Source organism: Uliginosibacterium aquaticum (assembly GCF_012972705.2).
Taxonomy (GTDB): Bacteria; Pseudomonadota; Gammaproteobacteria; order Burkholderiales; family Rhodocyclaceae; genus Uliginosibacterium; species Uliginosibacterium aquaticum.
Genome location: NZ_JABCSC020000003.1, coordinates 111,975 through 165,233 on the forward strand (window position 1 = coordinate 111,975; position 53,259 = coordinate 165,233).

Consider the following 53,259-nt stretch of genomic DNA (forward strand, 5'->3'; position numbering starts at 1 on the left):
CCAACCTTATTGAAGATGGTGCCGGCAACCTTGCAGCCGGCCGCGCGGAACTGGCTGGCGGTCAGGTGCACTTCGGAGGCGGCCAGTACTTCATCCTGCGCCGAAGCGACCAGCACCATTTCGGCCTGCAGGCTGCGGGCGATGTCGGCATTCAGGCGGGTGGTGTAGGAGAAGCTCGGGTCGGTGTGCAGACCTTCGATCACCAGCACATCGGCATCCTGAGCGGCGCTCATGCACAGGCTCACGATGTCTTCGAGCAGCTCGTCGATCTGGCCTTCGGAGATGCGGCCGACCACCTGGGCGGTGGAGAGGGCATTCGGGCACTCGATCTTGCAGATTTCGCGAGCGAAATGCACCGAGCGTTCGTTGGCGGTGTCGTCCTGCGTGACCGGTTTGGCGAAGCCTACACGCAGGCCTTGGCGCTGCAGGGCGCGCACCACGCCGAGGGCGACGGAGGTAAGACCCACGTTCTGGCGGGTCGGAGCAAGGAAGAAGGTTTGCATTTTTTAATTTCCTGGAGGGGGAGAGCTAGGACGATATTTTGCTGCATTGCCACAAAATCACCAAAAGCGGAGCAATCTTAGAGCGAGCTTGCCCATAAGGGCGGGCAATTTGGCCAAGTTTTGATCTGGGCCAGACGCTGACCGGCTGCCAGCACATGTGGCTGCCGCAGACAAGAAAACGGCCCGTCGCATGACGGGCCGAGGGTGGGGCAGACAGGCTTATTTGGCGAGCGAGCGCAGCCAGGCGATGAGGTTGTCGATGTCGCCCTTGTCCTTGGTCTTGAGGATCTTGTGCTCTTCTTCGCTGCCATCGGCCATCTTGACCTTGGGGCCCGTGGTGAGGTGCTCGAGAATCTTGGCATCGCTCAGCTTCTTGAGCTTGGCGGAGATCGAGATCAGGGAGTCCGCCTCTTTCTTCTTGTCGATGCCGTGGCACTTGAGGCAGCCCTCTTTCTTGGCGAGGGCTTCGGCGCCTGCGGCGTCCAGCGCGCTGGCTACGGGCGAGAATGCGAGGGCGGTGAGAAGCGCGCCGGAGACTGTCAACAGTTTCATTTTCATCGTGTTACTCCTTCAGTGCTGCTGTAAGTGGCTAATGCTCATGCCAGCCGGTAATCATGGTCTTGAATGTCGAGCTGATCTTCTTGCCGAAAGTGCACAGATAGACATGCGCGATCAGGAAGGCAAGCACGATGCAGGCCGAGGCGTAGTGCAGCACCGCGACCGGCAGCAGGCCATCCAGACCGAACATTTCGCCCGGTGCGAACTGTGGAAACATGAAGATCAGGCCGCTGCCGACCAGCACGGGCATGACCAGATAGATCATGAACCAGTAGGTGATGGCCTGCAGGGTGTTGAAATTCTCTTCGCGGGTGACCGGGTAAGGCTCGGTCTCCCCCTTGAATACGCCCCACAGGTAGAAACGGGTCTGCTTGAGGCAGCGCTCGAGGATGCCTGGCGGGCGGGGCACGAACTGCCACCAGTTGCCGGTTACGGCGTTGGCGACAACGAAGAAAATGTAGAGAACGACGAGCAGCAGGCCGGCCACGTTGTGGATGCGCACGGCCAGCGAGAATTCGATCAGCGGAGCCTTGCCGCCCGCAAAGTGCAGGCTGATGCCGGTGGCGATCAGGGTCAGGATCAGCAGGGCATTGCACCAGTGCCAGATGCGCACCCAGCCCGGCAGGATGTAGATCCGACCGCCATCTTCCGGATGGCGCCGGTCAGCGTGCCGGCGTTCGCCGTGGCGATGCTCTTCAGTCATCCTTCTTCCTCCGGCGCAGGGTGTGCATCAGCACGCGCAGTGCGGCATGGACCAGCACGCCGAGCAGGGTCAGGGCCACCAGGCCGATCATCACGGAATCCAGGGCCAGATTGCGCGTGGCGCCGATGACGTAGTTCTCGCTGAGCACGACGCTGTTCATGAAGCCGAGCTTTTCCTGCTCCTGCTTGGCCAGATGGCGGTAGAGCCGCACTTTCAGGCTGGTATCCGCACTGTGGCAGCTTACGCATTTGCGCTCGGCACGATCCTTGTTGAGGATCTCGTGGGAGAGCATGTCGCCGCCGAGCGGGGTATGGCATTCCACGCAGCGCACGGCTTTCCAGTGGGTGCGCGCATTGGGCAACCAGTCGTGGATCTCGTCGATCGGCGGACGGACTTTTTTCTCCGGCGCGAAGCGGGCAAAGGTCTGATCGGAGTCGTGGCAGCCGAGGCAGATGCGGTTGTCCTGGGCGACGATCTTGCGCGCCTCGTCCTGATTCTTGGCGACCTTGATCGAGTGCAGGTCATGGCAGGTGGTGCAGCTGAACTTGTCGGCGAGGTGCTTGGCGTGGACCGACTTGTCGAACTCGGCCTGGATCTTGTCGGCTTTCTTGGCGTGGCAGTCTTGGCAGGTCGAAGTGTTGTCCGCCGCGTCTTTCTCGTGCGGGAAGTCGTCGTAGCCTTCGTTGTGGCACTTGGTGCAGGCGAATTTGCCGTGGTCGGCATCTTCGAAGGTCGGTTTGTCGACCAGCAGGCCGCGCAGCTTGGCCAGATCGAGATCGGCTTGCGGCGGGTGGGCCAGGCCTTCCTGTGAATGGCAGGCAAAGCATTGCTCGTTGGCCAGCTTGGCCTTGGCGATGGCCTCGGGTGAAGGGCCGGCGGCCAGGGCTGCAAGCGGCAACAGCAGCCCGACAAGGGCCACGCCAAGTCCTCTGATCAGGTATTTCAGTCCGGCATCGGGCATAAGTTGTTTTCGTGAGCGGCTGACTAGCGGAAAGTGTAGATGTAGTGGATGCCGATGAAAGCCGAAGTCTGCTTGTCTTTTTGCGTGATAGTTGTGCCGTCGATCAAATTTGGGCTTGTTGTACTGCAGCCGGTGCAGGTCTGGGTGCCGGAGGCGTAGGAGAAATCCGAGCCATCGGCCAGCGTCCAGCTCCAGTCATTGCTCTGCCAGCGCTCGTAGATCAGGTCGAAGCGGATGGCTGAACTCCTGTCGAGGGTATAGCGGGAGATCAGCTTGAAGCGCATGAGCTTGCTGGTGACGTCGGGCAGGGGGCCGCTGACACCGGTGGGGTAGGTCGTGCCGGTGCCGCTGAGATTCAGGGTCTGGTCGAAGCGGCTGGTGTTGTTGAACAAGTCGAAGCCGAAGCTGGTGTCAATTTTCGGCGCCAGGCGTGCGTTCAGGTTGAAGCCGAAGGAGTCGCCCCGTTCCTTGAGGTCGGTCTCGCGCACGGCGTTGGCGGCGCCGCCGCTGGCCTCGCGGAAACCGCTGGCCTTGGTGCCGGAGGCATCACGGGCGTACCAGCTGGACAGGTTCCAGTTGTCGTTGATGGCATAGCTGGCGTCCACCGCATAGACCTGGCCGCTGCCTGAGCTGGCGCCATAGAAGCGGTCGCCCTGCGGGTAGTCGTCACTGATGTGATCGACGCGGAACTGCAGGGTGAGTTGCTCCAGCGCATCCCAGTCCAGCTTGGCGCGCCACTTGTTGCGTTTGCGGTCGGAGATATGGATGGGGTTGATCTGGTTGGAATAAGGGCTTGTGCCGTCGGCGGCGCTGTAGTTCGAGCCATCACGTTCGCTGTAGAAATAGGCGAGGCTGCCAGCGATGTTTTCGCCCATGCTGCGGCGCAATTCGGTGCGGTAGGTGATCTCGTTGAGGGTCTCGCGGAAGGGCACGTATACGGTGCCTGCCACGGGGGTGGAGCGCTGTTGCCCGGAGTAGTCGACACCACCGGTGAGGCTCAGGCTCAGGGGCAGGCGGTAGTTGGCTTCGAGCTTGCCGGTGTTCTTGGTGTAGGAGTAGGGCGTGTTATAGACGCTGGCCACCCCCGTACTGCTGTTGCCGACGTAGCCTGCCAGTGGCGTTTGGTCATTGACGTCGTAGTAGCGCAGGCTGCCGGTGAGGGTGAGTTTGGAGGTCGGGCGGGAGGTCAGCCCCAGCTGCGCAAGGGTGGTGAAGACCTTGCCGTCGAGATGCGAAGGCGCGTAGGCATAGGGTGCATTGGCACTGGTGAGGTCGTAGGAGGGGATGCGTTCGTCCTGCGTAGCCTGCGAATAGGAGAGTTTGAAGGTTGCGCGCGTTGTCGGGCCGAAGCCATAGCCGCCGTTCATGAAAACCTGGTGTGCCTGGTTGCTGAGTGGCTGGGACAGGGGGGTCACCGAAGCGAAGCTGGCGCTGGTGCCGCCACTCACGCCGCTGAGCGTTTGCAGGGTCTGGGTGTTGCGATTGTCATACCAGCTGCCGGCATAGCCGCCGGAGATCTGCAGATTGCCACCGGTGTACTGGAGGATTGTGTCGAGCTGGCGGATCGTGCTGTCGATGGTTTCAGCGGAGAACTGGGGGGCGCTGCCCCAGCCGGTCATGCGGGTGCCGGTCTTGTCCTCGTTCTTGAAGTCCACCTTGAACTCCAGGCCGGGTACCAGACTCCTGAAGCCACCGAGGCGGAACAGCTCGCGTACGGTGCCCAGCTCGACTTCGCGTGACGGGCTGGCGCCGAGGGTGGTGCCCATGGTGACCCGGTTGCTGCCAATGCCCTGCAGGGGCGTGTTGATGGTGTAGGGGTTGTCGTAGGGCGTGCGGACGTATTCGAAGAAGCCGCCACCGCGGCCCTGACGGAGGTAGTCCACACGCATTTCGCGCGTATCAAGGAAGAGGTTGGTGGTGCGCAGCAGCAGCCAGTCGCCCTTTTCATCGTCACGCTGGACGAGGTTGAAATCCAGCCCGCCGTAAGCGCCCTTGTTGCGCATGCCGTCATACATGCCCTGATGGGGGCGGGCATTCGACCAGTAGCCCGCGCCTGCCGAGATCGTGCTGGCCGGCCGGGTCAGCTCGGTGTAGGCATCGCTCTCTTCGGCCGAGGCGGCTCCGCAAGTGCTGATCGCGGCAAGGAAGACTGTGCTGAGCCTGAACATCCTGGGTTGGGCTTTCATCGTTCATCCCTCCTGCTCAGCGGCGGAAGCGGCCAGCCGTGGCGTTGTTCACGGTGCTGTTGCCACCGTGGATGTTCGTGTGGCAGTTAAGGCAGCCACGTGCCACGCTGCCCATGGCGCTGGTTGATCTGGATGGTGCGGTAGGCAACCCGGCGGCCTGGCCGGGGTGACTGGTGTGAGAGTGGCAGTCCTGGCACAGGAAGGGCACGCGCTCCTTCAGCAGGCTAGCGGAGTTGGTGCCGTGCGGCTGGTGGCAGATGCCGCAATCCTCGGTGACGGGCTGGTGGTTATGCACGAAGGGCCCGCGCTTCTCCATGTGGCAGGTAAAGCAGGTGTCATTGGTGCTGCTCTTGGTCAGGAGCTTGGGATTGTCGTCGTGAACGTTGTGGCAGGAGGTGCAGCTCATCTTGCCTTCCACAATGGGGTGGTGCGAGAACTTGTTGACCTGGCTGCGTTGCTCCTTGTGGCAGCTGAAGCAGACTTCCGGCTGGGTCTGCTTGGTGAGGACCTTGTCGCGCGGGGTATGCACCTTGTGGCAGTCATTGCAGGCCACGCCACTGAGCTGGTGCTGGCTGGTCGGCCAGTTGTTGTGGTTGGCGCCGCCCTTGTGGCAGCTGAAGCACTGCTCGGAACGGCTGTGTTCGTCCGTCAGTGCGTAAGCGCCCTTCTTGAACACCACGTCCGTTGCCGCCCGCTTGCCGCCGGAGGTCGACTTCAGGTGCTGCTGGCTTTCGCCGTGGCAGGCCTGGCAGGTCGGGGTGCGCGTGTCGGCTTTCATGCCGTGCCGGGTCTGGTTGATCGACAGCACTGGCACTGCTTCGTCCTCGTCGTGGCAGCGCGTACATACAGCGTCGCTTCTGGCGGCCTGCTCGGCCGTGCGGGAGGAGAGCGCGCTGGCGCTACCCAGATCGGGCAAGACCGGTTCGGCCGCCGCCAAGTCTGCGGCGCCCACCAGGCTCGCCAGCAGTACACAGATGCCCATCAGTTTGCGCATGCTCGTCATTTGTCCGCCCCTCACCTCAACGCCGCGCAGATGTCCGTCCGGACATTCGCCTGTCACCGCTGCTGTTGTCCGCCCTGTTTTCGCGCCTCTGATGGCGGATTCGGACGGTAATAACTTGCAAGACCACGTAAGTTCTTATCAAGACACGCCCATGAACTATAGGAATGCCCTTGCCCTAAAGCAGGGAATTTTTTACAGACCCTGCAAGGCGTGTTGTTTTTTGTTAACAGCCCCCTGACGAGCTCTGTCTGCAGCCATTGCGGCCAAAGTGCTGCGGGCTTGAGGGCTGGGGCTAGAATTCGCTGCCCCGTTTGATCCGCCACAATCGCGCATGCCCCCGAATCCTCTTCCTTCCTGTCGCCTTGCCATCATTGGCGCCGGCCCTGCCGGGCTGATGGCGGCTGAGCAACTGGCCGCGGCCGGCCATGCTGTCGAGGTTTTCGATGCCATGCCCTCGGTGGGGCGCAAGTTCCTGATGGCTGGCAAGGGCGGCATGAACATCACCCACTCCGAGCCGCTGCCGGATTTCATCGCTCGCTACGGTGCGCGTGCGGACTGGCTGGCGCCGCTGCTGCAGGATTTCGGCCCGGAAGCCCTGCGGGCCTGGATTCATGGGCTCGGCGTGGACACCTTTATCGGTAGCTCCGGTCGCGTTTTCCCGACTGAAATGAAGGCCGCCCCCTTGCTGCGGGCCTGGCTGCATCGCCTGCGCGAAGCGGGTGTGGTCTTCCATGTGCGGCATCGCTGGCTGGGCTGGACCGATTCGGGCGACTTACGCTTTTCGACGCCGGAGGGCGAAGTGCGGCGGAACCCGGCCGCCACGTTGCTGGCCCTGGGAGGGGCGAGCTGGCCGCAACTGGGCTCGGACGCGGCCTGGCTGCCCTGGCTGGCCGCGCGCGGGGTGGTGATCGAGCCCCTGCAGCCGGCGAACTGCGGTTTCGATGTGGGCTGGAGCGAATACTTCCGTGCGCGTTTCGTCGGCGAGCCCCTGAAGAACGTGGTGGCGCGCTGCAGCGGGCCGGATGGCCGCCTCTGGCAGCGTGCCGGGGAGTGTCTGATCAGTGCCACGGGCATCGAGGGCGGCTTGATCTATGCGCTGTCCGCGCCGCTGCGCGAGCACTTGCGGGTGGAGGGCCGTGCTAGGCTGGCGCTGGATCTGCTGCCGGATTTCAGTGCTGAGCGGGTGGCGACCGAGGTCGCCCATCCACGCGGCGCCCGCTCGCTCTCGTCCCATTTGCAGAGCCGCCTGGGCCTCAAAGGCGTGAAGCTGGGCCTGCTCTACGAATGCCTTGGCAAGGCAGCGATGCAAGATCCCGTGCAGCTGGCAGCTGCGATCAAGGCCTTGCCGCTCGAACTGGTGGCGCCACGACCGATTGCCGAAGCCATCAGCACGGCTGGAGGCATCCGCATCGAGGAATGCGATGCGAACCTGATGCTGGCCCGGCTTCCCGGGGTGTTCGTGGCCGGCGAGATGCTCGATTGGGAAGCACCTACCGGCGGCTATCTGCTTACTGCGTGCTTTGCGACTGGCCGGACGGCCGGGCAGGGCACACTGCGTTGGCTGGCCGGGTGTTGAGCAAGCGGCCAGCGGCCGCCGCTCGAACGAGAAAAAGCCCTGCCAGTTTTCACTGACAGGGCGCAGGGTGCTACGGGAGGAACTGAAAAGCTTCTTAAGTGGGGCTCTGGCCGCGCAGCATGGCGTTGGCCTTGATGCGGTCCAGATCGGCCTGCTCGCGCCCTTCGCGCGAGCTACGCATGGCGCGATACCACTGACTCATGGCGGCGCGGGCGGCTTCCGGGCCGTTGGCCTGTTCAAGTGCATCGATCACGTCGATGGCCGTCACCCCGAGGCTCTCGCGGGCACGGCTGACCATGAAGTCCGAAGCACTTTCCCAGCCGCCGGGCAGATCCGGGTCAGCCATATTGTTGATACGTTCGGCGAGCGAGGCGGGCGGGGTCTGGCCGGCTTCCTCTATCAGGCCGCGCTGCATCAGCTCATGCAGGTCGGCGGCCACGTTGCGGTCCGGCACCATGCTGCCGAGGGTAAAGACGGTGCGCTGGCCGTCCGCCAGCAGGAGCAGGCGGCGCAAGCCGGCGGGCAGGCTGGTATCGTGATTGGCAATCAGGCGGGCCCCGAAGCTGCTTTTGCGGGGCACGAAATCGTTGGGGAAGACGCTGGACATCCGGAGCTCCTGAACAAAAATGTGTGACAAAAGTCACTTAATTGTGCGAAGCAGCAGAGCGATAGCGAATAGATAAATTCGATTTGTGCCGGCGAGCACGACGAGCGGTTTATTCCTGCCCAAAAACAAATTCAAGTGACTGATTTATAATGAAAACAGACCGAAGGGCAGGGTGTGTCGGCGGGCTTTCCGGCGCCTGCTTCGGCCTGCCCAGAGGGGTTGGCGGGCTACAATGGCTGCCTTCGTTTCACCGGTTGTTGTTCCGATGCTGTCCCACCTGAATCCTCCCCAGCGCGAAGCCGTGAAGTATCTCGACGGCCCCTGCCTCGTGCTGGCCGGGGCCGGCAGCGGCAAGACGCGCGTGATCACCCAGAAGATCGCCTACATGGTGCAGGAGTGCGGGCTGGAGGCGCGCAACATCGCCGCCATCACCTTCACCAACAAGGCCGCGCGCGAGATGCAGGAGCGCGTGAGCAAGTTGCTGGACGCCCGCTCTGCCCGCCAGCTCACGGTGTGCACCTTCCATGCGCTGGGCGTGCGCATCGTGCGGCAGGAAGCCAAACTGGTCGGGCTCAAGCCGCAGTTCTCGATTCTCGACACCTCAGACATTCACCAGATCCTCGCCGAGCTCTCCGGCAACGCCGACAAGGCCATGCTCAAAGGCATCCAGTGGGTCATCTCGGGCTGGAAGAACGCGCTGATCACGCCGGGCGAGGCCGTAAAACTGGTCAACGACGAGATGAGCCATGCCGCCGCCAAGATTTACCCGGCTTACGAGAAGACCCTGCGCGCCTATCAGGGCGTGGATTTCGACGATCTGATCGCCCTGCCGGTGCGCCTTTTCGACTCCGAGCCGGAAGCGCTGGAGCGCTGGCGCTCCAAGCTGCGCTATCTGCTGGTCGATGAGTATCAGGACACCAACAAGGCCCAGTACAAGCTCTTGCGCCAGCTCGCCGGCGAGCGCGGCGCCTTTACCGCCGTGGGCGACGACGATCAGGCCATCTACGCCTGGCGCGGCGCGGATGTGGAAAATCTGCACCTCCTGCAGCGTGATTACCCGCAGCTGCGCATCATCAAGCTGGAGCAGAACTACCGCTCATCGAACCGCATCCTGAACGCGGCCAACACCCTGATCGCCAACAACGAGAAGCTCTTCGAGAAGAAGCTGTGGAGCGAGCACGGCCTTGGCGAACCGATCCAGATCAGCATGGCGCGCGAGCCGGAACATGAAGCCGAACTGGTGGCGATGAAGCTCACCGCGCACAAGTTCGAGTTCAAGACAGCCTTCTCCGACTACGCCATCCTCTACCGCGGCAACCATCAGGCCCGCGTGATCGAGCAGAAGCTGCGCAGTCATCACATCCCTTACGTGATGTCCGGCGGGCAGAGTTTTTTTGATCGCGCCGAGATTCGCGACCTGCTCTCCTACCTGCGCCTGATGGCCAACGAGGATGACGATCTGGCCTTCATCCGCGCGATCACTACGCCGCGTCGCGGCGTGGGCGCCGCCACGCTGGAAGCGCTCGGCAGCTACGCGGCCACGCGCGGCAGCAGCCTGTTTGTTGCTTCTTTCGAAGAAGGCGTGAGCGAGCATCTGGCGGCGCGTCAGCTCGAAGGCGTGCGCAAGTTCGGCGGCTATATCAAGGAACTCGCCCACCGCGCTCACAAGGAGTCTGCCGGCGTGCTGCTCGAAGAGCTGCTGCGCACCATTGGCTATCAGGCCTGGCTGATGGAGAGTTGCGAGGTCAAGGAAGCCGAGACCAAGTGGCGCAATGTGCGGGATTTCGTCGACTGGCTCAGCCGTAAGGGCGATGAAGACCAGAAGACCCTCCACGATCTGGTCCAGACCATCGCCCTGATCAACATGCTCGACAAGGGCAATGAGGACGAGGCCGATGCCGTGCAACTCGCCACGCTCCACGCCAGCAAGGGGCTGGAGTGGCCGCATGTGTACCTGATCGGCGTGGAAGAAGGCATGTTGCCGCATCAATCGAGCATTGATGAGGACAAGATCGAGGAAGAACGTCGCCTGATGTACGTGGGCGTGACCCGCGCGCAGAGGAGTCTCACCATCACCGTGTGTGAGACGCGTCGCGTGGCCGGTGAGCGCAAGCTGGTCGACCCCTCGCGTTTCATCGACGAGATGGGCGATGGCCTCAAGCGCGCCGGCAAGGACGACGCGCCGGTCAGCAAGGAAGAGGGCAAGGCGCGCTTTGCTGGCCTGATGGCAATGCTGCAGAAGTAATTCCATTTCCAGACCTAGTGCAGCGTTTTGCTCTTCTTGCGACATAAAAATGCGTATTTCTCGCCGATATTTCGTTGAAAATCCGCGCAATAGCTCGCTATTGCTGTGGTTTTCGCCTCGTTTCGACGAGAAATCCATCGTTTTTATAAGTCGCAATCTACGCGAAACACTGCACTAGCCTGTCTTTGTCGACTGGCTTGCCGCACTCCAGCACTGATCTGCGCCTCGTCTTCGCGGCATCCTTGGCCTGAAAATGGAGTCAGTGCCACATTTCCTGACCCTTCCTTGACCCTTCCTTGACCTTTCCTTACCCGCGGTTAGCAGCACTTAACCCAGGCTGCGGGAATAATGAGCCTACTTTCCTCCGTCATGCGCCGGCCGTCCGCCGGCTGCCCGCCTCATCGTGAAAAACCTTCCCTCAAGCTGGTTCCGCCTGCGCAACGTCGTGCTGGTGCTTGTCGCCCTGCTGCTGCTTGGCGGGCTTGCCGCTTACTTCCTGGCGCCGCCGCCGCGCCCGTCCTACCTCACCGCGCCGGTTGCCAAGGCTGATCTGGAAGACGCCGTGCTGGCCACCGGTACCGTGCAGGCCTACAAGCAGGTCAACGTGGGCGCCCAGGTCTCTGGGCAGATCAAGCGTCTGGCCGTGAAGTTGGGCGACAAGGTGGCGGCCGGGGATCTGATCGCCGAGATCGACTCGCTGACCCAGCAGAACACCCTGCGTAACGCCGAGGCCGCGCTGCAGAACACCCAGGCCCAGCTGGCCGCCAAGCAGGCCACCCTGAAGCAGGCAGAGTTCGCCTTTCAGCGCGCCGACCAGCTCCTGAAGCAGGATGCCGGCTCACGCGAGAGCTTCGAGGCGAGTGAGGCCACCCTGAACGCCACCCGCGCCGAGATCCGCGCGCTCGAAGCCCAGATCGCCCAGGGCAGGATCAGCGTCGACACTGCCCGCCTGAACCTCGGCTACACCCGCATCGTGGCGCCGATGGCCGGTACCGTGGTGGCCCTGATCAACCAGGAAGGGCAGACGGTGAACGCCAACCAGAGCACGCCGACCATCATCAAGCTGGCGCGCATGGATACCGTGACGATCAAGGCCCAGATCTCGGAGGCTGACGTGACCCGCGTGAAGCCAGGCCAGAAGGTGTATTTCACGATTCTCGGCGAGCCGAGGAAGCGTTACAGCAGCACCCTGCGCGCGCTCGAGCCGGCGCCCGATTCGATCAGCACCGACTCGACCACCAGCAGCACGACCAGCACTACCTCCACCAGCACCGCGATCTACTACAACGGCCTGCTCGACGTGCCCAACCCCGACGACAAGCTGCGCATCTCGATGACCACTCAGGTTCGCGTGCTGCTTGAAGAAGCCAAAGATGCCCTCAGCATTCCCGCTGTGGCGCTCGGCGAGCGCGGCAAGGACGGCCTCTACGGCGTGCGGGTGCTGGGCGAGCGGGGCATGCCGGAAATGCGCCAGGTGAAGATCGGCATCAACAACAAGACCAATGCCCAGGTGCTCGCAGGCCTGAGCGAGGGTGAGCAGGTGATTCTGGGCGAGGCCACCGCAGATACGCCGACCTCTACCACGCGCCGCCGCATGGGCCCGCCGCCAATGTAAGGGAACGCCGGAAATGGTTCTGGTGGCCTCGTCGCGCCTGGCCAGAACCGCTTCGTATCACTTCGCCCCACTTTGCAGCGCTTCCTGGATACGCAGGCCATCAGCATGAACACCCCTCTTCTCGAACTGCAGGATCTCTGCCGCGATTACCCCGCTGGCGAAGGCAAGCTGCGCGTGCTCGACCAGGTCAATCTCGCCATCCATGCCGGCGAGATGGTGGCCATCGTCGGTGCCTCCGGCTCTGGCAAGTCGACCCTGATGAACATTCTCGGCTGCCTCGATCGGCCCACTGAGGGCAGCTATCGTGTGGCCGGCCGCGCCACCGGCAGCCTCGCGCCGGACGAGTTGGCGCAGCTGCGCCGCGAACACTTCGGTTTCATCTTTCAGCGCTATCACCTGCTGGCTGATCTGGATGCTCAGGGCAACGTCGAGATCCCGGCGATCTACGCTGGCCGCGCGCGGCGCGAGCGCCACCAGCGCGCCCGCCAGATCCTTGAGCGTCTGGGGCTCGCCGATCGTCTCCACCACCGCCCCGGCCAGCTCTCCGGCGGCCAGCAGCAGCGTGTGTCGATCGCGCGGGCGCTGGTCAACGGCGGTCAGGTGATCCTCGCCGACGAGCCGACCGGTGCACTCGATACGCATAGCGGCCAGGAAGTCATGGCGGTGCTCAAGGAGCTGCACGCCGAAGGCCACACGATCATCATCGTGACCCACGACATGCAGGTGGCGAGCCATGCCCAGCGCATCATCGAGATCAGTGACGGACGTATCACGGCCGACCGCAGCAGCGCGCCAGCCGTAGCGGCCCGTCCTGCGCCGCCGCCGGTGCCTCCCGTCGCACGCCCGTGGCTGGCGCTGCGTGACCGCCTCGGCGAGGCCTTCCGGATGGCGCTGGTGGCGATGGCGGCGCACCGCATGCGCACCTTCCTGACCATGCTCGGCATCATCATCGGTATCGCCTCGGTGGTGTCGGTGGTGGCACTGGGGCAGGGTACTCGGGCCAGTGTGTTGAAGGACATCGCGGCGATGGGCACCAACACCATCGACGTCTATCCCGGCGCTGGCTTTGGTGACATGCGCTCGGGTGCAGTGCGCACCCTCGTTTCGGCCGATGCCGAAGCGCTGGCCGAGCAGGCTTATGTGGACAGCGTCACGCCCAGCGTATCCGGCTCCAAGACCCTGCGCTTCGGCAACATCTCCGCCAGCGGCAACGTCAATGGCGTGGGTGCCCAGTATTTCCGCGTGCGCGGCCTCGAGTTTGCCGAGGGGCGGGCCTTCGACAAGCAGAGCGAGGAGGAACTGGCGCAGGACGTGGTCATCGACGAAAACACCCGCAAGGCCCTCTTCGGCAATCAGCGCCGGGTCGTTGGCGAGGTGATCCTGCTCGGTGCCTTGCCGGCGCGGGTGGTGGGCGTCACCAAGAAGAAGGAAAGCGGCTTCGGTAACAACGACAGCCTCAACGTGTGGGTGCCCTACACCACCGCCCAGGCTCGCATCCTCGGCCAGTACTACCTGAAGAGCATCACCGTGCGGATGAATGACGGGATCTCCACCGCCGCCGCCGAGCAGGGCATCAACAAGCTCATGCTGCTGCGCCATGGCCGCGAGGATTTCTATCTCTTCAACTCCGACAGCGTGCGCCAGACCATCGAGAAAACCACCGCCACCATGACCCTGCTGATCTCGGCGATTGCCGTGATCTCGCTGGTGGTAGGCGGCATTGGGGTGATGAACATCATGCTCGTGTCGGTCACCGAGCGTACCCGTGAGATCGGGGTGCGCATGGCGGTTGGCGCGCGTCAGGGCGACATCATGCAGCAGTTCCTGATCGAGGCTGTGCTGGTGTGCCTCGCCGGCGGCGTGCTCGGCGTGCTGCTGGCGCGCCTTGTCGGCGTGCTGGTCAGCCAGTTCGCGCCGGATTTCCAGATGCTCTACTCCACTGCCGCCATCATCGCCGCCTTCGGCTGCTCCACCCTGATCGGCCTGATCTTCGGCTTCATGCCGGCACGCAATGCCGCCCGTCTCGACCCGGTCGATGCGCTGGCGCGGGAATGAACATGAACTTCAAGCGTACCTCCCTCTCCGCCCTGATCGCCCTGAGCCTGCTCAGCGGCTGCGCCAGCCTCACCCGCACGGACTACCAGACGCCTGCCGCTGAGGTACCGGCGCAGTGGCAGCATGCCGGCGCAGCCGCGCCGCAAGCCGAGCCGGCCCGCTGGTGGCTGGCCTTCGGTGATACCCGCCTGAATGCTCTGATCGAGGAGGCGCTGGCGCGCAATCCCGATCTCGCCGCTGCCGCCATCAAGCTCAAGCGTGCCCGCCTGCAGGCCGGCCTCAGTGCGGATGCGCTGAACCCGGTGCTTTCCGCGAGTGCCAGCGATACGCGCGGCCAGCAGCTGCGTTACGGGCAGGAATCCACCCGCAGTGCCACCGGCCGCCTTGCATTGAGCTGGGAGGCTGATCTGTGGGGCAAGCTCGCACATGCCCGCGATGCCGCAGACTGGGAAGCGCTGGCTACCGCACAGGATCGCGAGGCGACCGCGCTGTCCCTCACCGGCAGCGTTGCCAGCCTGTACTGGAAGCTGGCTTGGCTGAACCAGCGCATCGATCTGTCCAGGCAGAACATCAGCCATGTCGAAACCACCCTCGCCCTGGCCCTGCGCAAGTTTGAGGCCGGCTCGGTGTCGAAGCTCGATGTGCTGCAGGCCGAGCAGGATCTGGCCAGCCTGCGCGCCAGCCATACCCAGCTGCTGCAGCAACGCGAGGAGAGTCGCAGCGCCTTCGCTTTGCTCTTCGATGGCGTCAGCAAGGATTTCGCCGAGCCGGCGCATCTGCCTGAAGCGGCTTTGCCGGCGGTGGATGCCGGCCTGCCGGCGAGCCTGCTGGCCCGGCGCCCGGATCTTGCCGCGGCCGAGCTGCGCCTGCGCAGCACGCTGGCCACGGCTGACGCCACTCGCGCCAGCTACTACCCCGGCCTGAGCCTCACCGGCTCGCTCGGCACCAGCAGCACCAGCCTGCTGCAGCTGCTGAACAATCCGATTGCGGGTGTGATGGCCGAACTGAGCCTGCCCTTCCTGCAATATCAGGAAATGAAGCTCAAGAACGGGGTGGCGCGGGCGGATTACGAGCTGGCCGCGCTGCAGTTCCGCCAGAGTCTGTATGCCGCGCTGGGCGAGGTGGATACCGCCCTGTCGGCGCGCAGCCAGTACCGGGCCCAGGGCGAACATCTGGAGCGCTCGCTGCGCGCAGCCGAAGCCGCCGAGAAAATCAACGAGCTGCGCTACCGTAGCGGGGCCATCCCGCTGCAGACCTGGCTCGATTCACAGCAGACACGCCGCAGCGCCGAGGCGGCGCTGGCCGACAATCGTTACAACCAGTTCGCCGCGCACGCCAGCCTGAGCCTCGCGTTGGGCGGCAACGCGGGCCTGTAGGGCCGGCTTCAGCCGGCTGGGCCCGAGCAGCGCAAGAGGACTGCGGCTGAAGCCGCACCTACGAGCAAGCATAGGTAAGGGTACGCAGCCCCCGGATTCCGGCCAGCTGCCTGTATCCGGGCTACATGCAAAAGTCAGCCCTCAGGAGAGCCCGGTCATCGGTTCGTCGCGCTCCCAGTCCGGGTCGGCCTTGGCGCGCAACTTACGCTTGCGCCGGCCGAGCAGGCTCATCAGCACGCTGACTAGCGGCACGGGCTGGAAGGCAGAAAAAGGTGTTTTCGGGCGGCGGGCGCGGAGGGAGGGCATGATCGTCATCTCTGGCTGGGGCAGGCTCGGTACGGCCCGCTGTTTCCAGCTTGGTTGAGCAATCAGGGCACAGCCAATAGCGCTTTTGAATCGCGGCAGAAAATTGCTTTCTGCCTCTGCCAAAGTCAGCCGGAGCGCGGCTTTCCAAACCGCCCGGCCGTTCGGGCAGGGTGTGGCCGGTTTCAGACTCCGGTGCGCTCACCCCAGATGATGCGGTGCATCTGCAGCTGCATGCGCACCGCCAGGCGATCGCGCAGGATCCAGGCGGCCAGGTCCTGCGGGTCCAGCTTGCCCTGCACTGGCGACAGCAGCACCGTGCAGCGCGAGGTGAGATTGTGCTCGGCCAGCACCGCGCGGGTCCACTGATAGTCGGCCTCATCCGCGACCACGACCTTGATCTCGTCCTGTGCCGTGATGTGGGCGAGATTGCTCCACAGGTTCTTGTCCACTTCGCCGGAGCCGGGCGCCTTCAGATCCATGATCTTGGAGACGCGCGCATCGACTTCGCTTACATCCAGCGCGCCACTGGTCTCCAGCGACACCGAGTAGCCGGCGTCGCACAGCGCGGTGAGCAGTGTGAGGCAGGGCTTCTGCGCCAGCGGCTCGCCGCCGGTGACGCAGACATGGCGCGCACCATAGCCGGCAACTTCCGCGAGGATGTCTTCCAGCTCGCGCATCTTGCCGCCAGTGAAGGCGTATTCGGTATCACACCACACGCAGCGCAGCGGGCAGCCGGTGAGGCGCACGAACACCGTTGGCAGGCCGACACGGGTGGATTCGCCCTGTAGCGAGTGGAAAATCTCGCTGATGCGCAGGCGGGGTGCTGCTGCAGCCATGCTTACTTCTTTTTCAGGCGTTGCTTGGCGGTCTTGGCCGCTTCGCTGTTGGGATAAGCCGCGACGAGCTTTTCGAGCGTGGCACGCGAAGTCTTGGCGGCGCCGGCCTGCTCTTCGGCATTGGCCTGGCCCAGCATGGCATCCGGGGCCAGAGTGTCTTCCGGCCAGATGCTCACGAGCTTGGCGTAATACTCCTTGGCGCCTTCGAAATCGCGGGCCTGCAGCAGCGCTGCACCGGCCCAGAAATGGGCTCCGGGCTGGAAGCTGCTCTTGGGCCAGCTCTTGATGAACTGTTTGAAGGCAAAGATGGCGTCAACATGCTTGTTACTACGCAGCAGGTTGATGGCCGCTTCGTAATCGCGGGCCTCCTGGCCCTGATCGGCCGGCTTGGCTTCGGTGTTGGAGCTTGCCGTCTGATTGGTGGCCGTTGCCGCAGCGCTGCCTGATTGCCCTTCGAACTTGCGCAGGCGGGCGTCGAGGTCGACGTAGAAGTCCTTCTGGCGTTTCTGGGCCTGCTCGTTTTCATTGCTGAGCAGCTCCAGCTGGCCGCGCAGCTGAGCGACTTCCTGACGCATGCGCTCGAGCTGGCCGTTGAGTTCAACCTGGGCACGCGAGGTGGTGTCAGCGGAGGTTTCCACTTTCAGCAGGCGGTTGTCGAGATCCTGCTTGATCTGCTCGATGCGCCGCCGCGCTTCTTCATCGTCGAACAGGCCGGCATGGGCCGGCAGGGCGCTGGCAAGCAGCAGACACAGGGACAATTCACGCAGTTTCACGGCACTTCTCCGCAGATGAGGAAAGCGGGCCGCACAGGGCCCGCTTCTTGTTACAGCAACAACAGACGCAGCTTACTTGGCGCCGTAGACCAGATCGGCGCGGCGGTTTTCAGCCCAGGAGGCTTCGTCGTGGCCAGTGGCCTTGGGCTTTTCTTCGCCCAGCGACACGGCTTCCACGGCATCAGCCTTCACGCCCAGCAGCTTCAGGTTGCTGGCCACAGCTTCAGCACGCTTCTGGCCCAGAGCCAGGTTGTACTCGCGCGAGCCACGTTCGTCGGCGTTGCCCTGGATCAGCACCTTGGCGGCCGGGTTGGCCTTCAGGTACTTGGAGTGGGCTTCGATGATGGTCACGTAGTCGAGCGAGATGTCGTACTTGTCGTATTCGAAGTAGATCGAACGCTTCTGCAGCAGGGGGATCTTGTCCAGTGCGCCGGCTTCCTTGAACGGATCGATGTTGGCCTTCGGCACTTCCTTGGTCTGGAGGTCAGACTTCGGTGCGGACTGAGCGGCGCTGCGATCTTCAACCGGAGCGGTCGGAGTGCTGGAGCAGGCGGCCAGCAGGGCGGCCAGGGTAGCGGTAATGATGAGTGACTTCTTCATGCGTTTCTCCTTGATCAAAAGGGGGTGTTGTTGTGGATGAGACAAACCAGCTTACTTCTCGAACGGACCCCAGGCCGGCTCGCGCACATCGCCAGCCCGGTTGTTGAGCCGGTAGCGGGTACGTCCGTCAATCGAGGTGACAGCCAGCACGCCACGCCCACCCACTTCCGTGGCATAGAGCAGAGTGCGGCCATCCGGGGCGAAACTCGGCGATTCGTCGCGCTGTGAATCGGTGAGGGCTTGTACTTGCTGGGTGGCCAGATCCTGCATGGTCACCTGAAAGCGGCCTTCGTTGCGCGATACATACACCAGGGTCTTGCCGTCCGGCGAAATCCGTGGGCTCACATTGTACGCCCCGTTGAAGCTCATGCGCTGCACGCCACTGCCATCAGCATTCACACGATAGATTTGCGGGCTGCCGCCACGATCCGAGGTGAAGTAGATCTGGTTGCCATCCGGCGACCAGTTGGCCTCGGTATCGATGCCGCTGGAGCTCATCAGGCGGCGCAGGCCGCTGCCATCGGCATTCAGGATGTAGATCTGGGACTGGCCGTCCTTGGTCAGGGTCAGGGCCAGGCGGCGACCATCCGGCGACCAGGCCGGAGCCGAGTTCGAACCGCGGTAGTTTGCGATCACCTTCACGGCGCCGGTTTCCAGGGTCAGCACCTTGACGATGGGCTTGCGCGAATGGAAATCAACGAAGGCCAGCTGGCGGCCGTCCGGCGACCACACCGGAGACATGATCGGCTCCTGCAGGGTGACCGGGCGGTGCTGGTTCTCGCCATCGAAATCGGCGATCACGAGGTCGTAGGTCTGACCGCGCTTCTCGACGTAGGCAATGCGGGTTGAGAAAATGCCGGGCTGGCCGATCAGCTTTTCATACACCTTGTTGGCGATGTGGTGGCCCAGCGGACGTGCCTGATTCGGATTGACGGATACTTTGAGCGCAAATAATTCGGTGTTGCGCGGCGCATCGAAGAGCGAGAAACGCACATCCACCAACCCACCTGCGCCAGGGCTCATGCTACCGACCAGTACGGCGTCGGCCCCACGCCCACGCCAGCCCGGCAGATCCGGGCGCAGACCTTCAGCGGTGGCGCCGGTGTCGATCATGCGAAACAGGCCGGAGAGCTCCAGATCCTTGCGTACGATGGCTGTTACGCCGCCGCCCTGCATCAGGCCTTCGCCTGCGAAGCTGGAGACGGCCACCGGGATGCGGTCAGCGCCAGCGCCGTAGATTTCGACGTTCAGCTGGGCGCTCGCCAGCGGGCTCAGCAGCAGGCCGGCGAGGGCGCTGCCCAGAACGATCAGTGTGCGGATCAGTTTCATCTTGGTCAGTTTTCCTTGCTTCATTGCGTATCCCGCGTGGGATAGAAGGTGAATACGATTTCGCGCTGGAAGGCTTCGTTCTTTTCCGGCCGGGGCAGCGGCGAGGATTTCAGGATCGCCCGTCGCACAGCTTCTTCCAGATTGGCGTTGCCGCTGCTGTTGGAGACCAGTTGCGGCTCGCCGAGGATTTCGCCGGAAGGCAGGAGCTGGATGCGGAAGACCAGCTTGGGGTCTCCCGTGAGGCTCGGCGGGCGGATGAAGTTGGACTTTACTTTCTGACTGATGCGCGCCCCCCAGTCGGCCGAGATACGGCCCAGCGAGGCCGTTGTCGCTTCGGCATTGAGCATCTTGTCGAGCCGGTCAGAGTCCTGAGCCTTCTGGCTCTTGGCGGCCTGGATCTTCTCCAGTTCGCGATCCATCAGGCTTTTCTGCGGTGGTGGTTTGGGCGCGTCCGGCTTCTTCTCCGGAAGCGGCTTCACCTCCGGTTTTTTTTCCGGCTTGGGTGGCTCGGGCTTGGGCTCTTCCTTCTTGACCGGCGGTTTCTTGTCCGGCTCCTTGAGCGCGATATCCGGCTTGGCGACGGGCTTTGGGGGCGGCTCGGGCGGCTTGATCTCGACTGGCTTGGGCGGCTGGGGCCTGACTACTTCCGGCTCCGGTTGCACAACCGGCGGCGCGGCGCGTACCAGCTCCACACTGACCGGCTCCGGCGGGCGGCGCTGCCACTGCACGCCCCAGAAGAGCGCAGCGACCAGCAGCGCGTGCATCGTCACGCTGAAAGCGGCTGAGCTCCACTTGCCGGGTTGCTGAGGGGGGCGCTGGAGAGAGTGTTCCACTGTCCGAAAGGCTTCCGTGCTCACTTGCCGGCCGGCTGCACAAGCAAGCCGACCTTATTGATGTTGTTGCGCTGGAGCAGGTCCATGAGCTTCATCACGGCCTCGTAGCGCACACTCTTGTCTGCGGCGATCACCACGGCGCGGTCCGGGTTCGTTTCCTGGATGGTGCGCAGTTTTTCCAGCAGTTCATCCTCTGAAACGGACGAGAAGCGCGATTGGGTCTCCTTGTCCTCGAAATCGATCTTGTCCATGCCCTTTACGGTGAGCGTGACCGGATCGGTCTTGACCTGGCTGGTCTTGGCCACACTGGGCAGATCGACCGTGCCGGTAGGCAACATCGGGGCGGTGACCATGAAAATCACCAGCAGCACCAGCATCACGTCGATATACGGCACGACGTTGATCTGGTTCATCAGGCGGCGTTGGCGCATGGCTTATCTCAACTGGCGCTGCAGAATGTTGGAGAACTCTTCGATGAAGCTCTCGAAGCGGATCGACAGGCGATCCACGTCATGAATGTAGCGGTTGTAGGCCACTACGGCCGGAATGGCGGCGAACAGGCCGATGGCGGTCGCCACCAGGGCTTCGGCGATGCCCGGAGCAACCTGGGCAAGGGTGGCGGAAGCCACATTGCCGAGGCCACGGAAGGAATTCATGATCCCCCACACAGTGCCGAACAGACCCACATAGGGACTCACCGAACCAACCGAGGCCAGGAAGGCGAGATGCGCTTCGAGATCGTCGATCTCGCGCTGGTAGGTGGCCCGCATGGCGCGGCGCGCGCCATTGATGATATCGGCCGGTTCCAGGCCCTTCTGACCATGCAGCTTGGAAAACTCGCGGAAGCCAGCCTCGAAGATGCGCCCTAGCGAACCCGCGGTTTCGCGGTTCTGCGAAACCTGACGATGCAGCTGGACGAGATCGGAACCGCTCCAGAACTGCTGCTCGAAATCACTGGTGGCATTGCGCCCGGCGCTGATCGCGAGTCCCTTGCGGAAGATCCAGTACCAGGACATGAAGGACACGCCGGCCAGCATGGCCATGACGCATTTGACGACCAGGCTGGCCTGGACGATCAGACTGAGAATGGACATATCTCCGGTATGGATCATGCTTCGCTTTCGAAGAGGGTTCGCAGGAAATCAGGGATGCGGGTGGCGCGCCAGCGCTCGACATCGAGACAGGCAATGGTCACATGGGCCTTGAACAGGCAGGTGTCACCGCGCAGGACGTGTTGTTCGAACTTCAGGGAAGCGGCACCGATGTCGTAGATCGTGGACATGACCTGCAATTCGTCGTCGAGTTCCGCACTGCGCAAATAATCTGCTTCCACGCGCCGGACCACGAAGACGATGCCCAGCTCGCTGCGCAGGCTGTGCTGGTTGATGCCCAGTGCGCGCAGGCACTCGGTGCGAGCACGCTCGCAGAAGCGTAGGTAGTTTGCGTAGTAGACAACGCCGCCAGCGTCAGTATCTTCATAGTATACGCGGACAGGCCAGACGGACTGGCGGGGGCTGCTGGTATTGTGAATCGGAGCCATCCTGCTATTGTACCGCCCCGGACCGCCGGGCCGGGACGGGCGGATCGCCCAAAACCGGCCGCCGGGCTGTGAAATGCCACGCCAGTCCGGCACAATGCCGGATTAAATTTGCAGTCGTATAACTGATGGAGGAGTTTTTCCATGGCTCTGACCGAAGCAGCACTGCTGAAAATGCCCGAGTCGGATTACATGAGCGCGGCGCAGCTGGGATTCTTCCGCGAGCGCCTGATCGCCATGCGCGACGAGTTGCAGCAGAAGGTCGACGAAACCGTTGAACACATGCGCGAGCAGGAAACCGTTGCCGATCCCGCAGACCGCGCTACGGTGGAAGAAGAACACGCGCTCGAGTTGCGTACCCGCGATCGCGAACGCAAACTGCTCAAGAAGATTGAGCAGGCGTTGGCACGGATTGCCGACGAGTCTTATGGCTATTGTGAAGAGACGGGAGAACCGATTGGCTTGGCGCGCTTGCTGGCACGGCCGACGGCTACTCTCTCGGTAGAAGCGCAGGCGCGTCGCGAACGCCTGCAGAAGATGTACGCAGACTGAGCGCTGCGTGCAGCGGCCACCCTCACGGGAACGGCCGCTGTTGCGTTTTTGCGTGCAGCCTAGCCTGATGAAGGTGTTTCGCTGTGGCAGACTCCGTCTGCCGGCTGCACCGGGTGCAAGACAAGATGGTGTTGACCTCTCTTTTCGGCAAGAAGCCCTCCGGCGGTGGCAAGTCCGCGGATGACTCGCGGCCCGGCAAATCTGACCGGGGCGATGTCACGACCTCGCTCGAATTCACCCATGTTGGTGATATCGGACGCTCGCTTGCGGCCGCAGCCGGCAAGATCCAGGTACTGGAAGTTTCGGTCGAGGATGTTGCAGCGATCGAGGAAGCGGCAGTCCTGTATGCCAATGCCAATGATTCCGGTGCCAAGGAGGTGCTGGAAGAGGCCCTGGATAGCGCCAGCAAGAGCTCTGATCGTCTCTGGCGGATGCTCTTCGATCTCTACCGCCTGATGGGCGATCGCCCGTCCTTTGAGGCACGCGGCGTCGTGTTCGCTGAGTTGTTCGAAAAATCTCCGCCGATCTGGGACGAGGCCACGCCCGTAGCCGTTGCTCCGGCCGCGCCCAAGGATGCGGCGCCGGCGGTGAATCTTTCCGGCAATCTTTCTGGCAATGCCCGTCCGCAGTTCGAGCAACTTGTGCGGATCGGCGCCAAAATGGGCAAGCTGCGCATCGACCTGTCACGTTTGCGCGGTGTCGACGAAGCCGGCGCGACGCTGCTCAGCGACACGCTGGACGCGTTGCGGCGGGCGAAGGTCAAGGTTGCACTGCTTGGCGCACGCCAGGCCTTCAGCTTGCTGGAGCCGCAACTCAAGGTGGGTGAGCCGCAGGGCCGGGTGTTCTGGCTGTGCGCGCTGGCCATGCTGCAACAGTTGGGCGAGCAGGCTCCCTTTGAAGATATGGCCGTGAATTTCGCCGTTACCTTCGAGGAATCGCCCCCTTCCTGGGATCCGCCCGAGATCCTGCAGCCCAGCCCCACGGACACCGGTGGCATCACGCCCAAGGCTGAAGAAGGCCCGGTGCTGAAGGATGGCTTCGTGATGGACGGTGTGGTGGCCGGTGGCCAGCCCGAGGTGTTGCGCAAGCTTGCGGTATACGGCTCTGAACGCAATGCCATCGAGATTGATGCGAGCAAGCTCAAGCGTCTCGAGTTCGTCAGTGCCGGTGCGCTGTTCAATCAGCTCGCCACTTTCCAGACCCAGGGCAAGCTCAATGTGATCCATCATCCCAACGAGATGGTGGCGGCTTTGATGCGGGTGATGGGCATCGATCAGGTTGCCCAGATCGAACACAAAAAATTCTAGAGCCACGCATCAGGCTACTGCGCGGACCGATCTCCGGCCTCCGGTGCTCAACGTACTCCCGTACGTTTCCGCTCCTCGGCCAGACCTCGACCCGCTCGCTACGCCTGCTGCATGACTCAGCCACCTGTCGGCTGAGTTCGGGCGCAGAATGTGGCGGTCTCTTCTCCCTTCTCCGTCATGATCGAGCGCATCGTCGCCATCCTCTTCCCGGTCTTCGTGATCCCGGCCATCGGCTATCTGGTGGCGCGGCAGCGCAAGCCGGATATGGCGCAGACCAACCGCCTGATCGCCGATGTGTTTGTGCCGGCGCTGGTGTTTGGTGCCCTGGCAGATCGCAGCTTCCATATTGCCGAGTTTCGCTGGCTGGCGCTGGCGATGCTGCTGGTGACCATTGCTTGCGGCGCCCTGGGCTTCGCACTGGCGCGCGGGATGGGCGTGAGCCATCGGGTGCTGGTGCCGCCGATGATGTTCTCGAACTCGGTGAATCTCGGCGTGCCGGTGGCGGTGCTGGCTTTCGGTGACCAGGCCTTGCAGCCGGCCATCGTGCTGTTCCTGATTTCCAGCCTGCTGCATTACTCCTACGGCCTGTGGCTGCTGGATCACCAGGCACGTATTTCGCAGATGTGGCGGGTGCCGTCGCTGCTGGCGATGATCGCCGGGCTGGTGGTGTCACTGGCGGGCATTCAGGTGTGGCAGCCGGCGGTGGTGGCGCTGCGCATGCTGGGCGATATCTGCATCCCGTTGATGCTGTTCTCGCTGGGCGTGCGCATGACCGACATTTCCTTCAAGGACTGGAGCGTCGGTGCGATTTCCGGGCTGCTGCGGCCGGCGGCAGGAATGCTCTTTTCCTGGGGTGTCGCGGATCTGCTGGGTCTGCAGGGCTTCGAGAAAGGCCTGCTGGTGATCTACGGCGCCCTGCCGCCGGCGGTCATGAATTACATCTTCGCCGAGCGCTATGACGCCGAGCCGGACCGGGTGGCGTCCATCGTTCTGTTGGGCAATCTGCTGAGCATTGCGGTACTGCCGGTGGCGCTGTATTTCGCTTTGCGCTAGACCGGCTGCTGCAATGTGACTGCGGCGCTTCGAGTGCAGCCCGCAGGTCGAGTGGTGTTCGTAGGAGCGGCCTCTGGCCGCTCCTACGAAAATCTTCAGCTGCGCCAGCGGTCCAGCGAACGCCGGTCGCGCTTGGTCGGGCGGCCGTGGATTTCGAGCGAGGGTTCGACGCGCAGATGGCGCGCCTCCGCGACCTTCTGCCGCGCGGCTTCACTGGCTTCAGTTTCGCGATAGAGCTTGCGTGCCTCGGGAGCCGGGCCACGCTTTTCGGAGAGACCTTCGACGATCAGCTCCCAGTGCATGTCGCCGATCGTGACTTCGATGCGGTCGCCAAGCTTCACGTCCTTGGCCGGCTTCACGCGCATCCCGTTCACTTGCACCTTGCCGCCATCGACGGCGTCGGTCGCCAACGAGCGGGTCTTGAAGAAGCGCGCAGCCCATAGCCACTTGTCGACCCGGACTGCCGAAAGCTCAGCCATGCTTCACTCGATCCAGAAGAAGGGATTGAAGGCCACTTCCCACAGGTGGCCGTCGGGGTCAGTGAAGTAGCCGGAGTGACCACCCCAGAACACGTCCTGCGCGGGCTTCACGATGCGTCCGCCGGCCGCTTCGGCTTCATTCAGCACCTGAGCGACGGCTTCTTTCGTGCGCACGTTGTGGGCCAGGGTGATGCCGCGAAAACCGCTGCCGGTTGCGTCGCAGCCCACATCTTCGGCCAGCGCCTCGCGGGCATAGAGCGAGAGCCACATTCCATGCAGCTGAAAGAAGGCAACGCTGTCCTGACTCTCGGGGCGCAGCGGGAAGCCCAGCGCCAGATAGAAGGCACGGGCACGGGCGAGATCATTTACGCCCAGGGTGACGAGCGAGAGGCGCGCCTCCATTACACGTCGTAATCCGGGATGACGGATGTTTCATCTGCCGCCGCTTCTTTCCATTCCTGCATGTGCGGGTGGGCCAGCATGGTTTGCAGATAATCCTGCGCTGCGCCGTGGAGGCGTACGTCATAGCTGTCGAAGCGGAAGCACACTGGAGCGAACATCATGTCAGCGATCGAATAACTGCCGAACAGGAAGCGGCCGTGGCTGCCATGCTGGGCGCGGCTCTCGTTCCAGATCTGTTCGATGCGGCGGATGTCGGCGGCGAGCTCAGGACTATGGCTGGCGAGTGGTGCTGCGCGCCTGAGGTTCATCGGCATCTGGTTGCGCAGGGCCTGGAAGCCGCTGTGCATTTCGGCAGATACCGAGCGGGCAATAGCGCGCGCAGCGCCATCCAGCGGCCACAGCGGCGGGCTTTCTTCGGCCAGATACTCGGCAATTGCCAGCGAGTCCCAGACGGCAATGCCGCTGTCGATCAGGCAGGGGACCTTGCCTGACGGGCTCCAGCGCAGGATCTGGCTGTGCGTGTCGGGCTGGCGCAGCAGAATGCAGATTTCCTCGAAGGTGTGGCCGCTGGCCTTGAGCATCAGCCAGGCGCGTAGTGACCAGGAGGAGTAAGTCTTGTTGGCAATGATCAGTTTCATGGCATGACTTTCATGTGATCCATGATTATGGCATGCCCGAAGGGGCAGGTTTCAAGTGCCGTCGGATGTTCCCGGTTCCTCGTGGCTCAAGGCTCATCGCTCGACAGCGCCAGTTCTGGGCCACCAGAGGCCGGGACGCGCCCGAGACGGCTGCTCAGCGAAGCTGGCCGGCGCTCCAGCAAGGTGGCATAGAGCTCGGCGTTGGTCATCACCTTCTTCACGTAATCGCGGGTTTCGGTGAAGGGAATGGTTTCGGCATAGACCGCGCCTTCGAGCGGCCGCGTATCGCGCCACTTGCGGGCACGGCCGGGGCCGGCGTTGTAGGCCGCCGAAGCCAGCACCGGGTGATTGCTGAGCGAATCAAGCACATGGCGTAGATAGGCGCTGCCGAGCTTCACATTGGTGTCGATGCGGGTCAGCCAGCCCGGTTCGTAGTCTTTCCAGCCCTGCTTGCCGGCGATCCACTTACCGGTGGCAGGCATCACCTGCATCAGGCCCTGGGCGCCGACCCCGGAGCGGGCAACCGGCTGGAAGCGGCTTTCCTGTCGCACCAGACCGAACACCCAGGCTAGATCCAGCTGCTGCGTCTGCGCTTCACGCGAGAAAACGTCGTAGTAGGGGGCGAGATAGCGCAGCCCGAAATCGTGTTCATTGCGGGTGCGCTCGGCGGTATTGATGGCGCGGTCATACAGGCCGAGGCGGCGGGCATGCTCGGCGGCGGCAAGCAGGTAACGGTCGTCCGCACCGCGGATGCCCCAGTTCCATTCGCGCATGCCTTCGGTGCGCATTTCGAGTCGGTAAAGCGCTTCGGCGCGGCGGAAGTCGCCGCTCTGCTGGACGCGGCCGAGCTCCTGGGTCGTGATCGGTGCGCTGGCGCTGGGCCATTGGTAACTGCGGCCAAGGGCTTCGGTGGACAGGATGCCGTAGAAGCTGGCGCTGTCGGCGTTGCGCAGGAAGTATTGCTGGGCCTCTTGCGGCCTATTCTGGGCCTGTAGGGCGCGGCCATACCAGTAGCTCCAGTCGGCCGCATCGCGTTGCTCGCCCGGCATGGCTTCGATGGCCTGACGTACGCCGGCCCAGTTGCCGCTGCGCAGATTGGCACGCACGCGCCAGGCGCGTTGCTCCGGCACCATGCTGGTGGCCTGGGCCTGTGTGAACCAGGCACTGGCCTCGGGCAGGTGGCTCTGGGCGGCCAGCCAGGCAAGCTGGCCCCAGGCATAGGCGCGTTCTTCGTCGCGGAAGCCCTTGTCAGCCAGGTCCTGCCAGATCGACGCTGCCTCGCGCACATTGCTGCGGGCCTGGCGCGCGATGGCGGCTAGAACCATTTCGCGACCGGCGCGGCCTTGCGGATTGCGTGCAGCGGGTGAGGCCAGGAAGCGGGCCGGGCTGTCGAGGGCCAGAGTGAGGCTGCTGCCGGCTGGTTGCTGGCTTTCCGGCAGGAGGTTGAGGACATTCCGGGCAGCAGGGAAACGCTTGCCTTCAACCAGGCGGCGGAAGCGTTGCCACACCTCCTCGTTGCCCAGGCGACCCAGCAGCACGAGTTCCTGCAGGGGCTGAATGCAGCTGTCTGGTACATCCAACAGGCTCAGCCATTGGGCTTCAAGGGCGGCCCGCGCCGCGTCGGCGGCTGGCCCGCCGGACTGGATCGCGTAGCATTGCGCGCCCTGATCGGGCTGCATCAGCAGGCCGTACTCGGCATCCATCTCGCTCCAGCGCTTTTCGAAGCCGAGGCGGCGCACCCATTCATTGCGCAGCTTTTCGGCCAGCCAGCTGCCGCTGTTGCTGCGCAGGAAGGCGCTGACGGCGCCTGCTGGCACCGCTTCGGTGAGGCGGGCAATCCGGTTGCTGAGCAGCCAGTACTGCACATAGGGCTCCAGCGTGTGGCTGGATGGCTGGTCAGCGAGCTTGCTGAGGGCTGCGGCATCACCCCGTGTGGCGGCATCCCGTGCGGCCAGGATGCGTGCGTCGCCCGTTTCGGCCGAAGAGGCTCCACTCAAGCCGCTCAATACCAGCCAGGCCACGCACAATCTGTACTTCATCACGTAACATCCCCTGCAGCCGGATCGCATGCTGCGACCCTCAACCAACTTAGAAAGCCGCATGTTACGTGAGTTCCGCCGCCCTTGACCGCCGCGCCCTGCGCGAAGCCCTGATAGCCGAACGCGAAACGCAAGCGCCGATGTTGCGCCTGCAGCTGACCCACGCCTTGCTCCCGCCATTAGGGGACTTGCTGGATCGCCTTGAGCCGAGCGTGCTGGGTTTCTGCTGGCCTTATCGTGGCGAGCCCGATTTGCGTGAATTCCTCAGCCTGTGGCGCGCCCAGGGGCGTGGTCGTGAGTTGGCCCTGCCGGTGGTGCATGAGCAGGCGGCGAGTATGGCCTTCCATGCCTGGCGCCCCGGCGTGCCAATGGCGCCAGACCGCTTCGGCATTCCCGCCCCGCAAGGCACGGTCATCCTGCATCCGGATGTGCTGATCGTGCCAGTAAATGGCTTCGATGCACGCGGCTACCGCATTGGTTACGGCGGCGGTTTCTTCGACCGCACCCTCGCCGCGCTGCAGCCGAAGCCGGTCACTGTTGGCGTGGGTTTTGAAATCGCCCGCCTTGAAGACGTGCAGCCGGAGCCGCACGACGTGCCGTTGGACTGGATCCTGACCGAGGATGGAATCGTGGTGAGCCCGCAATGAATATCGAGCAAACTTCTTACGACGTCTTCGGCGGCGAACCGGTGATCCGCCGTTTGGTGGATCGTTTCTACGATCTGATGGACGCTTTGCCCGAGGCTTACGTGATCCGCAAGATCCATCAGGACGATCTCGCCAGTGCGCGCCAGAAGCTCTTCGAGTATTTCTGCGGCTGGCTCGGCGGGCCTGCGCTGTATGAGGCGAAGTATGGCCATCCGCGGATGCGCGCGCGACACATGCCTTTTGCCATCGGTGAGGCTGAGCGCGATGCCTGGCTGCTGTGCATGGCGCAGGCCTTTGATGAGGTGCTGCCGCCTGGCGAGCCGCGCGATGCGTTCTGGCAAAGGGTGGTGGGGCTGGCTGACTGGATGCGTAACCGGGAAGGCTGAATGGCTTCCTGAATGATGGACATGTGTAAACGCGGCTGGCGGCTGTGGCCTCGTGCGGGGGATAATCCCGCCCTGTTCATCGCATTTCCCCGGAAGTTAGCCCCATGTCTGCTCCCCGCGCCGTCGTCCTGCTCTCCGGCGGACTCGATTCCGCCACCTGCCTCGCCATTGCTCGTGCCGAGGGTTTCGAAACCTACGCCCTGTCGGTGGCTTATGGTCAGCGCCATGCCGCCGAGCTGGCCGCCGCCGAGCGTGTGGCCGCCGCACTGGGCGCCAAAGAACATCGTGTGGGACATGTGGATCTGGGGCAGTTCGGCGGTTCGGCCCTGACCGATGCGAGCATCGAGGTGCCGACCTCGGGCGTGGAAGCCGGCGGTATTCCGGTGACTTACGTGCCGGCGCGCAATACCGTGATGCTCTCGCTGGCCCTGGGTTGGGCCGAGGTGCTGAAGGCCAATGCGATCTTCGTGGGCGTGAATGCGGTGGATTACTCCGGTTATCCGGATTGCCGCCCCGAATTCATTGCCGCTTTCGAGAAGATGGCCAACCTGGCCACCAAGACTGGCGTCGAGGGCCTCAAGCTTTCCATCCACGCGCCGCTGATCTCGCTCTCCAAGGCCCAGATCGTGCAGCGTGGCACCGCGCTGGGCGTGGATTACGGCATGACCGTCTCCTGCTACAAAGCCGATGACGACGGCCGCGCCTGTGGCCAGTGCGACGCTTGTCGCCTGCGCCGCGCCGGCTTCGAGGCGGCCGGGCTCGTTGATCCGACGCGCTACGCCTGAGCGTTGCCCGCAAGGGGCTGAGTTTTACAGACGAGGCAGGCCTGGCGCCGGAAGCCGGGGCACAGGCGGCAGCGGCAGGCTGTTGCGGTTGCGCTCGTTGTCCTGAGAGCGCTGGCGAGTGGCTTCGTGTTCGCGCCGGAAGCGGTCGGAGTAGGGGGTGCAGTAAGGGTCGAAGCGCGGGTCACAGCAGTAGCGCCGACCGAAATCGTCCACGCAGCAGCCGAAGGCGTCGCAATGCTCCAGCGGGCGTGGCGCCTCGCGTCGTTCGCCAGGCTCGGTGGCGCAGGCAGCCAGAAGCAGGGCCAGGAGGCCTGATTGCCAGCCGTTCATGCTGCGATCTCCCCGTCCAGGTAGAACCAGCGGCCGTCTTCGCGCACAAAGCGGCTGAGCTCTTCCAGACGTTCGGCGCGCCCGCCCACGCGGCAGCGGGCGATGAAGTGCACCGTGCCGTGATCGGCATCCTGCAGCGCCGTGCTCACAATCTTCAGGCCGATCCATTTCGCCAGCGGCGGGGTGCTCAGATCCAGTTCGGCTGGCCGGCTGCCGGGATGCCAGCTCGCAATCAGATAGTCACCGAGGCCGAGCGCGAAAGCGCTGTAACGCGAGCGCATCAGCGCTTCTGGCGTAGGCGCAGCCTGCCCACCGTGATAGCGACCACAACAGTGCTCATAGCTTGCGGGCAGGCCGCAGGGGCAGGGCAGCCCGGTTTTCATTCCACAGCCTGGATGGCAGTGACGAAGTACTGGGTTTCACCGAAGCAGGTGGTCGGCACGCCGATATGCTGCTCGTAGGTCAGTGCGACGCGTTTGCCGACCAGCTTGTTGATCTGCTCGGCAACCGCATCGTCGCGTACCGAAAACTGGAAGATTTCGGCCGGCTGACCCGGCAGGTTCACCAGCGCCAGATCGCCTTCCCAGGTCTTACAGATCCAGCCCTTGCGCGAAAGCTTCTGCACATAACCGGCGCGCTCGCCATCGGAGTAGTTGTAGCTCAGGGTGGTCCAGGTATAGAGCGCCACGAGCAGGATCAGACCGCCGAGGAGGGCGGTGAGGATGGGCAGGACGGCACCGCGCGGGCGGAAGGAAGACATGAGCGAGAGTCCGGTACGTTCAAGAGAGATCGAGTTTAGCGGCTTCAGGCGGAGGCGGATATGACAGTGGCGCTCGTCGGGCTAGCCGCCTGGAAACATCAGCGCCAGGCCGACGAGCAGCACGCAAAGCAGCAGCATGAAGCCGAAGGCTGCGCCAAGATGGGTGCCGCCTGCGCGCGTGATCTCGGCATCGATCTGCTCTGGGCGCCCGCCTGCGGTCTCGATCGCGGCAATGCGGCCTTGTGCGAAGTGGCGATAGAGGGTGTTGCCATACAAGCCGAACATGACCGAAGTACCGATGTTCATGGCGTAGCTGAGGCTGTCCGGTAGTCCGATGACCAGTTCCAGCAAGGTTTCCAGGCCGATGATGGCGATGAAGATGGCGCAGTAGGCGTACATCTTGCGATAGGCCAGCCAGGACAGGCCGAGCACGAAGGCTGCCCAGTTCCAGCTGGTGGGCTGGCGCTTGAGCGCGGCGGCAGCCCATTTGTCGCGATAGAAGGGGTATTTGGCGCCTACGAAGTTGGCCAGACGCTGTTCCTGCAGATCAAGCTGTTCGGTGATGGGCACATGCAGCAATTCGGCAGTGGGCGGCTGATAGGGATTGAGCGGCTGATTCATGACGGATCCGGCAGATTGCTGAGAATCGCGGGATTATGACAGCAGTGTTGCTCGTGGCATATGCTGGTTTCAGTGCCCACCCTTGGCACAGGCGCTGAAGTGAGAGGCTTCCAGAATGGCCAGCGGCTCACTGGGGGCGTCTGGCCCTTGTTCCTGCTGCACGGCCAGATCGGCCGCATGGAGCAGATTGCGTGTGAGCACCCAGCGGTAGTGGCTGATCACTGGGTTGGCGTCGAGCAGGTAATAACCTTCGGCGCGCTGCCCGGCTGGCGCGCCGATGCTGGCCAGGCCAGGTAGCAGGCCGGCGGCGGCTGCCCATTCGCGGGCGAGGCCGACGCCGTCGTTGGCGGTGGCGGCAAGCCAGATGCGCGGATCCTGCCGATTGCTGGCGTAGATCTTGGGGCTGGGGTTGAAGGCCCATGTCTCGCTGACCAGGGTGCGCGTGTCGCGGTGCTTGGTGACGTGCACCGCCAGTGCCCCGCCGAGTGAAAAGCCACTGGCAATCACGCGCAGACCCGCGTACTCCGGGCGGCTGGCGAGGCGCTTGAAATAGGCGCGGGCCAGCGTGTACTGGCGGGTGTCAAACCCGAAATTGGTGTCCTGCCAGTCCGCGTCGTCATTCGAGCCGGCGAAGGCAATCACCAGCTCCTTGGGCTTGCCGCCCGGAGCGTCCAGCACTTCGAAGGCCGCTGCCTCGAAACCCGAGCGGTCGCGGCGTGGGCGATCGATCTCGCGCAGGCGTTCGGGCCGGCTGAAGTAATGGGCGCGGCTTTCGGCATTGTCCTGCTGCAGGGCGAGTGCCGCTGCCACGGCGTACAGATAGCCGCGCTGCGCAACCTTCAGGTGCTGATTGTCGAAAGGTTTGGCGGCCGGATCAAGAAAGCGGCCATTGCACCAGAAAAGGCTGGCGGCCGTGGCGGGCAGGCTGGTGAGGCAGAACAGTAAGGTGAGAAGGCGCAGCAGGAGCACGGCAGGCAGGCACGGGAAAAAGCGCCGTCATTATGCCGGAGGCGCCTGAGCTATGGCCCGCCTCCGGGCAGGCCGCGCCGGTATTGCACGGCTTCGGCCACGTGGGCGGCGCCGATCACTTCTGCACCGGCAAGGTCGGCAATCGATCGCGCCACGCGCAGGCTGCGGTGATAGGCGCGGGCGGAGAGGCCCAGACGCTCGATGGCCTGTCTCAACAGCGCCTTCGCCTTGTCGTCAGCCACGCAGTGGGTTTCGATCTCACCCGCCGCAAGGTGGGCGTTGGCCTTGCCCTGGCGTGCGTGCTGGCGTGCATGGGCGGCGATCACGCGGGTGCGTACGGCGCTGGTGGCTTCACCTGTGGGAGCGGTCTGCAACTCATCCGCGCTGAGGCTGCCGACCTCCATGGTCAGGTCGATCCGATCCAGCAAGGGGCCGGAGAGTTTGCCGCGATAGCGCGCAACCTGATCCGGCGTACACCGACAGGCTCGTTTGGGATGCCCCAGAAAACCACAGGGACACGGATTCATGGCCGCCACGAACTGGAAGCGGGCCGGAAATTCGGCCCGGCTGGTCGCGCGCGAGATGGTGATCTGCCCGGTTTCCAGCGGCTCGCGCAGGGCTTCGAGCACGCGCCGGTCAAACTCCGGCAATTCATCGAGGAAGAGCACGCCGTGGTGCGACAGGCTGATCTCGCCGGGCCGCGGAATCATGCCGCCGCCAACCAGTGCAGGTGCGGACGAGGAGTGATGCGGGCTGCGGAAGGGGCGGGCACGAAAACGCGCCGGATCGAAGCGCCCTTCCAGTGACTGGATGGCGGCTGATTCGAGCGCCTCGGCTTCCGACAGTGGTGGCAGGAGGCCCGGCAGGCGGCTCGCCAGCATCGATTTGCCGGTGCCGGGCGGGCCGTAGAGCAGCAGTGAATGCAGGCCACAGGCTGCGACTTCGAGCAGGCGACGCGCCTGCGCTTGACCTCTGACATCCGCCAGATCCGGGTATACCGGCTCGTTCCCGAGCACCGCACCGGAATAGGGCGTGAGTGTGGCGTGACCGTTGAAATGGGCGGCTACTTCAAGCAGGTTGCGCGCTGGCAGGATGGTGATGCCTTGCACCAGCGCTGCTTCGGCCGCGTTTTCAAGGGGCAGGATCAGCGCACGGCCTGCCTGCGCCGCACGCCAGGCCATGGCCAGGGCGCCACGCACCGGGCGCAGCTCGCCGGAGAGCGAGAGTTCGCCCGCCAGTTCGTACTGGTCGAGCGCGGCGGCCTTGATCTGGTCCGAGGCCGCCAGGATGCCGATGGCGATCGGCAGGTCGAAGCGCCCGGATTCCTTGGGCAGATCGGCCGGTGCGAGGTTGACCGTGACGCGTTTGTTGGGAAATTCGAACTGACCGGTGAGCAGGGCGGCGCGTACCCGGTCGCGCGCTTCCTTGACTTCGGTATCCGGCAGGCCGACCAGCGACACGGCTGGCAGACCACCCGCCAGATGCACCTCGACGGTGACTTCCGGCGCATCCATGCCGGCCAGAGCGCGGCTTTTGATCAGGGCAAGTGACATGCGTCCGAGTCTAAGCCGTCCGCACGGGGCAGGCCGTGGCCTGCCCATGGGTATCAGGCAGGGGACTGGCTGTCGCGCTCAGCGAGGCGCTTTTCCAGTGCCTCGATCCGGGCGCAGGCCGCCTCGAGCAGGGCTTTCTGCACTTCAAACTCTTCCCGGGTGACCAGATCGAGACGTGAAAAGCCGGCGGCCAGCATGGCCTTGGCGTTCTTTTCGAAATCCTTGGCCGGGCCGCTTTGCATCAGTTCGCTGAACTTGTTGCCCATTTCTTCGAAGATCTGCGCGGGTTTGCTGGGATCAATCATGGTTTCGTGCTCCGGAAGGGTGGGGAATCGCCGGCAGTGTAGTGCTTTTGCCTACACTGCGACACGCCGCAGAGGATGCACCAGCTTGATGCATGGCTTTGGTGCAGTCTTCTTGATGATGCTCAACAAGCGTGCGCCGGCCCTTTCGGGCAGGACCGGGATAAAGGGCAGAAACGACCATTTGGAGAGGGTTTCGATAAAGTGGCACGAAACCGGCTAAGGACTCCGCACACCAGTTTCTGGTCTCTTTCTTTCAAGGAGCGAATCACATGCGTCTGTCCATCATTGCTGCATCCCTGCTGTCGGCCTTTGCTGCTGTTCCGGCCTTTGCGGCTGACGAGCCGGCTTCGGCTCACACTTTCACCGGCAACATGACGCTGGCCTCCGAGTACATCTATCGCGGCATCGCCCAGACCAATCGCAAGCCGGCCATTCAGGGTGGTGCGGATTACAGTCACAGCAGTGGCGTGTATGCCGGTGCCTGGGCTTCAAACATCAGCTGGCTGTCGGACCTGAGCGCCACGGACGCCAAGGTCAGCTCTTCGGTTGAAGTGGACACCTATGGCGGCTTCAAGCTGCCGGTGGGCGATGTGACCCTTGATGTGGGCGTGCTGAAGTACTGGTACCCGGGCACCTACCCGGCCGGCTTCGTGAACCCGGAAACGCTGGAAGGCTATTTCGGCACCAGCTACAAGTTTGCCACTTTCAAATATTCCTACTCCTTCACCAACCTGTTCGGTGCCCAGGCCGTTCAGGAAGATGGTTCGACCAAGAAGTCCGAAGGCAGCCAGTACTTTGATCTCTCCCTGAATCCTGAACTGGGCGCCGGTTTCGTGCTGAACCTGCATGCCGGTCGTCAACTGGTCGCCAACTTCCCCGGCGCTTCCTACAACGACTACAAGGTTGGCGTGACCTATGACCTGAAGGGCTGGGCACTCGGCGCGGCTTACGTGACCACTACGGCCAAGGCCAGCTCTGGCGATTTCTACCGCAGCGCACTGAACCGTGATCTGGGCTCCGACCGTGTTGTGTTTACCGTCGGCAAGACCTTCTGATCATTCCAACCAGGGCGTGCTGCTTCGCAGTGCGCCCAACAAAGGAGCCACCCATGAAATTCGTTTCCGCCATCATCAAGCCCTTCAAGCTCGACGAAGTGCGTGAGGCGCTGTCCGCCATCGGCGTGCAGGGCATCACCGTCACCGAGGTGAAGGGTTTCGGTCGTCAGAAGGGCCACACTGAGCTGTACCGTGGCGCTGAGTACGTCGTCGACTTCCTGCCCAAGGTCAAAGTTGAAATCGCCATCGACGATGCGCTGCTCGATCAGGTGATCGAAGCCATCGAGAAGGCTGCTAACACCGGCAAGATCGGCGATGGCAAGATCTTCGTGTTCGACCTGCAGCAAGCCATCCGCATCCGCACCGGTGAAACCGGCTCGGAAGCCCTGTGATCTTTCAGGAGTAGAGACAATGAAAAAGTTTCTCGCCATTGCACTGACGGCTTTCTCCGTCATGCTTTCCGGCGCTGCGCTGGCTCAGGAAGCCGCCAGTGCCCCGGTTGCTGCTGAGGCCGTTGCGGCCCCGGCGGCTGCCACCCCGGCCGCCGCTCCGGCGGCTGAAGCCTCGGCTCCGGTAGCTGCCGCCGTGCCCGTGGCCAACAAGGGTGACAACGCCTGGCTGCTGGTTTCCGCCGCCTTCGTGATTCTGATGTCGATTCCTGGCTTGGCCCTGTTCTACGGCGGCCTCGTGCGCACCAAGAATGCACTGTCGGTGCTGATCCAGGTCTTCGTGGTGTTCGCGCTGATCACCGTGCTGTGGATCGTCTACGGTTACTCGTTGGCCTTCACTGAAGGCAATGCCTTTATCGGCAACTTCAGCAAGCTCTTCCTCGCCGGTGTGACGCCGGAGAGCGTAGCGGGCACCTTCTCGAAGGGCTCCTATGTCAGCGAACTGATCTACGTGGCCTTCCAGGGTGCCTTCGCCGCCATCACCGTGGCCCTGATCCTCGGCGCCTTTGCCGAGCGCATCAAGTTCAGCGCCGTGCTGGCCTTCTCGGTGATCTGGTTCACCTTCTCCTATCTGCCGGTCTGCCACATGGTCTGGTTCTGGGCGGGTCCCGATGCCTATACCTCGGCTGAAGCGGGTGCTGCTGCCGGTGCCACCGCAGGTTATCTGTTCCAATTGGGCGCGCTGGACTTCGCGGGCGGTACCGTGGTGCACATCAACGCCGCTGTGGCCGGCATCGTCGGCGCCTTCATGGTTGGCAAGCGTATTGGTTTCGGTCGCGAATCCATGGCTCCGCACAGCCTGACCATGACCATGATCGGCGCTTCGCTGCTGTGGGTGGGCTGGTTCGGTTTCAACGCCGGTTCCGCTCTGGAAGCTAACGGCTACGCTGGTCTGGCCTTCGTGAATACCTGGGTTGCCACCGCTGCTGCCACCATGTCCTGGCTGATCGCTGAATGGCTGATCAAGGGCAAGCCTTCCATGCTGGGTGCCGCTTCGGGTGCCGTGGCGGGTCTGGTTGCCGTGACGCCTGCTGCCGGCTTCGTCGGCGTGGGTGGCGCACTGATCATTGGTCTGGCTGCCGGTGTGATCTGCCTGTGGGGTGTGAATGGTCTGAAGCGCCTGATCGGTGCCGATGACGCACTCGACGTGTTCGGCGTGCATGGCGTGGGCGGTATCCTCGGCGCCCTGCTGACCGGCGTGTTCGCTGCACCTTCGCTGGGCGGCATGGGCATCTTCGACTACGTTGCGAACGCAGTTTCGGCTGACTACTCGATCGCTGGTCAGGTGTGGATTCAGGCCAAGGCTGTCGGCCTGACCATCATCTGGTCCGGTATCGTGGCGGTGGTGGCTTACAAGCTGGTCGATATGTTCATCGGTCTGCGTGTGCCAGAAGACGAAGAGCGCGAAGGTCTGGACGTTACCAGCCACGGCGAATCGGCTTACCACTACTGAGCATATGAAAGGAGTCCGTCGCGCGAGCGGCGGATCCAGGATCCGCGGGCAGCCTCAGGGCTGCCCGTTTTTTTTCGTCTATCGAATCAATAGTTGAGCCAGCGCTCAAGTCGGTTGCTACGAATGTCGTAAGCTATGGAACGAAAGACCCGCACTGCCGCTTGCTGCAGCGCACCCTTCCAGAAGATCAGGAATGCGCCATGACCCCGATGCTTGATTACATTCGCCAGTACGCCGATACCATTCTCGAGAAGTATCGCGACCCCTATCACGGCACGCCGCTGTTTTTCGACGGCATGAATACCTTCACCGGCGAGCCGGTGAAATGGCGCAACATGGAGGGGACCGACTGGGAACCCTCCAATATCGCCTCGCAGCAGAACCTGTTCCGCACCTTGGCGGCGCTCTCTGCGCTGACCGGTGATGCGAAATACAAGGAAGCTGCCAAGGCTGCCATCCAGTGGCACTTCGAGCATGCTGACCCGAGTGGTCTGCTGACTTGGGGCGGCCACTGTTTCCTTGATCTGAAGACCCTCGACACTGTTGGCCCGGAGGGCAAGAACAAGGTGCACGAGATCAAGCACCACTACCCCTTCTACGAACTGATGTTCGAAGTCGATCCGCAGGCTGCGGCGAAGCTCATCAAAGCCGAGTGGAACTGTCACATCGACAATTGGGAAACCCTCGAACTCACCCGCCACGGCAGCTACGGCCGTCCGCTGGTCGAAGAGGGCTTCTGGGACAAGCCGATGCACGCGGATCTCGAGATCATGCGCGAGGCCAAGGGCCTGTCTTTCGTGAATATCGGCAATGACCTGATCTACTCGGCCGGTTTGCTGGGCCAGATGGTGCCGGGCGAGGAGAAGGCGCTCGACTGGGCCGAATTCATGGCCTGGCAATATGTGCGTACACGCTATCCGGCGACCGGCCTGGGCTGCTACCAGTTCAATCGCCCGGTCAAACGCGAAGAAGCGCCGACCGACGAGAACCATCCGCAATTCACCTATTCCTTCTACGGCGATCGTGCCGAGCGCCAGTTCGGTCCGGAGTATGGCGAAGTCGCCAAGGAAGCCTGGGTGCTCTTCAAGATGGATCCGGATGCCATGAACGGACCGGAAGGCATCTACGGCGACTCGACCCTTGCCCAGCTCACCCTCGCGCGCCAGCTAGGTGCCAAGGGTGAGAAGCTCAAGCAATGGGCCGTGGACGGGCTGGAGGCCTGGCTGCACTATGCCTACGTGCCGGAAACCAACCAGATCAAGCCGATGTTTGCCGATGGCAAGGACCTTACCGGCCAGGAATTCAAGCGCCGTGGTTTCTACGGCAAGAAGGGCTGGGTCTTCGAGCGCAAGCCGATCAATACCATCGTGTTCCTCAGCACCGTGACGGCCTGGGCCATCTCCGGACGCGATTCGCTGTGGCAGCACGTGGTGGCGATGGCAAAGAATTTCGGCCTTGGCGAATGGAATGTCGCCGACCCGAAAGCGCCCAAGGGTCCGCTGGTGGCCACCAAGGCCGACGCGATCCTGCTCTTCGCGGTGCTGGAAGTTGCTCGCAGTACTGGCGCGGCGGCCTATCTGGAACTGGCCAGGAGCATCGGCGAGCGGATCATGGAAAAGCATGCCCATCGCGGCATGTTCGTGCCGAGTGAGAAGCACATCCACTGCCGCTTCGACGACACCGATGCGCTGGCCCTGCTGACCCTGATTGCTACCGAGCGCGGTTGCCCCGAAGCCGTTCCGGGCTTCCGCTCACAGGGTGGCTACATCCACGGCGATATCCAGATCGAGGATGGCAGCAAGAAGAACATCATGGACATCAAGGATATCTACCCGCTGACGGTGGCCTGAAATTCCTGAGGACAATAAAAAACCCGCTGCGGCGGGTTTTTTATTGGGTGCGATGCAGCTCGAAGTTGGAGGCTGCGCCTGCAGTTGTCAGCGGAAGACCACCGTCTTGTTGCCGTGCACCAGCACCCGGTCTTCAAGGTGGTAGCGCAGGCCGCGGGCCAGCACGGCTTTCTCGATGTCCTTGCCGTAACGCACCATGTCTTCCACCGAGTCGGAGTGGTCGACGCGGATCACGTCCTGATCGATGATCGGGCCTTGATCCAGTTCTTCGGTCACGTAGTGGCAGGTGGCGCCGATCAGCTTCACGCCGCGCGTGTAGGCTTGGTGATAAGGCTTGGCGCCGACAAAGCTGGGCAGGAAACTGTGGTGGATATTGATGATCTGGCCGGGGTAGTCGCGGCACATGTCCGGCGGGATGATCTGCATGTAGCGCGCCAGCACCATCACGTCACCGCGCACTTCCTCGAAGATGCGGCGCACTTCGGCGTAGGCGGCAGGCTTGTTGTCGGCGGTGACCGGCACATGGTGGAAGGGGATGCCGTGCCATTCGACCAGACCACGGAAGGTCTCGTGGTTTGAGATCACGCAGGGGATCTCGATATCGAGTTCCTTGCTCTGCCAGCGGCCGATCAGGTCGTACAGGCAATGCTCCTGCTTGCTGACCATCAGCACCACGCGCTTCTTCACCGTGCTGTCAGTGATCTTCCAGTCCATCTTCAGCTCTTCGGCGATCGGGCGGAAACGCTCACGGAACTCGGCCAGCATGAAGGGGATGGAGTCGGCGCGGATCTCGATGCGCAGGAAGTAGCGCTGCGTGTCGTGATCGGTGTGCATGTTGGATTCGAAGATCCAGCCACCGTGCTCGGCGAGGAAGCCGGAGACGCGGGCGACGATGCCGCTGCGGTCTGGGCAGGAGGCGGTCAGCGTGTAGAAGCGTTGGGTGTGCATGGTGTGAGGGCGCGAGGTTCAGGCTTGAACGATGGCTTTCGAATAAGTGGCGCGATCCATGTCCAGTGCTTCAGCGGTGATCTGCACCGGCTGAGCCTGGTTGTTGATCACACATGAGCACAGGGCGGCCACCAAGCCTTCGGTGATGGCCTGCTTGGTTGCGGCATCTCGTCCCGAGAGCAGATGCAGGCGGGCGTGCAGGAAGCTGCCGGGAGCGGCATCGCCAACGAGGAAATCATCAAGGCGGATGGCGCGGCTCTTGATGTGGTCCGGCACGAATTCGCCGGAGGCCAGCAGCACCGTGTTCATGCGGTGCAGGGCTTGTGCCGGCTCGAAGTCCGGCAGCAGGTTAGCGGTGTATTCAAGTACGAGATGCGGCATGGTTCAGCTATTGAACATCGGGATCAGGATGGCGGCAAGGATGCCGATCAGGGCCGGCACGATGATCAGGCCGACGCCCCAGGCGGACCAGCGTTTCTGGATCCGGTTGAAGTGCTCGAGGTCGTCCCACTCCTTGTTGCGCCAGGCCAGCTCGCGGCCCTTGATGCCCAGGTAGATGGCCACGATGAAGCCGATGTAGGGCACCAGCGCGAGCAGGCCGATCCAGGTCTTGTTGCCGATGGCCCAGATCCAGTTGAGCAGGAAGGCTCCCCAGCTCCAGCCCTTCACGCCTTCCGGAATCACGGCATCCTTGCCACCGCCGGAAGTGTTCAGGCCATCATGGATATCGCCAACGCTGGCCTTGGGGGCCTGATAAGGATTCACCGGGGTGTTCATGAACGACTCCTGTTGGTACCGATTGGAATGGGGAGGCTCAGGCCGCTTCGCCGAGGCGCGCCGCGGCCTTGTCGATCTCGGCACGCAGGGCGGTGTAATCGCGCACCACCGGGTACTGCGGGAACTCGCGCACTACGTTTTCGGGCGGGTGCATCAGGATGCCGGCGTGCGCGGCGCCGAGCATGGCGGTGTCGTTGTAGCTGTCACCGGCGGCGATCACGGTGAAGTTCAGGGCCTTGAAGGCCTCCACGGCGTGGCGCTTCTGGTCCGGCATGCGCAGGTGGTAATTCACCAGCATGCCCGCCGCATCGGCTTCGAGGCGGTGGCAGAACAGCGTCGGCTGGCCCATCTGCGCCATCAGCGGCTTGGCGAATTCGTAGAAGGTGTCGGACAGGATCACCACTTGGTAATCACGGCGCAGGCCATCGAGGAACTCGACGCAGCCCTCCATTGGGCCCATCTCGCCGATCACCTTCTGGATGTCCGGCAGGCCCAGCTTGCGCTCGCGCAGGATAGCCAGGCGGTACTGCATCAGCTTGTCGTAATCCGGCTCGTCGCGGGTGGTGCGGCGTAGCTCCGGGATGCCGGTGCGTTCGGCGAACTCGATCCAGATTTCAGGGACCAGCACGCCTTCCATGTCGAGACAAACGATCTGCACGATGAACCTTCGGAGCTAAAGTCGAAAACCCGGCATTGTACCCGTCCGGGCAAGCGGGATCATGTGTGCTGCAGCCGCACTCAACAGCCGCAGTGCGCCCAGCCCTTGAGCTCCAGGCGCTGGCGCCCGGCCCACTGCAGCACCATCAGGTTGCGGTAATCGGTGCCGGCGCAGCTCTTGGCTTTGGGCGAGCAGGCTCGCGTGACTTCGCTGGCGCTCTGGATGCTCCAGTTGCCGTAGGAGAGCTGCAGGGTCATGCGCTCGCCGGGGCGCGGCGGTTCGTGCTGGGCCGGGAAATACTTTTCGCTGAACAGGCGCAGGCTGCGCAGGCCGCCGCCTTCCTCGCGGATCAGGGCGTGCTGCTTGTCGTTCTCCCAGCTCCAGAACATCAGTGTCTCGCCCTTCTTCACGCCGAAGCTGCAGCCGCACTCCTGCGGGATATCCGTTGTCGTGAGTGGCAGCAGCTTGGGCATGGGCGGCGTTTGGGCCTGGATGCTGGCGGAAGCGAGCAGGGCGGCCAGCAGGATGGGAATACGCATGAGGAAATCCTTCCGTGAAAGACCCCGGAAATGTAGCAGTTATGCGCGCCAGCACCACCGGGTAAGATCAGGCCATGAGCCCGACACCTGACCCCCGCCCCGAACCGCCGCGTGAGCCGGATGCTTTTGCCTGCTGTGGCAATGAATGCGGCGAGGCTTGTGTGTGGACCATCTACCAGCATGCCCAGCGGCGCTATGCACTGGAGCTGGAAGCCTGGCAGTTGCGCCAGCTGGAGCAGGAAGACTAGGGTCTGTTGACATTCATCCGCCGGTCGCGCTCGTGGCGCTTTGGTCGGGGGGCAAGGCGCTGCGCCGAAGTCAGGGTGGCCCCCTGCCGAGAAGCTGCAACGCAGCTCCACGTCCAAAGCGTCCGAGCCCGGAGGGGTGAAGCGTATGGCTCGCGCTACTGCGTTGCACTCCTTGTGCGGGGGAGCCACCCCGCACTGCGTCGCGCGCCTTGTCCCGCAAGCCATACGCTTCACCGCGATCCGGCGAGTGAATGTCAACAGACCCTAGACGCGTTCCGGTTCCACTTCGAGCTTCACGCCGAAGCGGGTGTCGACTTCGCGGCGCACGGCTTCGGTGAGCTGTTCCACGTCGGCGCGCCGGGCGCCGCCCTGATTGACCATCACCAGCGCCTGTTCCGAGTACATGCCGACCGGGCCGAGCGCCTTGCCTTTCCAGCCCGCCTGCTCGATCAGCCAGCCGGCGGCAAGCTTGAAGCTGCCATCGAGCTGGCGGTAACTCGGCAGGGCCGGGAAGGTCGCCAGCAGCTTTTCATGGTGCGGAGCGCTGACCACCGGATTCTTGAAGAAGCTGCCGGCATTGCCGATGCGGGCCGGGTCCGGCAGCTTGCGCTCGCGGATCGCGATGATCGCGTCGGAGACATCCAGCGGGCTCGGATCGATGATGTGGCGTGCGGCCAGTTCCTTGCTCACGTCGAGATAACGGGTCAGCGGTGTCCACCGCTTGGGCAGGCGGAAGGTCACCGAGCAGATCGCGAAGCGGCCGGCCGCCTCCTGTTTGAACACGCTGTCGCGGTAGCCGAAATGGCAGCTGTCGAAATCGAAGCTCACGGTGCTGCCGCTTTTCAGGTCCACGGCCTCCAGCACCAGGAAGCGCTCATACATCTCCAGCCCGTAAGCGCCGATGTTCTGTACCGGTGCGGCCCCCACCGTACCAGGAATCAGGGACAGGTTCTCCAGCCCGGGCCAGCCCATTTCCAGTGTCCAGCGCACGAACGCATGCCAGTTCTCGCCGGCGCCGGCGCGCACGAAGTGGTGGTCGTCGTCGCTGCCGATCAGCTCCCGGCCAGGGATGGCCATGCGCAACACGGTGCCTTCAAACCTTTCCGGCAGCAGCATGTTGCTGCCGCCCCCCAGCACCAGCACGCGATCCCCGTTTAGTTCGCCGCTGCGGACCAGATTGGCGAGCTGGCTGGCGGACAGAATCTCGCCATAGCGGCGAGCCACGCAGGGCAGGCCGAAAGTGTTCAGCGCGTCGAGCGCAAAGTCGGGCTGGAAGGGAAAGGGCATCGGGTCAGTGGGTAGTGAAGCGGGTTTTGTTCAGCACACACGCATGTGCTGAACAAAACCCGCTTCGTCACGTGCGCGGCGCAGAGCGCGCTTCTCATCCTGGCGGCGAGCCTTGGCGGTTTTTTTGTGCGCGCCGGCACCGCGGCGTTGTGCCATGGCTGGCACGATCGGATTTCTGGGTTTGAACTGCATTTTTCTACCCCTTCTGAAGGTTTTATGGAAAAGCGCTATTGATCGGCAAGTTTTGCTATGGCTGCGTGTGCCTCCTTGAGCCCCACAGGATGAATCTCCCGGTAGCAGCGGATAGCCCATGCCGTATGCCCTGTCGCGGCAAACCTACGAACGTCATCTATTGTGGCTTGGCCCGCAGCAGGGTACAGCCCGTTTCTGCGCATCGCCGCAATTTTCAAGCGTTGATAAGCCTGCGCGAAAACAGCTACGCCCAGCAAGCCGGCAAAAATCCAGAGCAGGGTCATTGAGCGGCTGACTCGGCAGCCTTACGCTGGGCCTCGGCTTGCTGGCTGGCGGCATCGATGTCCTGCTGCACTTCCTGCATGGTCTGCTGGCCCTGCTTGATCTCCTCGGCCTTGCCCTTGCCCACGGCGGCGGCGGTGACGGCTGTCTCGGAAACGCCACAGGCGCTCAGCACCAGCAGCAGGCAGGATACACAAATCGACTTCTTCATTCTCGAGCTCCTTCGCGTCAAGCAGGATGACCGGGGGCAAGCGGACACGTATCATGCCGCCTTCCTTCAAATACCCTTGATCCCGCCATGTGGTTCCGTAACGTTCAACTCTACCGCCTGCCCGAACAGTGGGACATGACCGCTGATCGCCTCTCCGAGCAACTCGAACGCCTCACTTTCCAGCCTTGCGGCAGCCAGGATCTGTCCAGCCAGGGCTGGGCGCCGGTGATTCAGGATAGTCTGGTCCACAGCGTGGGTGGCCAGTGGCTGATCGCCCTCGGGGTGGAGCAGCGTCTGCTGCCCTCCTCGGTGATCAAGCAGGAATGCGATGATCGCGCCGAAGACATCGAAGCCCAGCAAGGCTTCAAGCCCGGCCGCAAGCAGATGAAGGAGCTCAAGGAAGCGGTCACAATGGAGCTGATGCCGCGCGCTTTCACGCGCCGCCGCAAGTCCTACGCTTGGATCGATCCGAAGAATGGCTGGCTGGCCGTCGACGCCTCCAGCCGTACCTCTGCCGAACCGCTGGTTGAAGCCCTGCACAAGGCCCTCGACGAACTGCCGCTGAAACTCCTGAACACCGAACGCAGCCCCGGCGCGGCAATGACCGACTGGCTCGCCGGCGGCGAAGCCCCGGCTGGTTTCACCATCGATCAGGATTGCGAACTGCGCGCCCTCACCGACGAAGCGAGTGCCGTGCGTTATGTGCGCCACAGCCTCGAAGGCGAGGAAATCCGCGAGCACATCGCCAGCGGCAAGCAAGTGAGCAAGCTGGCGCTGACCTTCGATGACCGCATTAGCTTCATCCTGACCGACAAGTTCGAGATCAAGCGCGTGCAGGCGCTGGATACGCTCAGCAGCAAGGAAGAGGGCGACGCCAAGAGCCGTGAGGAGCAGTTCGACGCCGACTTTGCGCTGATGAGCCTGGAGCTCGGCAAGCTCTTCCCGGCGCTTCTGGACGCGCTGGGTGGCGAAGTGAAGACGATCTGATCTTGTAGGAGCGGCTTTCGCCGCGCATGTCGTTCGCTACCCAAACCGCTCCTACTGTATTTCAATCATGAAAGCCTACCTGGCCGGCCCCGATGTGTTCCGCCCCGACGTTTTGCGTTGGGCGGAAGACGCACGTGCCCTGTGCGCGGCGCGGGGCGTTGAGGCCCTGATCCCGCTGGATGGGGATGCCACCACTCCGGCCGGCATCTACGCGCAGAACATCGCCATGATCCGCGCGGCCGACGTGGTGCTGGCCAACCTGAATGCCTTTCGTGGCGCCGAGCCGGACTCCGGCACCAGCTTTGAGGTCGGCTTTGCGCTGGCGCTAGGCAAGCCGGTGATTGGCTATGTGGACGAAGCCTGCAGCCATGCCGCGCGCGTCGCGCGTTGGCAAGGGGCTGAACTGACTCAGAACGAGGGCCACGTGCTTGATCGCGACGGCCTGAGCGTGGAGAACTTCGGCCTGCCGCTCAACCTCATGCTGGCCGTGCCGGCGAAGATTGTGGTGGGCGGGTTGGACGAAGCTCTGGCTGCGATGCCGGCCGGCCTGTAGGGCTGGCTTTAGCCGGCCAGGCCCAAGCAGTCACCGCATCTGCGGCCAAGGCCGCAGCGGCAAAATCAGCGCCCCAGAATCCGGTCAATCACCGCGTCCGTGCGTGCCGCGCTTGCACCGGTGGAGAGCGCTTCGGCGCGGCCCAGCAGACAGTCCGTCACGTTCTGGATCAGTGGCTGCTGCACATGGGCCGGATTCGGGATGGCGAAGGCCTGTTCGCCTTCGGCATTGAAGAGGCGCAGCGGGCTGTCGTCGAATGTAGCGAACACGATGCGCCCCGCATCGCCCACGATCTCGCAGCGATCGAGCCGGTCACCGGCCGCAAAACACCAACTGGCGCTGGCCGATATCCCGTTTTCGAAGCGCAGCACGGCGCTCACCGTGTCTTCCGCTGGCAGGCCGGCATGGCTGGCCGCAAAGCCGTGCACATCCGTTACCGGGCCAAACAGGTAGTCGAGAAAATCGAGCTGGTGCGAGCCCATGTCCACGAAGCGTCCGCCGCCGGAGAGGGCTGGATTTACGCGCCAGCCCGGTCCGTCCGGATCGAGGTCCTCGGCCGGGATCGGCTGATGCAGTTGCAGGTTTGCATAGCGCGGTGCGCCGATGGCACCACTGGCGAGCAAGGCCTGGATTTTCTGGAAGCGCGGCATGGCACGCCGGTAATAAGCGGAGAACAGCGGCACGCCGCGTGCAGCGAAGGCTTCCACCATCTGCAGGCTCTGGGCATGGTTCAGGCTCAGCGGTTTTTCCACATAGCAGGGCTTGCCGGCCTCGGCGCACAACAGGGCGAGCGGCAGGTGGGCGCCGGGCGGGGTGGCGACATAGACCGCATCCACCTCCGGATCGGCGATCAGAAGGGCCGCGTCGTCGTAGCTGCGCGCGATGCCGTGGCGACGCGCGTAATCGGCGGCGAGCTCGCCATTGCGGCGCATGACGGCCACCAGTTGCGAGCCCTCGGCTTTCTTGAAGCCTGGGCCGCTTTTCACTTCGGTCACTTCACCACAACCGAGAATTCCCCAGCGGATGGTTTTCACGTTCTATTCCTTATCTTTCTGTCGACAGCTTGGCCGGCGGTACGATGCCACGGGCCTGCATCAGCTCGAGCACACCAGCCGGGATCGGCCGGCAACGGCAATGCTGTGCATGGGCAAGATGCCAGGCGATGCGTTGTTCCGCCGTGGCCTGTTCCGGCATGCGGTGCGCGGCATGCCATTCGCGGTTGAGACCAGCCATCCGGCTCTCCTCAGAGGTTCAGCATCAGCTCGTGCTCGTCCGGCAGATCATTGAAACCGCGCCGTTCGTAGTGCTTGAAGATCGCGGCAACGATCTCCTCCGGGTCGTCGATGATCTGGATCAGGTCCATGTCGGCCGGGTTGATCATTTTTTCGGTCACCAGCGTATTGCGGAACCAGTCGATCAGGCCGGCCCAGAAGTCCTTGCAGACGAGGATCACCGGAATCTTGCGGCCCTTGCCGGTCTGGATCAGGGTCAGCGCTTCCATCACTTCATCCAGCGTACCGAAGCCGCCGGGCATCACCACATAGGCCTGGGCGAAGCGCACGAACATCACCTTGCGCGGGAAGAAGTGGCGGAAGGTCTGAGACACGTCCTGATACGGATTGCCGCTCTGCTCGTGAGGCAGCTGAATGTTCAGGCCTACTGAGGGGCTTTTGCCGGCAAAGGCGCCCTTGTTGGCCGCTTCCATGATGCCGGGGCCGCCGCCCGAGATCACCGAGAAGCCGGAGTCCGAGAGTCGGCGGGCGATTTTTTCGGTGAGCTCGTAATAAGGGTGATCAGGTTTGGTGCGGGCCGAGCCGAAGATCGACACGGCCGGGCGGATCGGCTTCAGGCGCTCAGTGGCCTCGACGAACTCTGACATAATCCCGAAGATCCGCCAGGCCTCGCGGGCCAGTTCGCCTTGCTCGGCAAGCGAAGGGGCGCGAAAGGGCGGTAGCTTGTGTTTGGTACTCATGGCTCATCCTGTTCTTGTCGGACTTGAGCAGACAGTCTGCGTGCAATTCGCCGTATCAGGCAAGCCGCTTGCCCGGCTTTCATTCTTTCCCAGTCCGTATTCCAGAATCCACCATGTCCAAACTCCTGCTCGTCGACGGTTCCAGCTACCTGTTCCGCGCCTTCCACGCCCTGCCCGATCTGCGCAACAAGGCCGGCGAGCCGACCGGCGCGCTGCGCGGCGTGCTCAGCATGCTGCTGCCGCTGAAAGACGCCATCGGCGCCACCCACGCAGTGTGCGTGTTCGATGCCAAGGGCAAGACCTTCCGCAACGACTGGTTCCCAGAATACAAGGCCACCCGCAAGCCCACGCCGGAAGACCTCGTGCCGCAGATCGAGCCGATCCAGCAATGCGTGCGCGCACTCGGCTGGCCGGTGATCGTCGAGCCCGGTGTCGAGGCCGACGACGTGATCGGCACGCTCACGCGCCAGGCCGTGGAGCGCGGCTTCGAGGTGATCATCTCCACCGGCGACAAGGACATGGCCCAGCTCGTGCAGCCCGGCGTGACGCTCATGAACACCATGACGAATGAATCGCTGGATTCGGCCGGCGTGCTGGAGAAATTCGGCGTGCCGCCCGAGCGCATCGTCGACTACCTCACGCTGATGGGCGACACCGTCGACAACGTGCCGGGCGTGGAGAAATGCGGCCCCAAGACTGCGGTGAAATGGCTCAGCGAATACGGCACGCTGGATAACCTCATCGCCAACGCCGACAAGGTCAAGGGCGTGGTCGGCGAGAACCTGCGCAAGGCGCTGGACTTCATCCCCATGGGCAGGAAGCTCGTCACCATCGTCACCGATGTGCCGCTTGCCGAGAAGCTGGACGAACTCACCTGGCGCGAGCCGGACAATGCCACCCTGATCGAGCACTACACGCGCTGGGAATTCCGCAGCTGGCTGCGTGCCCTCCAATCCCCCTCGCCCCTCGGGGGAGAGGGGCAAGGGGAGAGGGGGAGCGCTGCCACCCAATCCGGCGAGCAAGGCGGCCTGTTTGGCGACAGCAACGCTCCGGCGCCGCAACGCAGCTTCGCGCCCACCCGCCCGGCGGACGATGAACCGGTCAGCCGCAGCGCCGCGCACCGCGAGGCCTACGAATGCATCCTCACGCGCGAGGCGCTGGACAAGTGGCTGGCCAAGATCAACGCCGCGCCGCTCACCGCCTTCGACACCGAAACCGACAGCCTCGATGGCATGCAGGCGCATCTCGTCGGCATGAGTTTCTGCGTCACGCCGGGCGAGGCCGCCTACCTGCCGCTCACCCACCGCTACCCCGGCGCGCCGGATCAGCTGCCGCTGGTTGAAGTGCTGGCCGCGCTGAAGCCTTGGTTGGAGGACGCCAGCAAGCCCAAGCTCGGTCAGAACCTGAAATATGACATGCATGTTCTCGCCAACCACGGCATCCGCCTGCGCGGCGTGGCAGAAGACACCCTGCTCGAATCCGCTGCGTGGGAGAGCGACAAGGGCCATGACCTCGATGCCTTGGCCAAGCGCCACACCGACATGGAAACCCTCTCCTATGCCGAAGTCTGCGGCAAGGGTGCGAAAGCCATCGGCTTCGCTGACGTCGACCTCAGCCTCGCCACCGCCTACGGCGCCGAGGATGCCGATGTCACCTTGCGGGTGCACCAGAAGCTCAGCCCGCTGATCGCGGCCGAGCCGGGCCTCACCCGCGTCTACCGCGAAGTCGAGCTGCCGGTGCAGGAAGTGCTGTGGGCCATGGAGCGTGAGGGCGTGCTGATCGATGCGAAGCTGCTCGCGCAGCAAAGCGACGAGCTGGGCCGCAAGATGATGGCCATCGAAGCGCAGGCCTATGACGCCGCCGGTCAGCCCTTCAACCTCAACAGCCCCAAGCAGCTCGGCGAAATCCTCTTCGAGCGCCAGAAACTGCCGGTGAAGAAGAAGACTGCCACCGGCGCCCCGAGCACCGACGAAGAAGTACTCGCCGAGCTGGCCCTCGATTACCCGCTGCCGCGCCTGTTGCTCGAATACCGCAGCATGGCCAAGCTTAAGAACACTTACACGGATAAATTGCCGCGCATGGTTAACCCGGCCACCGGCCGGGTGCACACCAGCTTCTCGCAGACCGGCGCCATCACCGGCCGCCTCGCCTCAAGTGAGCCCAACCTGCAGAACATCCCGGTGCGCACACCCGAAGGCCGCCGCATCCGCCAGGCCTTCATCGCCCCGGCTGGCCACAGCATTGTCTCGGCCGACTACTCGCAGATCGAGCTGCGCATCATGGCCCACCTCTCGGGCGATGAACGCCTGCTCGAAGCCTTCGCGCAGGGGGAAGACGTGCACCGCGCCACCGCCGCCGAAGTATTCGGTGTGCCGAGCAGTGAAGTCACCAGCGAGCAGCGCCGTTATGCCAAAACCATCAACTTCGGCCTGATCTACGGCATGAGCGCGCATGGGCTGGCCAAGTCGCTGGAGATCGAGCGCGCCGCCGCGCAGAGCTGGATCGACCGCTACTTCGCCCGCTACCCCGGCGTGGCCCGCTACATGGAAGAGACGCGTGCGCTGGCGCGCCACCACGGCTACGTCGAAACCGTCTTCGGCCGCCGCCTGTGGCTCGCCGAAATCAAGAGCAGCAACGCCGGCCGCCGCCAGGGCGCCGAGCGCGCTGCGATCAACGCGCCGATGCAGGGCACAGCTGCCGATCTCGTGAAGCTCGCCATGCGCCGGGTGTATGACTGGCTGAATCGTGACGCCCTCAAGAGCCGCCTGCTGCTGCAGGTGCATGACGAACTGATCCTCGAAGTGCCGGAGGCCGAGCTGTCACTCGTGCGCGAGAAGCTGCCGCAACTGATGGCGGGCGTGGCGGAGTTGAAGGTGCCGTTGCTCGCGGAAGTCGGGGTCGGAAATAATTGGGATGAAGCCCACTAAGTAGGGCGGAGTGCAAACTCCGCCATTTCGATCAACACATGCGGTGGAGTTTCACTCCACCCTACGAATCGACCCCGCCGTACGTGGTACTTGATGCAGCATTCGCAGTTACCCTCGTCGTATGCGGTTCCCGGCTATTTTCAGCAAGGCATGAATCAACCTTGAAAGGAATGTGATGTCTCAATCCGTTCGCTGGATGACTTGTTTCGCAATGTCTTTGTTTGGTGCGTCAGTTGCAGCCCAATCGATTATGGATTCACCTGTCCCAATCATAGAAAAGGCTGATTTGGTGCTGGCCGAAAACATCGGCGGCGAAATCGCCTGGATTAATGATAAAAATCTCCTTGCCACCGTTTTGCTCGACGATCCAAGGTCACGTTGGTGGGTTCGTCGGGTAGTAAATGTCGATGTCCGTTCCGGGCAAGCGGTGGAATTCTTGGCGCGTGGTTTTGTTTCCTGCTCCAACCCGGTGGCTGGGCTCATCGGTATCAGCAGTGGAACGCTAGCCGCTAACTACGAGGGCGGCTCCAAAGAGCCAAGGCCTAGCCCTCATCTCTACAAGAGGAGCTTCTGGTCTTCAACGCTTGTGCCGTTGAAGGATGAAGATGAATGGAACAAGTGGCTATGCATCAAGACCAGCAAAGCCGAGTTGAACGACCCGGGGGCCGGAAATCCTCAATCCGATCATCGATATCTGCAGACGCCGGATGAGCTCCTCAGAATTACCAAGGAACTCAACGAAACGAGGAGCGACGTGGTCTATGGTTTGGTGCTCGAGCGTGGCAAAGAGAAAATCCAGCTCGCAGATCTGACACCTAGTGAGGTGGGGTGGCGCCCACAGTTCCTGCCCTTCTTGAACAAGCATTTGCTCGGGGCAGGGGAATTCATCTTTGCCGGCGACATGGTGCTTCCTGGTAATAAACGTACCCAGGAAATTCCGACCATCACCATGACCAAGGACGGCAAAATCGAGCGTGAGTACGTGAGAGACCGCCTTCTAAGCAAGGGTTTTAAGCGTGATGCGAGCGTGATTCCGTATGCCAAGGGTAATCTGGTTTTCATTCAGGACCGCCCCAGCTATGGAGGTGGTATTTACCGTGAAACAGGAGGTCTCGTTGAGCGCATCTGGTGCGTGAACAAGGGGAATGGTTTTGACAGAAAGTGCCGGCCACAAGCGATTTCCATGAGCCCCGATGGATGCTCACTCGCATTCTTCGATGAAGGCTCCGACGACCTCAAAAAAAGTGTGCCGCGAATCAGTCTGAAAATTCTGGATGTGTGTCATTAGCCGAAACATAGAACGGGTTCAGGTCTTGCTTTTTGCCTCACCTGAAGATTTGAAACCAACATTACTGGATTCAACGACAAGGAGCACCGCATGAGCAAAACCCTGCGTTTGTCCGAGAAATGGTTTCATCGCGGCCTGTGGCTGGTGGCGCTGCTGTTTGCGTGGTTTCTTGTGGGCTTAGGCAATACCATCGTGGGCGATTTGCCGCAGGTGGAGGTGCGGCGCTCGCTGGATGACTATCTGGACCCGGCGCGTGCCCCGGCGGTGAAGGAAGCGATTCTTGTCGCCGAGAAGAACGCCCGGGAGGCGCAGGACGCACTCGAACAGGCCCAGCTGCGTCAGCAGTCGGCAGAGGCCAGCAATCGCGCCGCGCGCGAGACCTTCAGCAACTGGCTGGCGACGCGCAAGGCGACCGCGCGGCCCGAGCAGGATCAGGAGCTGATTGCCCGCACCCAGCAACTGGACGACCTGCGCCAAGCCGAGCGGGATGCGCTGGCCGGGATGGAAAAGCAGCAGCAGGCGGCGCTGGATGCGCGCCAAACCAGAGAGCGCGCCCAGCGTGAACTGCAGGCCCTGCAGGACAGCGCCCGTGACGCATACTTGAGTGCGCTGCGTGCGCAGGAGTTGCGCGTCTTTGGCTACCGTTTGCTGCTGACCTTGCCCCTGCTGGCGGCGGCGGGCTGGCTGTTCGCGAAGAAGCGCAAGACGAGCTCCTGGCCCTTCGTGTGGGGCTTCATCATCTTTGCGCTGTTCGCCTTCTTCGTGGAGCTGGTGCCTTACCTGCCCAGCTACGGCGGCTATGTGCGCTACATCGTGGGCATCGTGCTCACGGTGGTGGGCGGGCGTTACGCGATTCAGGCCCTGCAGCGTTATCTGGAGCAGCAGAAGCAGGCTGAGGCGCAACCGGCACAGCAGCGCCAGCGTGAGTTGGACTACGACCTGGCGCAGACGCGCATGTCGAAAAACATCTGCCCGGGCTGCGAGCGCACGGTGAACATGAGCGACGGCAAGACCGACTTCTGCCCGCACTGTGGCCTGAGCCTGTTCGACCACTGCAGCCAGTGCAACACGCGCAAGAATGCGTTTGCGCGTTACTGCTTCTCGTGCGGCGCGTCGGCCAAGGCCGCGTCCGGTGCTGCAGCGGGTAACGAGACG

General features: G+C 63.2%; 60 protein-coding genes (2 of these 60 running past the window's edge). 22 read left to right on the forward strand and 38 right to left on the reverse strand.

Features of this window, described 5'->3' with window-relative positions; all coding sequences use genetic code 11:
• From pta to HJ583_RS11860, 6 genes are all read right to left on the reverse strand, one after another.
• Positions 1–503: the 5' end (the start) of a phosphate acetyltransferase gene (gene pta, locus HJ583_RS11835; protein WP_170022128.1), read on the reverse strand. It extends 1,549 nt beyond the left edge of the window; only the first 503 of its 2,052 coding nucleotides appear in the window; it begins with the start codon at positions 501–503; the stop codon falls past the left edge of the window.
• Positions 504–722: 219 nt separating this feature from the next.
• On the reverse strand, positions 723–1,061 hold the full coding sequence (locus HJ583_RS11840) for a c-type cytochrome (RefSeq protein WP_235943838.1): 339 nt from the start codon (positions 1,059–1,061) through the stop codon (positions 723–725).
• A 31-nt stretch (positions 1,062–1,092) separates the two neighbouring features.
• A complete protein-coding gene (locus HJ583_RS11845; RefSeq protein WP_170022129.1) occupies positions 1,093–1,764 on the reverse strand; it encodes a cytochrome b/b6 domain-containing protein in 672 nt (223 codons plus the stop codon).
• Positions 1,757–2,725, reverse strand: coding sequence for a cytochrome c3 family protein (locus HJ583_RS11850; RefSeq protein WP_170022130.1), 969 nt, complete (start codon positions 2,723–2,725; stop codon positions 1,757–1,759). Before HJ583_RS11850 ends, HJ583_RS11845 begins: the two co-directional genes overlap by 8 nt.
• A 23-nt stretch (positions 2,726–2,748) precedes the next feature.
• Positions 2,749–4,911, reverse strand: a complete 2,163-nt coding sequence (locus tag HJ583_RS11855) for an MtrB/PioB family decaheme-associated outer membrane protein (protein ID WP_170022131.1) — start codon at positions 4,909–4,911, stop codon at positions 2,749–2,751.
• Between the two features lie 16 nt (positions 4,912–4,927).
• Complete coding sequence (locus HJ583_RS11860; protein ID WP_235943839.1) at positions 4,928–5,905, reverse strand: DmsE family decaheme c-type cytochrome; 978 nt, start codon at positions 5,903–5,905, stop codon at positions 4,928–4,930.
• Between the two features lie 340 nt (positions 5,906–6,245).
• On the opposite strand from HJ583_RS11860, the gene HJ583_RS11865 reads away from it, so the two are divergent.
• Complete coding sequence (locus HJ583_RS11865) at positions 6,246–7,490, forward strand: TIGR03862 family flavoprotein (protein WP_170022132.1); 1,245 nt, start codon at positions 6,246–6,248, stop codon at positions 7,488–7,490.
• A 94-nt stretch (positions 7,491–7,584) separates the two neighbouring features.
• Here the strand turns inward: HJ583_RS11865 and HJ583_RS11870 are convergent, their stop codons facing one another.
• Positions 7,585–8,097 (reverse strand): hypothetical protein, encoded by a 513-nt coding sequence (locus HJ583_RS11870; protein WP_170022133.1) that lies wholly within the window; start codon positions 8,095–8,097, stop codon positions 7,585–7,587.
• A gap of 265 nt (positions 8,098–8,362) precedes the next feature.
• Here HJ583_RS11870 and HJ583_RS11875 point away from each other — a divergent pair, with 265 nt between their 5' ends.
• From HJ583_RS11875 to HJ583_RS11890, 4 genes are all read left to right on the forward strand, one after another.
• The gene (locus HJ583_RS11875) at positions 8,363–10,342 is read left to right on the forward strand and encodes a UvrD-helicase domain-containing protein (protein WP_170022685.1); all 1,980 of its coding nucleotides are present in this window, start codon (positions 8,363–8,365) and stop codon (positions 10,340–10,342) included.
• 403 nt (positions 10,343–10,745) lie between these two features.
• Positions 10,746–11,957 carry an efflux RND transporter periplasmic adaptor subunit gene (locus tag HJ583_RS11880; RefSeq protein ID WP_170022134.1) on the forward strand — a complete coding sequence of 404 codons (1,212 nt, stop codon included), beginning with the start codon at positions 10,746–10,748 and terminating at the stop codon, positions 11,955–11,957.
• Between the two features lie 105 nt (positions 11,958–12,062).
• Entirely contained in the window at positions 12,063–14,012 is a 1,950-nt protein-coding gene (locus HJ583_RS11885) for a MacB family efflux pump subunit (protein ID WP_170022135.1), read from the forward strand.
• Positions 14,013–14,014: 2 nt separating this feature from the next.
• Positions 14,015–15,388, forward strand: a complete 1,374-nt coding sequence (locus HJ583_RS11890; protein ID WP_170022136.1) for an efflux transporter outer membrane subunit — start codon at positions 14,015–14,017, stop codon at positions 15,386–15,388.
• A gap of 141 nt (positions 15,389–15,529) precedes the next feature.
• On the opposite strand, the gene HJ583_RS11895 is transcribed toward HJ583_RS11890, so the two are convergent.
• From HJ583_RS11895 to ybgC, 9 genes are all read right to left on the reverse strand, one after another.
• Positions 15,530–15,694 carry a hypothetical protein gene (locus HJ583_RS11895; protein ID WP_170022137.1) on the reverse strand — a complete coding sequence of 55 codons (165 nt, stop codon included), beginning with the start codon at positions 15,692–15,694 and terminating at the stop codon, positions 15,530–15,532.
• Positions 15,695–15,876: 182 nt separating this feature from the next.
• Complete coding sequence (queE, locus tag HJ583_RS11900) at positions 15,877–16,530, reverse strand: 7-carboxy-7-deazaguanine synthase QueE (protein ID WP_170022138.1); 654 nt, start codon at positions 16,528–16,530, stop codon at positions 15,877–15,879.
• 2 nt (positions 16,531–16,532) lie between these two features.
• Positions 16,533–17,303 (reverse strand): tol-pal system protein YbgF, encoded by a 771-nt coding sequence (gene ybgF / locus HJ583_RS11905; RefSeq protein ID WP_101940568.1) that lies wholly within the window; start codon positions 17,301–17,303, stop codon positions 16,533–16,535.
• A 72-nt stretch (positions 17,304–17,375) separates the two neighbouring features.
• Positions 17,376–17,903 carry a peptidoglycan-associated lipoprotein Pal gene (pal, locus tag HJ583_RS11910; RefSeq protein WP_101940569.1) on the reverse strand — a complete coding sequence of 176 codons (528 nt, stop codon included), beginning with the start codon at positions 17,901–17,903 and terminating at the stop codon, positions 17,376–17,378.
• Between the two features lie 51 nt (positions 17,904–17,954).
• Complete coding sequence (gene tolB, locus HJ583_RS11915) at positions 17,955–19,256, reverse strand: Tol-Pal system beta propeller repeat protein TolB (RefSeq protein ID WP_235943840.1); 1,302 nt, start codon at positions 19,254–19,256, stop codon at positions 17,955–17,957.
• Positions 19,253–20,065, reverse strand: a complete 813-nt coding sequence (locus tag HJ583_RS19340; RefSeq protein ID WP_328824882.1) for an energy transducer TonB — start codon at positions 20,063–20,065, stop codon at positions 19,253–19,255. The genes tolB and HJ583_RS19340 overlap by 4 nt, the downstream gene beginning before the upstream one ends.
• Before the next feature lie 20 nt (positions 20,066–20,085).
• Positions 20,086–20,496 (reverse strand): protein TolR, encoded by a 411-nt coding sequence (tolR, locus tag HJ583_RS11925; protein WP_101940571.1) that lies wholly within the window; start codon positions 20,494–20,496, stop codon positions 20,086–20,088.
• 3 nt (positions 20,497–20,499) lie between these two features.
• Positions 20,500–21,177, reverse strand: a complete 678-nt coding sequence (tolQ, locus tag HJ583_RS11930) for a protein TolQ (protein ID WP_101940572.1) — start codon at positions 21,175–21,177, stop codon at positions 20,500–20,502.
• Entirely contained in the window at positions 21,174–21,605 is a 432-nt protein-coding gene (gene ybgC / locus HJ583_RS11935; RefSeq protein WP_170022139.1) for a tol-pal system-associated acyl-CoA thioesterase, read from the reverse strand. The genes tolQ and ybgC overlap by 4 nt, the downstream gene beginning before the upstream one ends.
• Before the next feature lie 141 nt (positions 21,606–21,746).
• Here ybgC and dksA point away from each other — a divergent pair, with 141 nt between their 5' ends.
• The 3 genes from dksA (at position 21,747) to HJ583_RS11950 (ending at position 24,514) form a co-directional block, all read left to right on the forward strand.
• Positions 21,747–22,154, forward strand: coding sequence for an RNA polymerase-binding protein DksA (dksA, locus tag HJ583_RS11940; RefSeq protein WP_101940574.1), 408 nt, complete (start codon positions 21,747–21,749; stop codon positions 22,152–22,154).
• Between the two features lie 131 nt (positions 22,155–22,285).
• Positions 22,286–23,461 (forward strand): STAS domain-containing protein, encoded by a 1,176-nt coding sequence (locus HJ583_RS11945; RefSeq protein WP_170022140.1) that lies wholly within the window; start codon positions 22,286–22,288, stop codon positions 23,459–23,461.
• Between the two features lie 150 nt (positions 23,462–23,611).
• Positions 23,612–24,514 carry an AEC family transporter gene (locus HJ583_RS11950; RefSeq protein ID WP_328824883.1) on the forward strand — a complete coding sequence of 301 codons (903 nt, stop codon included), beginning with the start codon at positions 23,612–23,614 and terminating at the stop codon, positions 24,512–24,514.
• 95 nt (positions 24,515–24,609) lie between these two features.
• On the opposite strand, the gene HJ583_RS11955 is transcribed toward HJ583_RS11950, so the two are convergent.
• The 4 genes from HJ583_RS11955 to HJ583_RS11970 form a co-directional block, all read right to left on the reverse strand.
• A complete protein-coding gene (locus HJ583_RS11955; RefSeq protein ID WP_170022141.1) occupies positions 24,610–24,993 on the reverse strand; it encodes an RNA-binding S4 domain-containing protein in 384 nt (127 codons plus the stop codon).
• Between the two features lie 3 nt (positions 24,994–24,996).
• On the reverse strand, positions 24,997–25,395 hold the full coding sequence (locus HJ583_RS11960; protein WP_170022142.1) for a VOC family protein: 399 nt from the start codon (positions 25,393–25,395) through the stop codon (positions 24,997–24,999).
• Positions 25,395–26,033 (reverse strand): glutathione S-transferase family protein, encoded by a 639-nt coding sequence (locus tag HJ583_RS11965; protein ID WP_170022143.1) that lies wholly within the window; start codon positions 26,031–26,033, stop codon positions 25,395–25,397. The genes HJ583_RS11960 and HJ583_RS11965 overlap by 1 nt, the downstream gene beginning before the upstream one ends.
• A gap of 86 nt (positions 26,034–26,119) precedes the next feature.
• A complete protein-coding gene (locus tag HJ583_RS11970) occupies positions 26,120–28,072 on the reverse strand; it encodes a lytic transglycosylase domain-containing protein (RefSeq protein WP_170022144.1) in 1,953 nt (650 codons plus the stop codon).
• A gap of 68 nt (positions 28,073–28,140) precedes the next feature.
• On the opposite strand from HJ583_RS11970, the gene HJ583_RS11975 reads away from it, so the two are divergent.
• The 3 genes from HJ583_RS11975 (at position 28,141) to queC (ending at position 29,890) form a co-directional block, all read left to right on the forward strand.
• Positions 28,141–28,719, forward strand: a complete 579-nt coding sequence (locus HJ583_RS11975; protein WP_170022145.1) for a 5-formyltetrahydrofolate cyclo-ligase — start codon at positions 28,141–28,143, stop codon at positions 28,717–28,719.
• The gene (locus HJ583_RS11980; protein ID WP_170022146.1) at positions 28,716–29,105 is read left to right on the forward strand and encodes a group II truncated hemoglobin; all 390 of its coding nucleotides are present in this window, start codon (positions 28,716–28,718) and stop codon (positions 29,103–29,105) included. The genes HJ583_RS11975 and HJ583_RS11980 overlap by 4 nt, the downstream gene beginning before the upstream one ends.
• Positions 29,106–29,209: 104 nt before the next feature.
• Positions 29,210–29,890 carry a 7-cyano-7-deazaguanine synthase QueC gene (gene queC / locus HJ583_RS11985; protein WP_170022147.1) on the forward strand — a complete coding sequence of 227 codons (681 nt, stop codon included), beginning with the start codon at positions 29,210–29,212 and terminating at the stop codon, positions 29,888–29,890.
• 24 nt (positions 29,891–29,914) lie between these two features.
• On the opposite strand, the gene HJ583_RS11990 is transcribed toward queC, so the two are convergent.
• From HJ583_RS11990 to HJ583_RS12020, 7 genes are all read right to left on the reverse strand, one after another.
• Positions 29,915–30,220 (reverse strand): hypothetical protein, encoded by a 306-nt coding sequence (locus tag HJ583_RS11990; RefSeq protein ID WP_170022148.1) that lies wholly within the window; start codon positions 30,218–30,220, stop codon positions 29,915–29,917.
• Positions 30,217–30,603 (reverse strand): YchJ family protein, encoded by a 387-nt coding sequence (locus HJ583_RS11995; RefSeq protein ID WP_170022149.1) that lies wholly within the window; start codon positions 30,601–30,603, stop codon positions 30,217–30,219. Before HJ583_RS11995 ends, HJ583_RS11990 begins: the two co-directional genes overlap by 4 nt.
• Positions 30,600–30,980 (reverse strand): hypothetical protein, encoded by a 381-nt coding sequence (locus HJ583_RS12000; protein WP_170022150.1) that lies wholly within the window; start codon positions 30,978–30,980, stop codon positions 30,600–30,602. Before HJ583_RS12000 ends, HJ583_RS11995 begins: the two co-directional genes overlap by 4 nt.
• Positions 30,981–31,061: 81 nt before the next feature.
• Positions 31,062–31,601, reverse strand: coding sequence for a DUF2628 domain-containing protein (locus tag HJ583_RS12005; protein WP_170022151.1), 540 nt, complete (start codon positions 31,599–31,601; stop codon positions 31,062–31,064).
• 69 nt (positions 31,602–31,670) lie between these two features.
• Positions 31,671–32,570, reverse strand: coding sequence for a hypothetical protein (locus HJ583_RS12010; protein ID WP_170022152.1), 900 nt, complete (start codon positions 32,568–32,570; stop codon positions 31,671–31,673).
• Between the two features lie 50 nt (positions 32,571–32,620).
• On the reverse strand, positions 32,621–34,123 hold the full coding sequence (locus tag HJ583_RS12015; RefSeq protein ID WP_170022153.1) for a YifB family Mg chelatase-like AAA ATPase: 1,503 nt from the start codon (positions 34,121–34,123) through the stop codon (positions 32,621–32,623).
• 53 nt (positions 34,124–34,176) lie between these two features.
• Complete coding sequence (locus HJ583_RS12020; protein ID WP_170022154.1) at positions 34,177–34,428, reverse strand: accessory factor UbiK family protein; 252 nt, start codon at positions 34,426–34,428, stop codon at positions 34,177–34,179.
• Positions 34,429–34,697: 269 nt separating this feature from the next.
• On the opposite strand from HJ583_RS12020, the gene HJ583_RS12025 reads away from it, so the two are divergent.
• From HJ583_RS12025 to HJ583_RS12040, 4 genes are all read left to right on the forward strand, one after another.
• Positions 34,698–35,483 (forward strand): TorF family putative porin, encoded by a 786-nt coding sequence (locus HJ583_RS12025; RefSeq protein ID WP_101940598.1) that lies wholly within the window; start codon positions 34,698–34,700, stop codon positions 35,481–35,483.
• Positions 35,484–35,536: 53 nt separating this feature from the next.
• Positions 35,537–35,875 (forward strand): P-II family nitrogen regulator, encoded by a 339-nt coding sequence (gene glnK, locus HJ583_RS12030; protein ID WP_101940599.1) that lies wholly within the window; start codon positions 35,537–35,539, stop codon positions 35,873–35,875.
• Between the two features lie 19 nt (positions 35,876–35,894).
• Entirely contained in the window at positions 35,895–37,385 is a 1,491-nt protein-coding gene (amt, locus tag HJ583_RS12035) for an ammonium transporter (RefSeq protein ID WP_170022155.1), read from the forward strand.
• A 200-nt stretch (positions 37,386–37,585) separates the two neighbouring features.
• Complete coding sequence (locus tag HJ583_RS12040) at positions 37,586–39,235, forward strand: pectate lyase (RefSeq protein ID WP_170022156.1); 1,650 nt, start codon at positions 37,586–37,588, stop codon at positions 39,233–39,235.
• A gap of 87 nt (positions 39,236–39,322) precedes the next feature.
• Here HJ583_RS12040 and purU read toward each other — a convergent pair whose 3' ends face one another.
• The 5 genes from purU to HJ583_RS12065 form a co-directional block, all read right to left on the reverse strand.
• Positions 39,323–40,183: a formyltetrahydrofolate deformylase gene (gene purU / locus HJ583_RS12045; protein ID WP_170022157.1), complete on the reverse strand. Its 861-nt coding sequence runs from the start codon at positions 40,181–40,183 to the stop codon at positions 39,323–39,325.
• Positions 40,184–40,201: 18 nt separating this feature from the next.
• Complete coding sequence (locus tag HJ583_RS12050; RefSeq protein WP_170022158.1) at positions 40,202–40,564, reverse strand: 5-carboxymethyl-2-hydroxymuconate Delta-isomerase; 363 nt, start codon at positions 40,562–40,564, stop codon at positions 40,202–40,204.
• 3 nt (positions 40,565–40,567) lie between these two features.
• Complete coding sequence (locus tag HJ583_RS12055; protein ID WP_217423403.1) at positions 40,568–40,960, reverse strand: hypothetical protein; 393 nt, start codon at positions 40,958–40,960, stop codon at positions 40,568–40,570.
• Between the two features lie 37 nt (positions 40,961–40,997).
• The gene (gene thrH / locus HJ583_RS12060) at positions 40,998–41,618 is read right to left on the reverse strand and encodes a bifunctional phosphoserine phosphatase/homoserine phosphotransferase ThrH (RefSeq protein WP_170022159.1); all 621 of its coding nucleotides are present in this window, start codon (positions 41,616–41,618) and stop codon (positions 40,998–41,000) included.
• 80 nt (positions 41,619–41,698) lie between these two features.
• Positions 41,699–42,157, reverse strand: coding sequence for a hypothetical protein (locus HJ583_RS12065; protein WP_170022160.1), 459 nt, complete (start codon positions 42,155–42,157; stop codon positions 41,699–41,701).
• Positions 42,158–42,231: 74 nt separating this feature from the next.
• Here HJ583_RS12065 and HJ583_RS12070 point away from each other — a divergent pair, with 74 nt between their 5' ends.
• The gene (locus tag HJ583_RS12070; protein WP_170022161.1) at positions 42,232–42,405 is read left to right on the forward strand and encodes an oxidoreductase-like domain-containing protein; all 174 of its coding nucleotides are present in this window, start codon (positions 42,232–42,234) and stop codon (positions 42,403–42,405) included.
• Between the two features lie 264 nt (positions 42,406–42,669).
• Here HJ583_RS12070 and murB read toward each other — a convergent pair whose 3' ends face one another.
• Positions 42,670–43,692 (reverse strand): UDP-N-acetylmuramate dehydrogenase, encoded by a 1,023-nt coding sequence (gene murB / locus HJ583_RS12075; protein ID WP_170022162.1) that lies wholly within the window; start codon positions 43,690–43,692, stop codon positions 42,670–42,672.
• 45 nt (positions 43,693–43,737) lie between these two features.
• Between murB and HJ583_RS12080 the strand changes: the two genes are divergently transcribed.
• The gene (locus tag HJ583_RS12080) at positions 43,738–43,926 is read left to right on the forward strand and encodes a hypothetical protein (RefSeq protein ID WP_170022163.1); all 189 of its coding nucleotides are present in this window, start codon (positions 43,738–43,740) and stop codon (positions 43,924–43,926) included.
• Here the strand turns inward: HJ583_RS12080 and HJ583_RS12085 are convergent.
• Positions 43,920–44,168 carry a hypothetical protein gene (locus HJ583_RS12085; RefSeq protein WP_170022164.1) on the reverse strand — a complete coding sequence of 83 codons (249 nt, stop codon included), beginning with the start codon at positions 44,166–44,168 and terminating at the stop codon, positions 43,920–43,922. The genes HJ583_RS12080 and HJ583_RS12085 overlap by 7 nt on opposite strands.
• Positions 44,165–44,377 carry a hypothetical protein gene (locus HJ583_RS12090; protein WP_170022165.1) on the reverse strand — a complete coding sequence of 71 codons (213 nt, stop codon included), beginning with the start codon at positions 44,375–44,377 and terminating at the stop codon, positions 44,165–44,167. The genes HJ583_RS12085 and HJ583_RS12090 overlap by 4 nt, the downstream gene beginning before the upstream one ends.
• An 87-nt stretch (positions 44,378–44,464) precedes the next feature.
• On the opposite strand from HJ583_RS12090, the gene HJ583_RS12095 reads away from it, so the two are divergent.
• Positions 44,465–45,364, forward strand: coding sequence for a recombination-associated protein RdgC (locus HJ583_RS12095; protein ID WP_170022166.1), 900 nt, complete (start codon positions 44,465–44,467; stop codon positions 45,362–45,364).
• Between the two features lie 67 nt (positions 45,365–45,431).
• The gene (locus HJ583_RS12100) at positions 45,432–45,917 is read left to right on the forward strand and encodes a nucleoside 2-deoxyribosyltransferase (protein ID WP_170022167.1); all 486 of its coding nucleotides are present in this window, start codon (positions 45,432–45,434) and stop codon (positions 45,915–45,917) included.
• A gap of 65 nt (positions 45,918–45,982) precedes the next feature.
• On the opposite strand, the gene HJ583_RS19345 is transcribed toward HJ583_RS12100, so the two are convergent.
• Genes HJ583_RS19345 through HJ583_RS12115 form a run of 3 tightly spaced genes read right to left on the reverse strand, consistent with a single transcriptional unit; the run spans position 45,983 to position 47,889 of the window.
• Positions 45,983–46,951: a Gfo/Idh/MocA family protein gene (locus HJ583_RS19345; protein WP_170022168.1), complete on the reverse strand. Its 969-nt coding sequence runs from the start codon at positions 46,949–46,951 to the stop codon at positions 45,983–45,985.
• A gap of 10 nt (positions 46,952–46,961) precedes the next feature.
• Positions 46,962–47,150 carry a hypothetical protein gene (locus HJ583_RS12110; protein WP_170022169.1) on the reverse strand — a complete coding sequence of 63 codons (189 nt, stop codon included), beginning with the start codon at positions 47,148–47,150 and terminating at the stop codon, positions 46,962–46,964.
• A 10-nt stretch (positions 47,151–47,160) separates the two neighbouring features.
• Positions 47,161–47,889 carry an LOG family protein gene (locus HJ583_RS12115; RefSeq protein WP_170022170.1) on the reverse strand — a complete coding sequence of 243 codons (729 nt, stop codon included), beginning with the start codon at positions 47,887–47,889 and terminating at the stop codon, positions 47,161–47,163.
• Between the two features lie 113 nt (positions 47,890–48,002).
• Here HJ583_RS12115 and polA point away from each other — a divergent pair, with 113 nt between their 5' ends.
• From polA to HJ583_RS12130, 3 genes are all read left to right on the forward strand, one after another.
• Complete coding sequence (gene polA / locus HJ583_RS12120) at positions 48,003–50,816, forward strand: DNA polymerase I (RefSeq protein WP_170022171.1); 2,814 nt, start codon at positions 48,003–48,005, stop codon at positions 50,814–50,816.
• A gap of 175 nt (positions 50,817–50,991) precedes the next feature.
• Entirely contained in the window at positions 50,992–52,104 is a 1,113-nt protein-coding gene (locus HJ583_RS12125) for a hypothetical protein (protein WP_170022172.1), read from the forward strand.
• Positions 52,105–52,194: 90 nt separating this feature from the next.
• A protein-coding gene (locus HJ583_RS12130; RefSeq protein ID WP_170022173.1) for a zinc ribbon domain-containing protein crosses the window boundary here: on the forward strand, positions 52,195–53,259 show its 5' portion. 12 nt of this gene lie beyond the right edge of the window; 1,065 of the gene's 1,077 nt are visible here — the first part of the coding sequence; it begins with the start codon at positions 52,195–52,197; the stop codon falls past the right edge of the window.

What these genes read in the sequence shown, in the direction of transcription:
- HJ583_RS11960 (WP_170022142.1), bottom strand. Translation starts at nt 25,395, where the DNA reads ATGGAGGCGCGCCTCTCGCTCGTCACCCTGGGCGTAAATGATCTCGCC.
- HJ583_RS12040 (WP_170022156.1), top strand. Translation starts at nt 37,586, where the DNA reads ATGACCCCGATGCTTGATTACATTCGCCAGTACGCCGATACCATTCTC.
- HJ583_RS11895 (WP_170022137.1), bottom strand. Translation starts at nt 15,694, where the DNA reads ATGCCCTCCCTCCGCGCCCGCCGCCCGAAAACACCTTTTTCTGCCTTC.
- queE (WP_170022138.1), bottom strand. Translation starts at nt 16,530, where the DNA reads ATGGCTGCAGCAGCACCCCGCCTGCGCATCAGCGAGATTTTCCACTCG.
- HJ583_RS12085 (WP_170022164.1), bottom strand. Translation starts at nt 44,168, where the DNA reads ATGACCCTGCTCTGGATTTTTGCCGGCTTGCTGGGCGTAGCTGTTTTC.
- tolR (WP_101940571.1), bottom strand. Translation starts at nt 20,496, where the DNA reads ATGCGCCAACGCCGCCTGATGAACCAGATCAACGTCGTGCCGTATATC.
- HJ583_RS11875 (WP_170022685.1), top strand. Translation starts at nt 8,363, where the DNA reads ATGCTGTCCCACCTGAATCCTCCCCAGCGCGAAGCCGTGAAGTATCTC.
- HJ583_RS11885 (WP_170022135.1), top strand. Translation starts at nt 12,063, where the DNA reads ATGAACACCCCTCTTCTCGAACTGCAGGATCTCTGCCGCGATTACCCC.
- HJ583_RS11860 (WP_235943839.1), bottom strand. Translation starts at nt 5,905, where the DNA reads ATGCGCAAACTGATGGGCATCTGTGTACTGCTGGCGAGCCTGGTGGGC.
- ybgC (WP_170022139.1), bottom strand. Translation starts at nt 21,605, where the DNA reads ATGGCTCCGATTCACAATACCAGCAGCCCCCGCCAGTCCGTCTGGCCT.
- HJ583_RS11980 (WP_170022146.1), top strand. Translation starts at nt 28,716, where the DNA reads ATGAATATCGAGCAAACTTCTTACGACGTCTTCGGCGGCGAACCGGTG.
- amt (WP_170022155.1), top strand. Translation starts at nt 35,895, where the DNA reads ATGAAAAAGTTTCTCGCCATTGCACTGACGGCTTTCTCCGTCATGCTT.
- HJ583_RS12000 (WP_170022150.1), bottom strand. Translation starts at nt 30,980, where the DNA reads ATGTCTTCCTTCCGCCCGCGCGGTGCCGTCCTGCCCATCCTCACCGCC.
- HJ583_RS12070 (WP_170022161.1), top strand. Translation starts at nt 42,232, where the DNA reads ATGAGCCCGACACCTGACCCCCGCCCCGAACCGCCGCGTGAGCCGGAT.
- glnK (WP_101940599.1), top strand. Translation starts at nt 35,537, where the DNA reads ATGAAATTCGTTTCCGCCATCATCAAGCCCTTCAAGCTCGACGAAGTG.
- HJ583_RS11965 (WP_170022143.1), bottom strand. Translation starts at nt 26,033, where the DNA reads ATGAAACTGATCATTGCCAACAAGACTTACTCCTCCTGGTCACTACGC.
- HJ583_RS11865 (WP_170022132.1), top strand. Translation starts at nt 6,246, where the DNA reads ATGCCCCCGAATCCTCTTCCTTCCTGTCGCCTTGCCATCATTGGCGCC.
- HJ583_RS12005 (WP_170022151.1), bottom strand. Translation starts at nt 31,601, where the DNA reads ATGAATCAGCCGCTCAATCCCTATCAGCCGCCCACTGCCGAATTGCTG.
- HJ583_RS12050 (WP_170022158.1), bottom strand. Translation starts at nt 40,564, where the DNA reads ATGCCGCATCTCGTACTTGAATACACCGCTAACCTGCTGCCGGACTTC.
- polA (WP_170022171.1), top strand. Translation starts at nt 48,003, where the DNA reads ATGTCCAAACTCCTGCTCGTCGACGGTTCCAGCTACCTGTTCCGCGCC.
- HJ583_RS12025 (WP_101940598.1), top strand. Translation starts at nt 34,698, where the DNA reads ATGCGTCTGTCCATCATTGCTGCATCCCTGCTGTCGGCCTTTGCTGCT.
- HJ583_RS12095 (WP_170022166.1), top strand. Translation starts at nt 44,465, where the DNA reads ATGTGGTTCCGTAACGTTCAACTCTACCGCCTGCCCGAACAGTGGGAC.
- HJ583_RS12015 (WP_170022153.1), bottom strand. Translation starts at nt 34,123, where the DNA reads ATGTCACTTGCCCTGATCAAAAGCCGCGCTCTGGCCGGCATGGATGCG.
- murB (WP_170022162.1), bottom strand. Translation starts at nt 43,692, where the DNA reads ATGCCCTTTCCCTTCCAGCCCGACTTTGCGCTCGACGCGCTGAACACT.
- tolB (WP_235943840.1), bottom strand. Translation starts at nt 19,256, where the DNA reads ATGAAGCAAGGAAAACTGACCAAGATGAAACTGATCCGCACACTGATC.
- HJ583_RS12110 (WP_170022169.1), bottom strand. Translation starts at nt 47,150, where the DNA reads ATGGCTGGTCTCAACCGCGAATGGCATGCCGCGCACCGCATGCCGGAA.
- queC (WP_170022147.1), top strand. Translation starts at nt 29,210, where the DNA reads ATGTCTGCTCCCCGCGCCGTCGTCCTGCTCTCCGGCGGACTCGATTCC.
- dksA (WP_101940574.1), top strand. Translation starts at nt 21,747, where the DNA reads ATGGCTCTGACCGAAGCAGCACTGCTGAAAATGCCCGAGTCGGATTAC.
- HJ583_RS12055 (WP_217423403.1), bottom strand. Translation starts at nt 40,960, where the DNA reads ATGAACACCCCGGTGAATCCTTATCAGGCCCCCAAGGCCAGCGTTGGC.
- HJ583_RS12125 (WP_170022172.1), top strand. Translation starts at nt 50,992, where the DNA reads ATGTCTCAATCCGTTCGCTGGATGACTTGTTTCGCAATGTCTTTGTTT.
- HJ583_RS11995 (WP_170022149.1), bottom strand. Translation starts at nt 30,603, where the DNA reads ATGAAAACCGGGCTGCCCTGCCCCTGCGGCCTGCCCGCAAGCTATGAG.
- HJ583_RS11855 (WP_170022131.1), bottom strand. Translation starts at nt 4,911, where the DNA reads ATGAAAGCCCAACCCAGGATGTTCAGGCTCAGCACAGTCTTCCTTGCC.
- HJ583_RS11970 (WP_170022144.1), bottom strand. Translation starts at nt 28,072, where the DNA reads ATGAAGTACAGATTGTGCGTGGCCTGGCTGGTATTGAGCGGCTTGAGT.
- HJ583_RS12100 (WP_170022167.1), top strand. Translation starts at nt 45,432, where the DNA reads ATGAAAGCCTACCTGGCCGGCCCCGATGTGTTCCGCCCCGACGTTTTG.
- HJ583_RS11890 (WP_170022136.1), top strand. Translation starts at nt 14,015, where the DNA reads ATGAACTTCAAGCGTACCTCCCTCTCCGCCCTGATCGCCCTGAGCCTG.
- HJ583_RS11955 (WP_170022141.1), bottom strand. Translation starts at nt 24,993, where the DNA reads ATGGCTGAGCTTTCGGCAGTCCGGGTCGACAAGTGGCTATGGGCTGCG.
- HJ583_RS11850 (WP_170022130.1), bottom strand. Translation starts at nt 2,725, where the DNA reads ATGCCCGATGCCGGACTGAAATACCTGATCAGAGGACTTGGCGTGGCC.
- HJ583_RS12065 (WP_170022160.1), bottom strand. Translation starts at nt 42,157, where the DNA reads ATGCGTATTCCCATCCTGCTGGCCGCCCTGCTCGCTTCCGCCAGCATC.
- HJ583_RS12115 (WP_170022170.1), bottom strand. Translation starts at nt 47,889, where the DNA reads ATGAGTACCAAACACAAGCTACCGCCCTTTCGCGCCCCTTCGCTTGCC.
- purU (WP_170022157.1), bottom strand. Translation starts at nt 40,183, where the DNA reads ATGCACACCCAACGCTTCTACACGCTGACCGCCTCCTGCCCAGACCGC.
- HJ583_RS11840 (WP_235943838.1), bottom strand. Translation starts at nt 1,061, where the DNA reads ATGAAAATGAAACTGTTGACAGTCTCCGGCGCGCTTCTCACCGCCCTC.
- HJ583_RS11990 (WP_170022148.1), bottom strand. Translation starts at nt 30,220, where the DNA reads ATGAACGGCTGGCAATCAGGCCTCCTGGCCCTGCTTCTGGCTGCCTGC.
- tolQ (WP_101940572.1), bottom strand. Translation starts at nt 21,177, where the DNA reads ATGATCCATACCGGAGATATGTCCATTCTCAGTCTGATCGTCCAGGCC.
- pal (WP_101940569.1), bottom strand. Translation starts at nt 17,903, where the DNA reads ATGAAGAAGTCACTCATCATTACCGCTACCCTGGCCGCCCTGCTGGCC.
- HJ583_RS11845 (WP_170022129.1), bottom strand. Translation starts at nt 1,764, where the DNA reads ATGACTGAAGAGCATCGCCACGGCGAACGCCGGCACGCTGACCGGCGC.
- HJ583_RS11870 (WP_170022133.1), bottom strand. Translation starts at nt 8,097, where the DNA reads ATGTCCAGCGTCTTCCCCAACGATTTCGTGCCCCGCAAAAGCAGCTTC.
- HJ583_RS12020 (WP_170022154.1), bottom strand. Translation starts at nt 34,428, where the DNA reads ATGATTGATCCCAGCAAACCCGCGCAGATCTTCGAAGAAATGGGCAAC.
- HJ583_RS12090 (WP_170022165.1), bottom strand. Translation starts at nt 44,377, where the DNA reads ATGAAGAAGTCGATTTGTGTATCCTGCCTGCTGCTGGTGCTGAGCGCC.